Annotated in this window: 59 protein-coding genes (2 of these 59 running past the window's edge); 21 read left to right on the forward strand and 38 right to left on the reverse strand. The window is 57.0% G+C overall.

Annotation, left to right across the window (positions count from 1 at the left end; all coding sequences use genetic code 11):
- The 3 genes in view from EQM14_RS15610 to EQM14_RS15620 are tightly spaced (at most 16 nt apart) and all read right to left on the reverse strand, a layout consistent with a single transcriptional unit that may run on beyond the window.
- On the reverse strand, window positions 1-343 hold the beginning of the coding sequence (locus EQM14_RS15610) for a competence/damage-inducible protein A (protein ID WP_128744085.1). Its footprint begins 941 nt before the window's first position; the window shows 343 of its 1,284 coding nt (coding positions 1-343); its start codon is at window positions 341-343; its stop codon lies off the left edge, out of view.
- 16 nt (window positions 344-359) lie between these two features.
- The gene (gene thiI, locus EQM14_RS15615; RefSeq protein WP_128744086.1) at window positions 360-1,538 is read right to left on the reverse strand and encodes a tRNA uracil 4-sulfurtransferase ThiI; all 1,179 of its coding nucleotides are present in this window, start codon (window positions 1,536-1,538) and stop codon (window positions 360-362) included.
- Between the two features lie 13 nt (window positions 1,539-1,551).
- Window positions 1,552-2,691, reverse strand: a complete 1,140-nt coding sequence (locus EQM14_RS15620; protein ID WP_128744087.1) for a cysteine desulfurase family protein — start codon at window positions 2,689-2,691, stop codon at window positions 1,552-1,554.
- Between the two features lie 237 nt (window positions 2,692-2,928).
- Here EQM14_RS15620 and EQM14_RS15625 point away from each other — a divergent pair, with 237 nt between their 5' ends.
- The 7 genes from EQM14_RS15625 (at window position 2,929) to EQM14_RS15655 (ending at window position 8,976) form a co-directional block, all read left to right on the forward strand.
- The gene (locus EQM14_RS15625) at window positions 2,929-3,276 is read left to right on the forward strand and encodes a hypothetical protein (protein WP_128744088.1); all 348 of its coding nucleotides are present in this window, start codon (window positions 2,929-2,931) and stop codon (window positions 3,274-3,276) included.
- A 28-nt stretch (window positions 3,277-3,304) separates the two neighbouring features.
- Window positions 3,305-4,849, forward strand: coding sequence for an ABC transporter substrate-binding protein (locus EQM14_RS15630; RefSeq protein WP_128744089.1), 1,545 nt, complete (start codon window positions 3,305-3,307; stop codon window positions 4,847-4,849).
- A gap of 29 nt (window positions 4,850-4,878) precedes the next feature.
- Window positions 4,879-5,823, forward strand: coding sequence for an ABC transporter permease (locus EQM14_RS15635; RefSeq protein ID WP_128744090.1), 945 nt, complete (start codon window positions 4,879-4,881; stop codon window positions 5,821-5,823).
- 14 nt (window positions 5,824-5,837) lie between these two features.
- Window positions 5,838-6,614, forward strand: coding sequence for an ABC transporter permease (locus tag EQM14_RS15640; RefSeq protein ID WP_243112558.1), 777 nt, complete (start codon window positions 5,838-5,840; stop codon window positions 6,612-6,614).
- A 137-nt stretch (window positions 6,615-6,751) separates the two neighbouring features.
- The gene (locus EQM14_RS15645; protein WP_164919115.1) at window positions 6,752-7,420 is read left to right on the forward strand and encodes a GNAT family N-acetyltransferase; all 669 of its coding nucleotides are present in this window, start codon (window positions 6,752-6,754) and stop codon (window positions 7,418-7,420) included.
- A gap of 16 nt (window positions 7,421-7,436) precedes the next feature.
- Window positions 7,437-7,937 carry an RNA polymerase sigma factor gene (locus EQM14_RS15650; protein ID WP_128744093.1) on the forward strand — a complete coding sequence of 167 codons (501 nt, stop codon included), beginning with the start codon at window positions 7,437-7,439 and terminating at the stop codon, window positions 7,935-7,937.
- Complete coding sequence (locus tag EQM14_RS15655; protein ID WP_243112559.1) at window positions 7,912-8,976, forward strand: DUF4179 domain-containing protein; 1,065 nt, start codon at window positions 7,912-7,914, stop codon at window positions 8,974-8,976. Before EQM14_RS15650 ends, EQM14_RS15655 begins: the two co-directional genes overlap by 26 nt.
- A 34-nt stretch (window positions 8,977-9,010) precedes the next feature.
- On the opposite strand, the gene pstA is transcribed toward EQM14_RS15655, so the two are convergent.
- From pstA to lepA, 14 genes are all read right to left on the reverse strand, one after another.
- The gene (gene pstA / locus EQM14_RS15660; protein ID WP_128744094.1) at window positions 9,011-9,898 is read right to left on the reverse strand and encodes a phosphate ABC transporter permease PstA; all 888 of its coding nucleotides are present in this window, start codon (window positions 9,896-9,898) and stop codon (window positions 9,011-9,013) included.
- Window positions 9,895-10,779: a phosphate ABC transporter permease subunit PstC gene (gene pstC / locus EQM14_RS15665; protein WP_128744095.1), complete on the reverse strand. Its 885-nt coding sequence runs from the start codon at window positions 10,777-10,779 to the stop codon at window positions 9,895-9,897. Before pstC ends, pstA begins: the two co-directional genes overlap by 4 nt.
- Before the next feature lie 84 nt (window positions 10,780-10,863).
- Window positions 10,864-11,790 (reverse strand): phosphate ABC transporter substrate-binding protein, encoded by a 927-nt coding sequence (locus tag EQM14_RS15670; protein ID WP_128744096.1) that lies wholly within the window; start codon window positions 11,788-11,790, stop codon window positions 10,864-10,866.
- Between the two features lie 331 nt (window positions 11,791-12,121).
- Window positions 12,122-13,084 (reverse strand): P1 family peptidase, encoded by a 963-nt coding sequence (locus EQM14_RS15675; RefSeq protein ID WP_128744097.1) that lies wholly within the window; start codon window positions 13,082-13,084, stop codon window positions 12,122-12,124.
- Window positions 13,081-13,635 carry a flavoprotein gene (locus EQM14_RS15680; protein WP_128744098.1) on the reverse strand — a complete coding sequence of 185 codons (555 nt, stop codon included), beginning with the start codon at window positions 13,633-13,635 and terminating at the stop codon, window positions 13,081-13,083. Before EQM14_RS15680 ends, EQM14_RS15675 begins: the two co-directional genes overlap by 4 nt.
- On the reverse strand, window positions 13,632-14,426 hold the full coding sequence (locus EQM14_RS15685; protein WP_128744099.1) for a phosphopantothenoylcysteine decarboxylase domain-containing protein: 795 nt from the start codon (window positions 14,424-14,426) through the stop codon (window positions 13,632-13,634). Before EQM14_RS15685 ends, EQM14_RS15680 begins: the two co-directional genes overlap by 4 nt.
- Before the next feature lie 92 nt (window positions 14,427-14,518).
- The gene (locus EQM14_RS15690) at window positions 14,519-15,445 is read right to left on the reverse strand and encodes a C39 family peptidase (RefSeq protein ID WP_243112560.1); all 927 of its coding nucleotides are present in this window, start codon (window positions 15,443-15,445) and stop codon (window positions 14,519-14,521) included.
- A 234-nt stretch (window positions 15,446-15,679) separates the two neighbouring features.
- Window positions 15,680-16,213, reverse strand: coding sequence for a hypothetical protein (locus EQM14_RS15695; protein ID WP_128744100.1), 534 nt, complete (start codon window positions 16,211-16,213; stop codon window positions 15,680-15,682).
- A 264-nt stretch (window positions 16,214-16,477) separates the two neighbouring features.
- Window positions 16,478-17,638: a molecular chaperone DnaJ gene (dnaJ, locus tag EQM14_RS15700; protein WP_128744101.1), complete on the reverse strand. Its 1,161-nt coding sequence runs from the start codon at window positions 17,636-17,638 to the stop codon at window positions 16,478-16,480.
- Between the two features lie 133 nt (window positions 17,639-17,771).
- On the reverse strand, window positions 17,772-19,628 hold the full coding sequence (gene dnaK, locus EQM14_RS15705) for a molecular chaperone DnaK (protein ID WP_128744102.1): 1,857 nt from the start codon (window positions 19,626-19,628) through the stop codon (window positions 17,772-17,774).
- A gap of 55 nt (window positions 19,629-19,683) precedes the next feature.
- The gene (locus EQM14_RS15710; RefSeq protein WP_164919116.1) at window positions 19,684-20,289 is read right to left on the reverse strand and encodes a nucleotide exchange factor GrpE; all 606 of its coding nucleotides are present in this window, start codon (window positions 20,287-20,289) and stop codon (window positions 19,684-19,686) included.
- A 17-nt stretch (window positions 20,290-20,306) separates the two neighbouring features.
- Window positions 20,307-21,338, reverse strand: a complete 1,032-nt coding sequence (gene hrcA, locus EQM14_RS15715; protein WP_128744104.1) for a heat-inducible transcriptional repressor HrcA — start codon at window positions 21,336-21,338, stop codon at window positions 20,307-20,309.
- Between the two features lie 729 nt (window positions 21,339-22,067).
- Entirely contained in the window at window positions 22,068-23,201 is a 1,134-nt protein-coding gene (gene hemW, locus EQM14_RS15720; protein WP_128744105.1) for a radical SAM family heme chaperone HemW, read from the reverse strand.
- Window positions 23,194-25,002, reverse strand: coding sequence for a translation elongation factor 4 (gene lepA / locus EQM14_RS15725; protein WP_128744106.1), 1,809 nt, complete (start codon window positions 25,000-25,002; stop codon window positions 23,194-23,196). The genes hemW and lepA overlap by 8 nt, the downstream gene beginning before the upstream one ends.
- A gap of 171 nt (window positions 25,003-25,173) precedes the next feature.
- Between lepA and EQM14_RS15730 the strand changes: the two genes are divergently transcribed.
- Window positions 25,174-25,617 (forward strand): MarR family winged helix-turn-helix transcriptional regulator, encoded by a 444-nt coding sequence (locus tag EQM14_RS15730; protein WP_128744107.1) that lies wholly within the window; start codon window positions 25,174-25,176, stop codon window positions 25,615-25,617.
- 59 nt (window positions 25,618-25,676) lie between these two features.
- Window positions 25,677-26,894 (forward strand): MFS transporter, encoded by a 1,218-nt coding sequence (locus EQM14_RS15735; protein WP_128744108.1) that lies wholly within the window; start codon window positions 25,677-25,679, stop codon window positions 26,892-26,894.
- Window positions 26,895-28,606: 1,712 nt separating this feature from the next.
- Here the strand turns inward: EQM14_RS15735 and EQM14_RS15740 are convergent.
- The 4 genes from EQM14_RS15740 to gpr form a co-directional block, all read right to left on the reverse strand.
- Window positions 28,607-29,215 carry a hypothetical protein gene (locus tag EQM14_RS15740; protein ID WP_128744109.1) on the reverse strand — a complete coding sequence of 203 codons (609 nt, stop codon included), beginning with the start codon at window positions 29,213-29,215 and terminating at the stop codon, window positions 28,607-28,609.
- Between the two features lie 19 nt (window positions 29,216-29,234).
- Entirely contained in the window at window positions 29,235-29,462 is a 228-nt protein-coding gene (locus EQM14_RS15745) for a hypothetical protein (RefSeq protein ID WP_128744110.1), read from the reverse strand.
- 97 nt (window positions 29,463-29,559) lie between these two features.
- Entirely contained in the window at window positions 29,560-30,615 is a 1,056-nt protein-coding gene (spoIIP, locus tag EQM14_RS15750) for a stage II sporulation protein P (RefSeq protein ID WP_128744111.1), read from the reverse strand.
- 316 nt (window positions 30,616-30,931) lie between these two features.
- Window positions 30,932-31,744 carry a GPR endopeptidase gene (gene gpr / locus EQM14_RS15755; RefSeq protein ID WP_128744112.1) on the reverse strand — a complete coding sequence of 271 codons (813 nt, stop codon included), beginning with the start codon at window positions 31,742-31,744 and terminating at the stop codon, window positions 30,932-30,934.
- A gap of 93 nt (window positions 31,745-31,837) precedes the next feature.
- Here gpr and rpsT point away from each other — a divergent pair, with 93 nt between their 5' ends.
- On the forward strand, window positions 31,838-32,104 hold the full coding sequence (rpsT, locus tag EQM14_RS15760; RefSeq protein ID WP_128744381.1) for a 30S ribosomal protein S20: 267 nt from the start codon (window positions 31,838-31,840) through the stop codon (window positions 32,102-32,104).
- 155 nt (window positions 32,105-32,259) lie between these two features.
- On the forward strand, window positions 32,260-32,412 hold the full coding sequence (locus EQM14_RS16475) for a hypothetical protein (protein WP_164918890.1): 153 nt from the start codon (window positions 32,260-32,262) through the stop codon (window positions 32,410-32,412).
- A gap of 60 nt (window positions 32,413-32,472) precedes the next feature.
- On the opposite strand, the gene EQM14_RS16835 is transcribed toward EQM14_RS16475, so the two are convergent.
- Complete coding sequence (locus tag EQM14_RS16835; RefSeq protein WP_256372433.1) at window positions 32,473-32,604, reverse strand: hypothetical protein; 132 nt, start codon at window positions 32,602-32,604, stop codon at window positions 32,473-32,475.
- Between the two features lie 64 nt (window positions 32,605-32,668).
- Window positions 32,669-33,025 carry a stage V sporulation protein AE gene (spoVAE, locus tag EQM14_RS15765; protein WP_128744113.1) on the reverse strand — a complete coding sequence of 119 codons (357 nt, stop codon included), beginning with the start codon at window positions 33,023-33,025 and terminating at the stop codon, window positions 32,669-32,671.
- Between the two features lie 62 nt (window positions 33,026-33,087).
- On the opposite strand from spoVAE, the gene EQM14_RS15770 reads away from it, so the two are divergent.
- Window positions 33,088-33,879 (forward strand): HAD hydrolase family protein, encoded by a 792-nt coding sequence (locus EQM14_RS15770; protein ID WP_128744114.1) that lies wholly within the window; start codon window positions 33,088-33,090, stop codon window positions 33,877-33,879.
- A gap of 2,168 nt (window positions 33,880-36,047) precedes the next feature.
- On the opposite strand, the gene secA is transcribed toward EQM14_RS15770, so the two are convergent.
- The 6 genes from secA to EQM14_RS15800 form a co-directional block, all read right to left on the reverse strand.
- The gene (gene secA, locus EQM14_RS15775) at window positions 36,048-38,798 is read right to left on the reverse strand and encodes a preprotein translocase subunit SecA (RefSeq protein ID WP_128744115.1); all 2,751 of its coding nucleotides are present in this window, start codon (window positions 38,796-38,798) and stop codon (window positions 36,048-36,050) included.
- A gap of 177 nt (window positions 38,799-38,975) precedes the next feature.
- Window positions 38,976-40,121: a GerAB/ArcD/ProY family transporter gene (locus tag EQM14_RS15780; RefSeq protein ID WP_128744116.1), complete on the reverse strand. Its 1,146-nt coding sequence runs from the start codon at window positions 40,119-40,121 to the stop codon at window positions 38,976-38,978.
- A gap of 48 nt (window positions 40,122-40,169) precedes the next feature.
- Window positions 40,170-41,294 carry a GerAB/ArcD/ProY family transporter gene (locus tag EQM14_RS15785; RefSeq protein WP_128744117.1) on the reverse strand — a complete coding sequence of 375 codons (1,125 nt, stop codon included), beginning with the start codon at window positions 41,292-41,294 and terminating at the stop codon, window positions 40,170-40,172.
- Between the two features lie 10 nt (window positions 41,295-41,304).
- Window positions 41,305-41,517 carry a hypothetical protein gene (locus EQM14_RS15790; RefSeq protein ID WP_128744118.1) on the reverse strand — a complete coding sequence of 71 codons (213 nt, stop codon included), beginning with the start codon at window positions 41,515-41,517 and terminating at the stop codon, window positions 41,305-41,307.
- Window position 41,518: 1 nt separating this feature from the next.
- On the reverse strand, window positions 41,519-42,673 hold the full coding sequence (locus EQM14_RS15795; protein WP_128744119.1) for a Ger(x)C family spore germination protein: 1,155 nt from the start codon (window positions 42,671-42,673) through the stop codon (window positions 41,519-41,521).
- Window positions 42,670-44,178 carry a spore germination protein gene (locus EQM14_RS15800; protein ID WP_128744120.1) on the reverse strand — a complete coding sequence of 503 codons (1,509 nt, stop codon included), beginning with the start codon at window positions 44,176-44,178 and terminating at the stop codon, window positions 42,670-42,672. Before EQM14_RS15800 ends, EQM14_RS15795 begins: the two co-directional genes overlap by 4 nt.
- Window positions 44,179-44,513: 335 nt before the next feature.
- Between EQM14_RS15800 and galE the strand changes: the two genes are divergently transcribed.
- The 3 genes from galE (at window position 44,514) to EQM14_RS15815 (ending at window position 46,513) form a co-directional block, all read left to right on the forward strand.
- A complete protein-coding gene (gene galE, locus EQM14_RS15805) occupies window positions 44,514-45,512 on the forward strand; it encodes a UDP-glucose 4-epimerase GalE (protein ID WP_128744121.1) in 999 nt (332 codons plus the stop codon).
- Window positions 45,513-45,640: 128 nt separating this feature from the next.
- On the forward strand, window positions 45,641-46,123 hold the full coding sequence (locus EQM14_RS15810) for a hypothetical protein (protein WP_128744122.1): 483 nt from the start codon (window positions 45,641-45,643) through the stop codon (window positions 46,121-46,123).
- A gap of 87 nt (window positions 46,124-46,210) precedes the next feature.
- The gene (locus EQM14_RS15815) at window positions 46,211-46,513 is read left to right on the forward strand and encodes a DUF2087 domain-containing protein (protein ID WP_128744123.1); all 303 of its coding nucleotides are present in this window, start codon (window positions 46,211-46,213) and stop codon (window positions 46,511-46,513) included.
- A 65-nt stretch (window positions 46,514-46,578) separates the two neighbouring features.
- Here EQM14_RS15815 and EQM14_RS16905 read toward each other — a convergent pair whose 3' ends face one another.
- From EQM14_RS16905 to EQM14_RS15825, 3 genes are all read right to left on the reverse strand, one after another.
- Window positions 46,579-46,674, reverse strand: coding sequence for an aminomethyltransferase beta-barrel domain-containing protein (locus EQM14_RS16905; protein ID WP_330545982.1), 96 nt, complete (start codon window positions 46,672-46,674; stop codon window positions 46,579-46,581).
- A 108-nt stretch (window positions 46,675-46,782) separates the two neighbouring features.
- Entirely contained in the window at window positions 46,783-46,863 is an 81-nt protein-coding gene (locus tag EQM14_RS17055) for a hypothetical protein (protein WP_442861497.1), read from the reverse strand.
- Window positions 46,864-47,295 carry a hypothetical protein gene (locus EQM14_RS15825; RefSeq protein WP_128744124.1) on the reverse strand — a complete coding sequence of 144 codons (432 nt, stop codon included), beginning with the start codon at window positions 47,293-47,295 and terminating at the stop codon, window positions 46,864-46,866. It lies immediately after the preceding gene.
- Between the two features lie 153 nt (window positions 47,296-47,448).
- Between EQM14_RS15825 and EQM14_RS15830 the strand changes: the two genes are divergently transcribed.
- Entirely contained in the window at window positions 47,449-48,105 is a 657-nt protein-coding gene (locus EQM14_RS15830; protein ID WP_128744125.1) for a CpXC domain-containing protein, read from the forward strand.
- A 24-nt stretch (window positions 48,106-48,129) separates the two neighbouring features.
- Entirely contained in the window at window positions 48,130-49,995 is a 1,866-nt protein-coding gene (asnB, locus tag EQM14_RS15835; protein WP_128744126.1) for an asparagine synthase (glutamine-hydrolyzing), read from the forward strand.
- 45 nt (window positions 49,996-50,040) lie between these two features.
- On the opposite strand, the gene EQM14_RS16480 is transcribed toward asnB, so the two are convergent.
- On the reverse strand, window positions 50,041-50,202 hold the full coding sequence (locus tag EQM14_RS16480) for a hypothetical protein (protein ID WP_164919117.1): 162 nt from the start codon (window positions 50,200-50,202) through the stop codon (window positions 50,041-50,043).
- 215 nt (window positions 50,203-50,417) lie between these two features.
- On the opposite strand from EQM14_RS16480, the gene EQM14_RS16910 reads away from it, so the two are divergent.
- Window positions 50,418-50,618 (forward strand): helix-turn-helix domain-containing protein, encoded by a 201-nt coding sequence (locus tag EQM14_RS16910; protein WP_326974910.1) that lies wholly within the window; start codon window positions 50,418-50,420, stop codon window positions 50,616-50,618.
- Between the two features lie 81 nt (window positions 50,619-50,699).
- On the opposite strand, the gene tnpA is transcribed toward EQM14_RS16910, so the two are convergent.
- The 4 genes from tnpA to EQM14_RS15860 form a co-directional block, all read right to left on the reverse strand.
- A complete protein-coding gene (tnpA, locus tag EQM14_RS15845) occupies window positions 50,700-51,170 on the reverse strand; it encodes an IS200/IS605 family transposase (RefSeq protein ID WP_128742696.1) in 471 nt (156 codons plus the stop codon).
- A 214-nt stretch (window positions 51,171-51,384) separates the two neighbouring features.
- Window positions 51,385-51,912: a hypothetical protein gene (locus tag EQM14_RS15850; protein WP_128744127.1), complete on the reverse strand. Its 528-nt coding sequence runs from the start codon at window positions 51,910-51,912 to the stop codon at window positions 51,385-51,387.
- 323 nt (window positions 51,913-52,235) lie between these two features.
- Window positions 52,236-53,918, reverse strand: a complete 1,683-nt coding sequence (locus EQM14_RS15855; protein WP_128744128.1) for a phospho-sugar mutase — start codon at window positions 53,916-53,918, stop codon at window positions 52,236-52,238.
- 50 nt (window positions 53,919-53,968) lie between these two features.
- Window positions 53,969-54,433, reverse strand: coding sequence for a YfcE family phosphodiesterase (locus EQM14_RS15860; RefSeq protein WP_128744129.1), 465 nt, complete (start codon window positions 54,431-54,433; stop codon window positions 53,969-53,971).
- An 80-nt stretch (window positions 54,434-54,513) separates the two neighbouring features.
- Between EQM14_RS15860 and EQM14_RS16485 the strand changes: the two genes are divergently transcribed.
- The 3 genes from EQM14_RS16485 to EQM14_RS15870 are packed head-to-tail and all read left to right on the forward strand — an operon-like array spanning window position 54,514 to window position 55,445.
- Entirely contained in the window at window positions 54,514-54,684 is a 171-nt protein-coding gene (locus tag EQM14_RS16485) for a hypothetical protein (RefSeq protein WP_164919118.1), read from the forward strand.
- Window positions 54,685-55,062: a hypothetical protein gene (locus EQM14_RS15865; protein WP_128744130.1), complete on the forward strand. Its 378-nt coding sequence runs from the start codon at window positions 54,685-54,687 to the stop codon at window positions 55,060-55,062.
- An 8-nt stretch (window positions 55,063-55,070) separates the two neighbouring features.
- Window positions 55,071-55,445, forward strand: a complete 375-nt coding sequence (locus EQM14_RS15870; RefSeq protein WP_128744131.1) for a hypothetical protein — start codon at window positions 55,071-55,073, stop codon at window positions 55,443-55,445.
- A gap of 101 nt (window positions 55,446-55,546) precedes the next feature.
- On the opposite strand, the gene EQM14_RS15875 is transcribed toward EQM14_RS15870, so the two are convergent.
- A protein-coding gene (locus EQM14_RS15875) for a hypothetical protein (RefSeq protein WP_128744132.1) crosses the window boundary here: on the reverse strand, window positions 55,547-56,619 show its 3' portion. Its footprint extends 19 nt past the window's final position; the window shows 1,073 of its 1,092 coding nt (coding positions 20-1,092); its start codon lies off the right edge, out of view; the stop codon is at window positions 55,547-55,549.

Raw genomic sequence — 56,619 nt, forward strand, 5'->3', positions numbered from 1 at the left:
GCTTTTTCTGCGTCTCCCCCAGCACGCGCCCCCTGAAATACTGCTCGATACGCCGGAGGCTCTCTTCGTGCATCACGAGTTTCTTTCCCGCGGCCGCAGCGACGGTTTCCTTCGTCAGATCGTCCCCCGTCGGGCCGAGCCCTCCGGTGGTAATCAGGACATCGCTGCGCGACAGCGCAAGCTCCACGGCGGCTTTCAGGCGTTCCGGATTGTCCCCGACCGTGCAGGAGTACAGCAGGTTGATCCCCGCCGCGGACAGTTCCCGCGCGACGTAGGAGGTATCGGTGTTGACCGTGTGGCCGAGCAGAAGCTCGGTTCCCACGGAAATGATTTCAGCATTCATGGATTTGTTTCTCCTTTTATTCCACTGGCAGAATCAGCGCCTTCCTGGCATGAGCGACGCACTCTTCGATCAGCGCGCCGCAGTCCAGCGCCTCCTCCGCCCGCTCGACAAATTTCAGCGCGGGCTTTGTTCTGGGATGCTTCGGCGTAAATACCGTGCAGCAATCCTCATACGGCAGAATCGACAGCTCGTAGGTGTCGATTCTGTTTGCAGTCTCGACGATTTCCCGCTTGTCCATGCCGATCAGAGGACGGAACACCGGCATGTGCGCCGCGGCGTCGGTGCAGACGATCGCCTCAAGCGTCTGGCTGGCGACCTGCCCCAGGCTCTCCCCGGTGATCAGCGCGCCGCAGCCCTCGTCCCGCGCGATCCTTTCGGCGCAGCGCATCATCAGGCGGCGCATCAGGACGGTGAACAGCTCCTCCGGGCAGTTCGCCATGATCTGCTCCTGCACCTTCGCGAACGGCACGGTAAACATCGTGATCCGCCCCGCCCAGGCCCCGACCTTAGCGAGCAGGTCCTTCACCTTCTGCTCCGCGCGCTCGCTGGTGTAGGGCGGGCTGGCAAAATGCACGGCGGTCAGTTCCACGCCGCGCCGCGCCATCATCCAGGCGGCGACGGGACTGTCGATCCCCCCGCTGATCAGGACCGCGGCCCTGCCGCCCGTCCCGACGGGGATCCCCCCCGCGCCCCGCTCCGCGTTCCCGTGAACATAGGCGGCGGTATCCCGGACCTCGATCCGGACCGTGTAATCCGGGCGGTTCACGTCCACTTTCAGATGCGGGAACTGAGACAGGAGGTATTCTCCGGCCACATTGCAGATCTGAGGCGAATTGAGCGGAAACTTCTTGTCGGAGCGCTTGCTTTCCACCTTGAAGGTGCGCGCGCCGAAGAGCGGCCCCCGCAGATAGTCCGCGGCGGCGCGCAGGATCGCGTCCATGTCCTTCTCCACCTCGCACGCGCGGGACAGCGCGGCGACGCCGAACACCTTTGAGAGCCGCTCCTGCGCGGCGAACAGATCGGCGCCGTCATGGAGCGGCGAGACATAAATCGTGGACTGGCGCTCCCGCACGTCGAACGCGCCGAGGCCGTCGAGCCGGCGGCGGATGTTGCGGAGCAGCGTTTCCTCAAAACTGTGGCGGTTCAGTCCCTTCAGGACCACTTCCCCAAGCTTTAACAGGATGATTTCTTTCATACGCGTTCACGCGTCAGAGCGGGCGGCGGGTCAGGACCGAAAGGCCCTCCCTCAGCACACCGGCAAAGACGTCGATTTCCTCCTTTGTGTTATAGCGGGAAAAGCTAAGCCGCAGCGCGGAAGCGATGCGTTCCCTCGGCAGGCCCATGGCGGAAAGCACATGGCTCGCCCGCCCCTTGGCGCAGGCGGAGCCGGAAGACACGAAAATTCCATGGTCGGACAGAAAATGCAGCATGGTTTCCGCACGCACGCCCAAAGCCGACAGATTCAGGATATAGGGCAGCGCGTCGGGCGCGGAATTGAACTCGATTCCCCCGATTTTTTGGAGCTCCCCCCGGCAGTAGGAATTCAGTTCCTTCATTGCGCGCAGCTCGGCCTGAACGTCCGGCAGGGCGCCGGCCGCCGCGCCGAATCCGGCGATCAGCGGCATGGCCTCCGTGCCGGGACGGACGTCTTTCTCCTGTCCGCCTCCGAAAACGCGCGGCTCCAGGTGGACGCCGCGGCGGACATACAGGGCCCCGACTCCCTTCGGGCCGTGAATTTTATGGGCGCTCACGCTGAGGAGGTCGATCCCCGCCCTGCGGGGGTTCAGCGGGAGCTTGCCGAACGCCTGCACCGCGTCGGCGTGAACCAGCGCGGGCGCGCCCGCGCTGCGGACGGCCTGCGCCGCCGCTTCCACGGGCAGAATGCTGCCCACCTCGTTGTTTACGCACATCAGGCTGACGAGAACCGTCTTTTCGTCCACCGCGCCGCGGATCTGCTCCGCCGTGATGCGGCCGAAGGGGTCGGGCTTCAGATAAGTGACCTCGTATCCCTCCTGCTCCAGCCGCCTCATCACGTTCAGAACGGAGGGATGCTCGATCTGTGTCGTGACGATATGGTTCCCTCTTCTGCGGAGCGCATGCGCCGCGCCGAACAGCGCCAGGTTATTGCTCTCCGTCCCTCCGGATGTGAAATATATTTCCTCTTTTTCCGCGCCGAGCCGGGCCGCGACCGCCGTCCGGGCCTCGTCCATCGCGCGCTCGGCCCGAAAGCCTAGCGAGTGCAGGGACGACGGATTGCCGTAGTTTTCCGTCATGGTCTCCATCACCTTTTCGGCAGACGCGCGGCAGACGCGGGTTGTGGAGGAATTGTCGAAATAAAGTTCGCTCAAGTACAGGAACCTCCATCCAGTTATTTCTCAATTATTATACACCCTGTCCTCCTTCCGGGCAATGGTTTCCTGACCCTCTGCTCAGGGCCGGTCTTCGCCTTATAACGTAATCCTCCATAATTTTTCAAGAAAAATTGATTAAAAATTGATTTTTTATTGACAAAATAGCGATTCACGTTTATCATAGTAAAAAAATGACGGAGTAATCCGGCGGTGTTACGAAGAAGGAGAAAAAAGGTGCGCAACAGGATTGCACACAAAATGGCGCTCCTCCGTCCCGCGGGATTTTCCGGATATGGTTACGGCACGTTGGTTTCCCTCTCAGGATATGATCTTTATTTTCTTTATATTTTTGCCATAAATAATACCGCAGTCCGGGTCAATTGTGCAGCTCTAAGCGGATCTCGCCGTGTCCGCCGGGGGCGCTTGCGCCCGGAGTGTGGTTTTTTTATGCCGAAGGGGAAAAAAGTGCCTCGATTTCCGTTTATGTTATGCGCTCCCGGATTTCAGGGATCGGAAAAAGAGCAAATCCGCGGAGATTTTCAAAACGGAGGAATGTTCCGTCATTTTTCGTACAAGATTTGAATACAATCCGTTTGATAAGGAGACAGTTATGAACAAGAATTTTATCCGGAAGATTGTATCCGCCGTAGCGGCGGCAGCCATCCTGCTGCCGCTTGCGGCCTGCGGATCGGGCGGCGGAGAATCCTCTTCGTCCTCCTCCGCGCAGTCCTCTCAGCCTTCCGGCGGCGAATTTGTCTTCGGCATGCAGACTCAGCCCGACCATCTGGATCCGTTCCTTGCCACAACGGCCGACACGCGCAGCATCCTGTTCAATCTTTTCGAGGGACTCGTCAAACCGGACAAGGACGGAAATCTGATTCCGGCCGTGGCGGAAAGCTGCACCATGTCCGACGACGCGCTGAGCTATACCTTCAAGATCCGCAAGGGCATCAAATTCCATAACGGAAAAGACGTTACCGCCGAGGACGTAAAATACTCGCTCGACACCGCCGCGGGGCTTTCCGGCGGCAAAGCGCTGGTCGCGGACCTCACGAACATGAAGTCGGTTGAAATAAACGACGCGTCGACCGTAACCCTTCACCTGAAACAGGCGGACTACGAATTCCTGCCCTACCTGACCTGCGCGATCATCCCGAAGGACTACAAGGAGCAGGACACCCATCCCATCGGCACCGGGCCGTTTGAATTCGAGTCCTATACGCCCCAGCAGTCGCTGGTGCTGAAAAAAAATCCCGATTACTGGCAGAAAGACCTGCCGAAGCTGGACAAAGTTACTTTTAAACTGGAAACCGACTCCAACGCCCTCCTGATGGATCTGCAGGGCGGCAGCGTCGACGGCGCCAGCATTGCCAACAACGTCGCTTCCCAAGTCGGCAAAGGGTTTCAGTTGATCCAGTCGAACTCCAATTCGGTCCAGCTTCTCGGCCTGAACAACGCCAAAAAGCCGTTCGACAACGTTAAAGTGCGGCAGGCCGTCAGCTACGCCATCAGCCCGGATGAGATCATCAGCACCGTGAACGACGGCAAGGCGGTCCGCGCGGGCACGCCGGTCATCCCCGGCCTGAAGAAGTATTTCGACTCCGGCCTGACGCACGCCTACGATCAGAACACGGAGAAGGCGAAACAGCTCCTCTCCGAGGCGGGCTACGCGAACGGCTTTGCCATGACCATCACGGTTCCGTCGAACTATACCGTCCACGTGGACACCGCGCAGGTGATCGTCAGCGAACTGAAAAAAGCCGGCATCACGGCCCAGATCAAGCAGGTGGATTTCGCCACCTGGCTCAGCGAGACTTACACCCAGCGCAATTACGAGGCGACCATCATCTCGGTGGACGGCACGACGCTCTCGCCCCGCAGTTACCTCGGCCGTTATGTTTCCGGCGCCTCCAACAATTTCGTGAACTATAAGAGCGGCGAATTCGATTCCGTTTACAAGCAGGCGGAGAACGAGCCGAGCGAGGACAAGCGCGTGCAGCTGTACAAGCAGGCGCAGGAGATTCTTTCAAAGGACGCGGCGAGCGTCTATATTCAGGACATTGCGAACCTGAACGTGCTGAAGGACGGTCTTTCCGGCTTTACGCCCTACCCGCTGTACGTGTTCGACGCCTCCGTGATCCAACGCACGAAGTAAGAGCTTTTTACAGGAAGACAGGTACCGCAATGAAGTTTTACCTGAAAAAACTGCTGACGCTGCTTTTGACGATGGTTCTGGTTTCCCTGATGGCTTTCGCCGCGTTCAACCTGATCCCGGGCGACCCGGCGCAGCTGATTCTCGGTACCCAGGCGACCCCCGCGGCTCTGGCCGAACTGCACCAGAAGCTGGGGCTTGACAAAAGCATGCCTGAGCGCTACGCCGGGTGGCTCTGGAGCCTTCTGCACGGCGATATGGGCACCTCGCTCCAGTACTCCCGGCCGGTTGCGGAGCTGATCGGGAGCCGGCTTCCGGTCACGGCGGCTCTCGCGCTGCTGGCGCTTCTGATGATCTTCACGGTTTCCGTTCCGGTCGGCGTGCTTACGGCGCAGAAGCGAGGCACGCCGCTGGGGCGCCTCCTGGATTCCGTCACCATGCTGAACATCTCCATGCCGGGCTTTTTCCTCGGCATCCTGTTCATTTGGGTTTTCGGGCTTGTCCTCCGTTTCTTTTCTCCGGGGGGCTACGTTTCCTGGGAAGACGATCCCGCCGGATTCCTGCGCTACATGATTTTCCCCTCGCTGGCCGTCGCCCTGCCGAACATCGCGGTCTCTTCCAAGTTCCTGCGCTCCGCGCTGGTCGAGGAATCGCACGCCGACTATGTCCGCACCGCGGTCAGCAAGGGGCTTTCCAGACATATCATTTTATACCGGCACATGCTGAAAAATGCGCTGATCCCGTTTTTGACCCTTTCCGGCATGATGGTCGCCGAGATTTTTTCCGGAAGCATTCTGATTGAGCAGGTCTTCGGCATCCCCGGCGTGGGGCGGCTGCTGATTTCATCCATTCTGTCGCGCGATTTTCCGCTTCTGGAGTCGCTCGTCGTTTACATCGCGTTTCTTGTCGTGCTGGCGAATTTCGCGGCGGATCTGCTGCTGCAGGCCGCCGATCCGCGCATCCGGGTGAAGCCATGAGCCGCGGCCGCAGGTTGTCATTCCGAGTCGGGACAGTTCTGATCGGCCTTGTCTGCGCCGCTGCCCTGATCAGCTTTTTCTACACTCCGTACGACCCCTACGCCATCAACACAGCGCCGCACTTTCTTCCCCCTTCCCCTCAGCACTGGTTTGGAACCGACAACTTCGGCAGGGACAATTTTTCCCGCGCCGTCACGGGCGCGCGGTATTCCCTGTTCGTCGCCGCCGTCACGGTGGCTCTCAGCGGCCTTTGCGGCGTTGTTCTCGGGCTGCTCTCCGGCTATGCGGGCGGGCTGACGAACGAGGTGATTCTGCGGCTGACGGACGCGCTCTCTTCCTTTCCGGCCGTGCTGACGGCGCTGGTGGCCGTCACCGTGTTCAGCGGCGGCAAATTCGCCATCATCCCCGCGCTGGCCATCGCGTTCCTTCCCAGCTTTATCCGGCTGACGCGCAGCGGGACAATGCGCCTGAAAAATCTGGATTTCGTCCAGGCCGCCTATGTCTCCGGCGCCTCCCGGGCAAGGATCATGTTCCGGCATCTGCTGCCGAATCTGCTGCCCACGCTGATCCCGGCGGTGGTCATCGGACTTTCCAACGCGATTCTGGCGGAATCGGGCATGAGCTACCTCGGCCTGGGCATCCAGCCGCCGGTCCCAAGCTGGGGGCGGATGCTCTTCGAGGGGCAGACCTATCTGTTCAACGCCCCGTGGGAAACCCTTTCCGCCGGGCTGATGATGATCGTCACGGTGCTCGGGTTCCACTCTCTGGGAGAAAGCCTTGAGAAGAAATGACCTCCGGCCCGGAGTAAGCCTACGGCGGCCATTGTCGCGGTAAAGCCAATGATCGGTACGAAATGCCGGCGTTCCCGGAAGGATCGGGAACGCCGGCGCTTTTATCGGCAGAGCCGAAAGTGAAAGGAGCGAGAGAAATGATCGAAACCAAACGTCTGCTGTTAAAACCCGCAAGCCCGCTTCTCGTTCAGGAAGTTCTGGACTATTATCTCCGGAACCGGGATTTCCTCCGCCCGTTCGAACCGGAGCGCGCGCCGGAATTCTATACGCCTGAGCACCAGACTGACAGTCTGCGGCAACAAGGGGAAGCGGCGCAAAAGGGAGAATCGTTCTGTTATTACCTTTCTCTGCGGGAGCAGCCGGAACAAGTCCTCGGCAGCATCGCGCTGAATAACATCGTCAGGGGCTGCTTCCAGTCGTGTTTTCTCGGATACCGCCTGGATGAGAAAAATCAGCGCAAAGGCTATATGACGGAAGCCGTCGCCGCCGTGACCGATTACGCGTTCCGGGAACTGGGCCTGCACCGGATCGAGGGCAACGTCATGCCGCGCAATCAGGCTTCACTGCGCGTTCTGGAAAAAGCGGGATACCGGGAGGAAGGGCTGGCCTCTCTTATGAAACTGCCGTCATGCGGAGAGCTGATTTTTTACTCTCAGAGCGGGTTCCGTTCGGATTTGTGGTCGGCGGCCGCTAGATACCCGTCGGTAAAACCTGTCTGTGATTTATTTATGACTGGCGTGCTTTCCGGCACGCTAATTATTTTATTCATTTTTGTAGCATTTTCCGCACTTCATGGGTGTTTGTAGTAAAGGGGGGTGGATATTGAAGCCAGAGCCATTACGTCCGGATGATTGCGCAGAAAAAGTCATCAGGTTTTACGCCGATATGGTGTACCGCCTCGCTTATGCCCGGACAGGAACAAAATGCGATGCCGATGAAATATTTCAGGAAGTATTTTTGCGGTATATCAAAAAGCAGCCCGTATTTAATAATGAGGAACATCGCAAAGCATGGATGATCAGGGTCACAATCAACTGCTCCAATAAGTTATGGAATTCCGTATGGAAAAGGAAAGCCGAACCCCTGACGGACACAATGCCCTTCGAGACAAAACAGGATATGGATCTTTCCGACGAATTACAGCAACTGCCCCAAAAATACCGCGAGGTGATTCATTTGTTTTACTACGAGAATATGTCGCTTGAGGAGATCAGCCGCGCATTGAACCGGAAAAATTCCACGGTCAGGACACAGCTCACCCGAGCAAGAGCATTGCTCAGAAATATTCTGAAGGAGGATGATGATGTTCAGCGAGGAATATAGGCATATGATCGATCAGGTCCATCCAAACGACGAATTATTGTGCCATATTTTAGAATCAGCACACAGCGGCAAAGAAAAGAAGAGCAAAACGTCCGCCTCCTTTCGCAAGCCGGTAATCGCCGTCATAGCAGTTTGCATTTGTATGTCTCTTTCCGTTCCTGTACTCGCGGAAAAGGTGGAACCCGTCTATCAGCTGATGTATACCGTTTCCCCGGAGCTGGCCCAATTTTTTATGCCGGTACAAAAATCCGATGAAGACAACGGCATCAAAATGGAAGTTGCCTCAGCCTGTATTCGCGGCAACGCAGCCGATATTTATATCACGATGCAGGATTTAACCGGAGATCGCATCGACGGCACAACCGATTTGAACGACAGCTACTCCATCAACCGCCCGTTCAGCAGTTTGGCTTCCTGTCAGCGTGTCGGTTACGATCAAAAAACAAAAACCGCGACATTTTTGATTTCGATCACGGAATGGGGAAACCAAAAGATCGCGGGTGATAAAATCACTTTCTCCGTGGGAGAATTTATCAGCGGTAAAAAAGACTACGAGGACATTAGGGTCCCGGTCGATCTTTCGTCGGCCGCGACGGCAAAAAATATAAAAAAAGTAGATTCAACGGGAGGCAGCGGGAAGGACTATGAAAAATATATAGTGGAAGGCAAGACAACTGCGCTTACCCCCTCGCGGGCAATGGACGGATTCCCCGTCGAGGGAATCGAATTGACCGGCATCGGGTATATCGGCGGGAAACTCCATATCCAAACGGCGGTTTACGACAATTTGGACAAGGATAACCACGGCTATTTTTATTTAAAGGACGCGGACGGCAGCATCGTCGATCTTGACTACGCTTTCAGTTTCTTAAATCAATTTCAACAGCCGGGAAGAATCGACTATGACGAATGTGTCTTTGATGTTCCACAGAAAAAGATTGGAAATTACATTCTGTATGGAAGTTTTGTTACTTCGAGCATGCACACAGAAGGAAATTGGCGGGTAACATTTCCTTTGAAGCAAGCCGAAGCATCATAGCTTTGGGAAGCGCCTCATTTCAAGAAGGCGCCGCTCAGTCCCTGCCGCCGGTCATTTTCCGGTCCAGCCGGTGGCCGACCGCGCGCGCTCCGATGCTGAACACGAACACCATGAGGATCAGCGCCGCAGCGGATACGTCCGCCACCTGCGCCGCGTTCGGCGCGACCGCCTCCGTGCGGGAGGCCCATATCTGCAGGGCGAGCGTTTCGCCGGGACGGAACGGGTTGAACGGGCAGACGGGCGAAGAGAGCTTCCACCAGCGCGACCAGTTGATATCCGTGCTCATGCCCGCCGTGTACAGAAGCGCGGCGGCTTCGCCGAAGCCGCGCCCCGCGGCCAGAATGACCCCGGTGATGATGCGGGGCACGCAGCCGGGAAGCATGACGCGCAGAATCGTCTGGCGGTGCGTCGCGCCAAGGCCGAAGCTGCCCTCTTTCCAGGTCTTTGGAATCGCGCGGAGCGCATCCTCCGTCGTCGTTGTGATCAGCGGCAGGCTCAGGATCGAAACCGCGAGCGCGCCCGCCATCAGACTCCATTTGCCGTGTACCGCCACGACAAAGACAAGGTAGCCGAACAGGCCGACCACAATCGAGGGCAGGGAGGAAAGGGTCTCGATGCAGGTGCGGAGGAAACTGGTCAGCCTGCTCTTTTTTGCGTATTCCGCCATGTAAATGCCGGCGGCGACGCCGATCGGCACACTGATCAGCAGAGCGAGGAAGACCAGATAGACGGTATTAAAAAACTGGTTGCCGATTCCGTCCGCGTTAAAAGCCAGCAGGGAACTGTCAAATTCCATAATCCCCTTTCCCAGAATATACACGGTAAAGGCCGCGAGCAGCAGAAGGAAAAAGCCCGCCACACCGTACAGGACCACCGTCATGACGCGGTCCGCCAGGATCGCATTGCGATGCCGCTGTCTCATTGCTCACGCGCCTCCCTGGAAGAGATTCTTCGGACAATCAGGATGAATACAAACGAAATCAGCAGAAGCAGAAGCGCCATGGTCCACAGAGCGGTATTGTATTCGCCGCCCTCCGCCGCGCCCCCCATATCCGAGGCGATCGCCGCCGTCAGATTGTTGGTGGGCGAAAGGACGCCGTCCGGAAAAGCCAGCCGTTTGCCGATGACCATCGCGACCGCGAGCGCCTCGCCGAACGCGCGGGAAAGCCCCAGGATGACGCCGGTCAGCACGCCCGGGCGCGCCGCCGGAAGCAGCACGCGGCGGATGACCTGCCAGCGGGTGGAACCAAGGCCGTAAGCGGCCTCCCGGTACTGCTGCGGAACGTTGCGGATGGAATCGGCGGACACGCTCGTGATCGTCGGGAAGATCATGACCGCCAGCACGATTCCGCCCGCGAGAACGGAATATCCGTAGGGAAGGCGGAACAGATTCTGGATAAACGGGACCAGCACGGTCAGGCCGACCCAGCCGTAGACGACGGACGGAATGCCAACAAAAATCTCGACCGCGGGCTGAAGCAGCTTCTCGCTCAGACGGGGCGAAATGACCGCCATAAAAATCGCCGCGGCAAGGCTGAAGGGCGTTGCGATCAGCAGTGCCAGAAAGCAGATCGCCAGCGAACCGACAATGAAGATCGCCGCGCCGACCTGTCCCCCGCCCTTGAAATCGTCCGCAGGGTTCCAATTCGATGAAAACAGGAATTCCCACACGGAGTGTCCGTAGACCGTAAAAGTGCCGATCCCCCTGTAGCAAAGAAAGGCTCCGATGGAAAGCGTCAGCAGGATTAAAAACAGCCCGCACCCCGTGACCACCGCGCGCCACGCCGTCTCTTTTTTCTTCATAAACGAAAATCCCCCTGAAACGGGCGTAAGACCGAACGGATCTTCTCCGCCGGCCCGGCCCGCAATTCAATATTGGTCCTGGATTTATCTTGTCACCTGCATTTTAGAGGTGGTGTTGTAGCCCAGGGATTCCATCACCGCTCCGTATTCATCGGAAGTCATGTAGTCAAGGAACGCTTTCGCCGCTCCGCCGGCTTCGCCCTTCGTGTACATGTGCTCGTAGCCCCAGACCTTGTATTTGCCGGAATAGGTGTTTTCCAAAGTGGGTTCCACCCCGTCGATCGACATGGTTTTCACGCCGTCGATATCCTTGGTCAGGTAGGAGAGCGCCACATAGCCGATCGCGCCCTTATGCTGTGCGACGGTTTGCAGCAGCGTGCCGGAGTCGTCCGTTTCAAGCGATTTATTGGAAGCTTCCTCTGAACCGTTTAAAGCATACTGCTTAAACAGCGCGCGGGTTCCGGAGGTGGAGGGGCGGGTGACCAGCGTAATCGCTTCATCCGGACCGCCGACGTCCTTCCAGTTTGTCGTTTTCGCCGTAAAGATATCGATCAGCTGCTGCGTGGTCAGGCTGCTGACCTTTTCTTTCACATCCGCGCTGACGATCGGTGCCATGGTGATGACGCAGACCTTGTGGTCAACCAGCGTCTTCGCCTGGTCCGCGGTCAATTTGGATTCCGCTTCCACGTCTGAATTGCCGATATCGACCGTGCCGTCCGCGACCTGCTTCAGGCCCGTGCCGGAACCGCCGGCGTTCAGCGTGATGGAAACATCGGGATTTTTCTGTTTGAATTTATCCGCCGCGTCTTTTACCAGCGGATACAGCGCCGAGGACCCGGAAGCCGTGATGCTGCCGCTGACCGCCGCCGGCTCGGACGAGGCCGTTTCAGAGGCAGCCGTTGAGGAATCCGTCTGCGACGCGGGAGTGGAAGAGGCGCCCGTTCCGGAAGAACACGCCGTCGATATCATCAGAAGCGCCGCAACCATCAGAATTGACAGGTACTTTTTCATATACGATCTCCTTATCTGTTTTTCTATTCTCTTTTGTTCTGTTTCCAATCATAAAGCGCGCTCGTTAAAGGAAAGTTAGGCCTATTTTATCTTCCTGTTATTTTTATGTTAAGAACAGGTTAAATGGTCATAGATCCTCAATACCAGCATTCCCTTTCCGCTGCGGATTATCTCGCCTCCGCCGACGGAAAGAACGTCTTCTGCGCCCGTGTCCGGCGGCGGCATTGTTTTTTATATGCGGACGTGATGGCCGGCCCGGAAATCCGGGGGCGTCTAAAAAGCGGTCCAGGGACATCATGATGTCCCTGGACCGCTTTTTTCATTCCAGCAGCTAAAACAAATTTTTATAAGCGGGGAAACCCGCAAGCGGTTCCGCGCTTTTTACCGCCTGCAAAATAGCGTTTTCCACCGAACGCGCCGCCAGAATCCCGACCACATCCGGATCCGCTTTTACTTTTCCGGTCGCCATTGTGAAGATTGTATCCCCGTCGAACGACGTGTGGGCGGGCCGGACCGCTCTGGCGATCCCGTTCTGCGAAACGGAGGCGAGCTTGTTCGCTTCCGCTTTCGTGAGGACCGCGTTGGTTGCGACCACGCCGATGACGGTATTTCCGCTGAAGATGTCGGCGTCGTTCCGGTAATTTTCGATCATGACCGCCTCGGTGCTGCCGACTGTTTTTTTATCGTCGTTCAGCACGCCGGCGATCAGCCTGTTTGACTCCGCGTCGTAGATGTCTCCCACACAGTTGACCGCCATGACGGCGCCGACCATCAGTTCCCCCGTCCGCAGGCAGAACGAGCCGATCCCGCCCTTCATCGCGTGGTCAAGGCCCCGGATCTTTCCGATCGTGGCGCCTGTGCCCGCTCCAACGCTGCCGACGGGAAACGCGCCGCTGCCCGCGTTGAGGCAGGCCTCATATCCCATTTCCTTGTCCGGCCTGATCCTGTAATCGCCGCATTTCAGATCGAACAGGATCGCTCCGCAGACGATGGGGACTCTCGTTACCTTCACGTCCCGGCCGACTCCCCGCTCCTCCAGATACTGCATCACGCCGGCGGCCGCATCCAGGCCGAACGCGCTGCCTCCCGCGAGAAGAACGGCGTGAATCGACTTTCGCAGGTTGACCGGATCCAGAGCGTCCGTCTCCCTTGTGCCGGGGGAGCCCCCGCGCGCATCGACGCCCGCGACGGCGCCCTCTTCGCAGATCACCACCGTGCACCCCGTCGCCGCGTCGAAATTCTGGGCGTGTCCGACTTTCAGCCCTCCGATATCGGTAAAATTGGCTTGTTTCAAGAAGCATCTCCCCCGCGCCGAAGGCGCTCTTCCACCGTTTTCACAATCGTGCCGACCTCAGCCAGCGCCCCCCTGCCGACATCCCCGCAGGCCAGCTTTGCCTCTTTGGGCGGGATGATCTCGAACCCGAACCCGCGAAGCCTCTCGAGGTTTCCCCGCACGATCGGGTTTTCATACATCCGGGTGTTCATCGCGGGAGCGACGTAACGGGGAATGTCACGGACCGCAAGCGCTGCGGAGGTGAGCATGTCGTCCGCGAGCCCGTTCGCCATCTTCCCGATCACATCCGCGGAGGCCGGGGCCACCAGCAGCAGGTCGGCCTGCCTTGCAAGCGAAATATGCTTCACCTCGCTCGGCTCCTCCTCCTGAAACACGTCCGTATAGACCCTGTTCTTGGAAAGAGTCTGAAGCGTCAGCGGCGTGATGAACTTCGCCGCGCCTTTCGTCATGATCACGTCGACACGATAACCGTCCCCGGTGAGGATACTGGCGAGGTCCGCCGCCTTGTACGCGGCGATGCTTCCGGTTACGCCCAAAAGAATATTTTTCACCGTCGTCCCTCCCTATCAATCAAACTCAGCACTTTTCCGGCGATGCCCTTCGCGATTTCCTCCTTGCTTTCAAAACGCTCCCAGGTCCGGCCGGGGGACAGGAGATACCCCGCGTGCCTGCCGCGGCTGATCTCGGTCAGATCGTTGGCCAGCACCAGGTCGCAGGAGTTTTTCTCAAGAACCCCGTACCCGGCGTCCAGCAGTTCCTGCTTCTCGACGCCGTTAAGCAGCTTGAAGCCGACCAGGACGGTCGACGGCTGCAACGCTTTGACAAGCCCGATCAGCTTCGGCGTCCGCCTCATACAGAGCATCAGATTTCCGACGTTGGAGCCGACTTTCCGGCTGCGGTCGAGCACGCGGTCATTTTCCCTCACGCAGGCGGCGAGAAATTCCGCGAGCGAGCCTTTCGACTCAAACTTTTCCGGGCCGAACGGGAACAGCCTGTCCGCAAGAAACGCCGCCAGATTTTCCGCCGTCGTCACGCTTTCCACCGCGTAGTCGCTGACCGCCATAGAGTGGATGACCGCGTCTATTTTCTCCTGAGTCAGCAGCTTTTCAAGCGCGTCCCCCACTTCGTCCACATCGTGCGTCGGAATGACTTCCACGCAGTCCAGCTCCGGGACAATGGACCCCGGTTCACATACATAATAGATTTTTTCGATTTTCGTTCCGCCCTGCCTGACGAATTCTTCGGCCGTCAGGCTGCCGAGCCTGCCCGTTCCGGTGTTGGCGATTCTCCGGACCTGGTCGATTTTCTCCGATGTTCCGCCGGCGGTAATCAGAATCTTCATGCTTTCTCCCCTCTTCCCGCATCTGCTTTTTATTTATTTTATCACATTGAAACAAGATTGCAATCCTCAAAAGCGGGACGGGGGCTGCCCCCTTACGCCGAAAATGCCCACAGGTCGCGGATCTGCGGCTTCAGCCGGTCGTAGCTCCACGTTTCCCGGCTTCTCTCTTTGCTGTTCGGGTCCCGGACGACAAAGGCGCCGTCCTGAAATTGGCAGATGACGAGGAAATGTCCCTGCGTGGTGAAATCCCCGGGCCCCATGCAGCAGATGATCGGATTCCCCTCGGACAATTCCTGCGTCATCCGGCCTTTACTCAGCGGAATTTCCCGGGAATTCAGCCCCAGCTTCCGCGCTCCCTCGGACATCAGCGTCCAGAGCGTGCTGTTGCTCTTTTCATCCAGATATCCGTGCTGTTCGCTGAAATCCGCGATCGCCTTTGGATTTTTCGACATGTCCCCCGTCAGCCCCACGGTCACCATGGAAAGGCAGGTCGGGCCGCAGCCGTCCAGCGCGATGATGCCATTCCCGTAAGGCGCGTATCCCCAGTCCTCGTCCCACTGCATCAGCAGGGGAATCTGATCTTTTTGATACCTGCCCGACAGGTCGATTTTCTTCGAAAAAGTCCCCTTCTTTTCCGGATAGTCCAGCGTGAAGTCAAGCAGCTCAGGATTCTTCCCGAGCGATTCCAGCAGCCGTTCCGGATACCGTCCGGGATTCCGCACGACCGGTTCGAGCCTCGGATCGGTTTTCGCCATCGCCTCCAGAGCCTCCGACGTGCTTTCGGGCAGGGCGTTGTTTCCCGTTCCCTCATCGGGCGCGGCGCTGTCTTCGGTTTCAGCATATGCGGGCGGCGCCGGGTCCGCCCAATTCCATATTCCCCGATAGCACAGCACTGAAAATACCGCGATCAGAAAAAGGAGGAAGAAAGGATGGCGTCTTTTACGCCGTCTGTTCCGCTGTCTTTTTTCTCCGTGTTCATATTCGTAGTCGTATCCGTCGTCATATTCATTCCGGCTCACTGTGAAAACGCTCCTCTTAGAACAGGTTGTCCCTTTATATGATGCAAACCGTTATTATCCTGACTTTGCTGTATTATAAATTATAGTACAGTTAATGCAATTTTGTCAACGTCCCCTTCGGAGGCAGCGGCGGAAGAAAATCGGCACATAAGAAAGGATGCACCCCTGCGAAAAAAGATGCCCTTTTCCAACTGCTTTCTCACAAATTTATCCTGTCAGCCTATGTATCCGCCCTTATTGCGCGGGCGCGGAGGAATTGCTCTCCGCCGAGAAAATGCTTTCCGTCGAGCCGTCCGCATAACGCGCCTCAAAGTTCGAAAACGGCGCCGACGCGGCATTCCCCGTTAAAGTCACCGCCGTTTTCCCCTGATACTGACAGACGACGGTCACCTTTTCAACGCCGCAGTCCAGGGGATTGGAGGTGAGCTCTTGGTTCACGGCCCCGACGATCGCGCCGTAATATGCCAGGTTCAGGCCCTGCTGGAATGTGGGGAGCGAGGCCGCCGAAACAATTTGCTGTTCCTGCGGGCTTTGCGGGGCGTTGTTGAGGTCCACCGTCACCGTCAGCGCCGGCCCCGACCGCGCGCACGACACGACCTGCGCGTTTGCCGTCCCGATGCGGCGCGCCAGCCGGTCGGAAAGGCTGATGCCGACACTTCTCTCAAAACAAATTCCGAGAACCGCTCCCACGACCAGGGTTGCCGGCAGCATCGCCGAAATCCGAAACCGCCGGAATTTTTCCGTAGTTCCAAAATGAAAAATGTTCACAAAACAATCCCCCTGTAATCACACAAACACGATATTTCCCATTTCATCCGTTTCTGTTTGATCAAAAATAAGCGAAGAAGGCGGGGAACCGCTCGCTTTTTGTCCCCAAAAATTGCTTTCCCAATTCAATATTAATTTTATAATACCTATTTGTCAATATAATGAATTCTTTTATTGAAAATATTGACGTGCAAACAAAAAAGACGCACCTTTTTTGCAAAGGATGCGCCTTTTTCTTCCTTTATTCACCTGTCAGAACTCCTGCTACTCTCCGAACATATCCTTGATTTTATTGAAAAACGATTTCCGGTTCTGATAATTTTTGTCGTCCGCGCCGGAATCGAACTCCTGCAGCAGATCTTTCTGCTTCTGGGAAAGGTTCTTCGGGACTTCGATCGTCATGCGCACATACTGGTCGCCGCGGCCGCGGCCGCTGAGCTTGGGGATTCCCTTGCCCTTCAGTTTGAACACATCGCCCGGCTGCGTGCCGGCATGCACCTGATACTCCACCTTGCCGTCGATGGTTGGGACGACGACCTCCGCGCCAAGCGCCGCCTGGGTGAAGGTGATCGGCATTTCGCACCAGATGTCGTTGCCGCGGCGTTCGAAGATCGGGTGGGGCCGGACGCTGACGTAAACGTGCAGATCGCCGCCCGGCCCTCCGTTGACCCCTGCGTTGCCGCGGCCGCTCACATTGAGGACCTGCTCGTTGTCGATCCCCGCGGGAATGCTGATCTCAATCGCCCTTTCGCGCTTGATCCTGCCGGATCCTCCGCAGGTGCGGCACGGTTCTTCGATCACTTTGCCGGTTCCGCCGCAGCGGTCGCAGGTCCGCGCTGTCTGCACCACCCCGAACGGCGTGCGCTGGCTGACCCGCACCTGGCCGTTTCCTCCGCACTGCGGGCAGGTTTTCGGTTCGGTCCCGCTTTTCGCCCCGGTGCCGTGGCAGTCGGGGCAGGAGTCGACCTTTTCATAACTGACGGTTTTTTTGCAGCCCTTTGCCGCCTCCTCAAAGCTGATCGTGACCGTGGTCTCGCTGTCGCTGCCGCGGCGCGGAGTGTTCGGGCTGGCCCTGCGCCCGCCGCCAAAGCCGAAACCGCCGAAATCAAAGCCGTCGAATACGCTGTTGAAAATATCATCTATATTGATCCCGCCGGTGAACGGGCTGCCGCCCGCCGCGCCCGCGCCGAAGCTGGGGTCCACGCCCGCCTGGCCGAACTGGTCGTAACGGGCCCGTTTATCCTTGTCGGACAACACCTCATAGGCCTCGTTGACCTCTTTGAATTTCGCCTCGGCCTCTTTGTCCCCGGGGTTCAGGTCCGGGTGGTACTTCTTCGCCAGTTTGCGGTACGCCTGTTTGATTTCGGCTTCCGTGGCGTTTTTAGGAACGCCCATCACCTCATAATAATCCCTTTTGTCAGCCAATCTGAATCACTCCCGAGAATACGCGTTGAGGGCAGCCGAAAGGGCTGCCCTGACCCGCGTTTTATGTCAACGCCGCATCGCCGCGGAAACGGCTCCCGCCGCTTCCTGTCTGGTCCCGCGGACGGATTTGAATTTATTTCTTATCCTTGTCATCGACATCCCTGTATTCCGCGTTGTAAACGTTTCCGTTTCCGTCCTGCGGCGCTGTGCCGCCGTCCTGCGCGGGCGGAACCGGTCCGCCGGCCGGCTGCTGGGGCGCGGCATTTTTGTAAAGCTTTTCGCTCGCGGCATACATGGCCTTCTGCAGTTCGTCGCTCTTGTCCTTGATCTCATCCGCATTGTTCGCGGAAATTTCGCTGCGCAGCGCCGCAACCTTTGCATTCAGGTCGTCCTTATCGGACTGGGGAATTTTGTCCCCGCTGTCCTTGACCAGCTTTTCCACGGAATAGCACAGGTTTTCCGCCTCGTTCTTCCGATCGATCTCCTCGCGGTGCTTCTTGTCCTCCGCTTCGAATTTCTCCGCTTCCTTCACCGCCTTGTCGATGTCGTCCTTGCTCATGTTCGAGCTGGAAGTGATCGTGATCTTCTGCTGCTTGCCGGTGCCGAGGTCCTTTGCGGAAACATTCACGATGCCGTTGGCGTCGATATCGAACGTGACCTCGATCTGCGGAATGCCGCGCGGAGCCGGGGCGATGCCGTCCAGGCGGAACAGCCCGAGCTGCTTGTTGTCGCGGGCAAACTCGCGCTCGCCCTGCAGGACGTTGACCTCCACCTGAGTCTGACCGTCCGCCGCTGTGGAGAAGATCTGGCTCTTCTTGGTCGGAATGGTCGTGTTGCGGTCGATGATCTTGGTCATCACACCGCCCATGGTCTCGACGCCGAGGGACAGCGGGGTGACGTCGAGGAGCAGCAGGCCCTCGACCTCGCCGCCCAGGACGCCCGCCTGAAGCGAAGCGCCGATGGCGACGCACTCATCCGGGTTGATCCCCTTGAACGGGTCTTTACCGGAGAGTTCCTTGACCTTATCCTGAACGGAAAGCATGCGGGTGGAACCGCCGACCAGCAATACCTTGCCGATGTCGTTCCAGGACAGGCCCGCGTCCGACAGAGCCTGTTTGACCGGGCCGACGGTCTTCTCCACCAGGTCGGCGGTCAGCTCGTCGAATTTCGCGCGGCTCAGGGTCATATCCAGATGCTTCGGGCCGTTTGCGTCCGCCGTGATGAACGGCAGATTGATGTTCGTCGAGGTCACGCCGGAAAGCTCGATCTTCGCCTTCTCCGCCGCGTCCTTCAGGCGCTGCATGGTCGCCTTGTCGCCCGAAAGATCGATGCCGGTCTCCCTTTTGAACTCGGAAACCATCCAGTCCATGACCCGCTTGTCGAAATCGTCGCCGCCCAGGCGGTTGTTGCCCGCCGTGGCGAGGACTTCCTGGACCCCGTCGCCCATTTCGATGATCGAAACGTCGAATGTGCCGCCGCCGAGGTCGTAGACCATGATCTTCTGTTCCTTATCCTTGTCGATGCCGTAGGAAAGCGCGGCCGCCGTCGGCTCGTTGATGATGCGCTTGACGTCCAGCCCGGCGATCTTGCCGGCGTCCTTGGTCGCCTGGCGCTGCGCGTCGGTAAAGTAGGCCGGAACCGTGATGACCGCCGAATGCACCGGCTCGCCGAGGTATCCTTCCGCGTCCGCCTTCAGCTTCTGGAGGATCATGGCGGAAATTTCCTGCGGGGTGTAATTCTTGCCGTCTATATTGACCTTGTAGTCGCTGCCCATTTCTCTTTTTATGGAACTGATGGTGCGGTCCGGATTCGTGATTGCCTGGCGCTTCGCCAGCTGGCCAACGATGCGCTCGCCCGTCTTTTTAAACGCCACGACGGACGGGGTGGTCCTTTCCCCTTCCGCGTTCGGGATGACGACCGGCTTGCCGCCCTCAATCACCGCAACGCAGGAATTGGTGGTGCCCAGATCGATGCCTATTGTTTTTGACATATTGATTAACCTCCAATACGTATCATTCAATAAAAATTATAATATATGAAAAAGGTTAGTTGGCCACCTGCACCATCGCATGCCGGATCACCCGGCCGCCAATCTGATACCCTTTTTGAAACACCTTGACCACCGAATTTTCTCCGCTTTTCGGGTCTTCCACATGGGAAATCGCGTTGTGCAGCTCCGGGTCGAAAGGCTCCCCTTCCTTCCCCATCTCCTTGACGCCCAGCTTGTCAAGGGCCGACTGCATTTGCTTCTGCACCAGCTCGACGCCCCTGCGCATATCCTCCGCGGTGCATTCTTTCTGCTCCAGCGCGCGGTCCAGGCTGTCCGCCACTGTCAGGATCTCCTGCACGGCGGCCGCGGTGGCGTCGTTATAAAGGGAAGCCTTCTCCCGCGCCGTGCGCTTGCGGTAGTTATCGTACTCCGCGGCCGTGCGGAGAAGCAGATCCTTCTGCTTTTCCACCTGCCGGTTCGCTTCCTCCAGCTTGCGCTGCAGTTCCGCTTCGGCATTTGCGGCAGCATCTTCCTTCGTCTCTTCCCGCGGCGCCGCCTGTTCCGAAGACTTCTCTTTCTCCGGGGTCGGTTCCTCCGCAGCCTCCGGTCCCTTTTCCAGGTCTTCGGCCTGTGTTTTCTCTTTCTTCTCTTTTTCCTCCAAAACTGGCGCCCCTTTCTTTATTCCAAGTCCATCAATTCCGTCAGCATTCTGCCGACCGAACCGGAGAGATATTCAATGCTGGACATGATCCTGCCGTAATTCATCCTCATCGGCCCGATGATGGCGATGGCCCCCGCGTCCCTGCCCCCGACGCTGTACCGGGAGACGATGACACTGGAATCGCGCAGCTCCGGGCGCCGGCTCTCTTCTCCGAGGATGACCCGGACGTTGTCCTTCGGCTGCGACAGCAGCCTGCAAAGGTCGTCGGGCCGGGAGAGGAAGTCCATGATGCGGCGCAGCTCCTCCTGCCCGAACTCCGGATAAAACAGAAGGTTGATTTCGCCGTTCAGGCAGATCTCCGACTGCATGGATTCCTGAGCCGCGTCCGCGACCGCCATCAGGGCGGAACTGATCATCATCGCCATATCGCCCATCGAGGCCGCCAGAGACTGGATATACGCCGGCGTGATGCTGGAAACCGGAATGCCGATCAGCTTTTCGTTCAGCATGCGGAAAAAGACCCGCAGGATTTCCGGCGTGATATCAAAATCGCAGTGAAACACACGGCTTTTCATCGTCCCGGCGGAAGTCATCAGGATCACCATTGCCGTGCGCCGGCTGGTCTGCACCAGCTGCACGGCGCGGATGACCGCGGATTCGCCGCTCGGCGTGGTCGAAACCGCCGCGAACTTCGTCATGGAAGCGAGCACCTTCGCGACGCCGTCCAGCAGCTTTTCCGGGTCATAGGCGCTCGGAAGGATCAGGCTGTCGATATACCGCTTTTCGTCGCCCGTCATGCCGGGCCGCTTCATCAGCCGGTCGATATAGACCCGGTACCCCTTTTCGGTCGGGACGCGCCCGGCGGAGGTGTGCGGCTGCTCAAGAAGCCCAAGTTCGCTCAGGTCGCTCATCTCATTCCGGACCGTCGCGGAAGAGACGTTGAAGTCAAGGGTCTCGCACAGGGACTTGGAACCCACGGGCTCTCCGGTCAGAATATACAAATCAATCACTGCGGCGAGTATTTTCTGCTGTCTCGGGGTCAGTTCCAATCCCTTTCCCTCCCGTTTCTCCGCTTTTAGCACTCCTCACTTTAGAGTGCTAACGTTCTGTAAATAGAGTACCATTAGTTTATCCCATTGTCAATATGTTAATTGTAAACTAATTATGAAATTCTGCGCCGCGGCTCAGGAATTTCCGGAACCGTAGCGCCGAAACCCTCTTTGTGCCGGCATTCCCGGAAGCTTTTATCGCCAAACCGGAGCCTTGCGGACGCAAAAGGCGTCCCGGCCGGCCCAAAGGGAGCAGCGTCACGCCGCAAACAGGTTCAGACTGTAAAAAATGGTTGAATTTTGAAGAAATCTGGATTATACTGATAGCAAGGCACAATAAAAAGTGCAAAGCGGGGACCGGGCGCGCCAACGCCCCGCCCCCTGCATATGGAGCGCACTCTCCATACACAACGGAATAACCGCGCAATGCTGGAAATATTATACTCCTTCCGTCTTTGCTTGTACAGGGGAAAAAACGGGGTAGGTTCCTGCTTTTCACGCGCGCCGGTGTATGGAATGGAACATTCCGGGACCGGCGCTTTTTTGTGCCCCGCGCAGAAGGACATCCGAGGCGTTCGGCGGCCGCGGATGAAACTGATCGCCGGCGGCACCCTCTCTCTTTTCCGGTGGGTCTGAGTGCAAAGCGTGAAAAGAAGCGGCAGTTCAACTTAGGAACGACAGCCCGGCATTTATGGAGAAGGGCCGCCAAAGGAACGGGCCGTTCGGGGATCATCCCGGACGGCCCGTTCCTTTTCCCTGTGGGGCATAGAGGATTCCCGCCGTCAGCGCGTTCGAGACCAGGAATCCGCGCGGAGTGAAACGGAAGCCATCTTCCGTGCAGACGGTCAGTCCGGCGGCCTCGTAGCGTTTCGCCGCCGATTTCATCCGCTCAGGAACCGGGTGCCCGAACCTTTTCAGGCAGCGCGCGTCGGTCAGGCCTTCGGCCAGGCGCAGCGCCAACATTGCGAACTCCTCAAATCCGCCTCCATCCCCCTCGGAAGCAGCCGGCTCGCCGCGCAGGAACGCGCCGATACTTCTTCGATTGGAATAGCGGCGTCCGTCCAGAAACGAATGCGCCGCTGGGCCGAAGCCCAGATATTCCTCGTCACGCCAGTATTTCAGATTGTGCCGGCTCTGAAATCCATTTTTCGCGAAATTCGAGATTTCATATTGACGAAATCCATGCCGCTCCAGCTCTTCGCAGGCGGAAAGATACAGGGAAGCCGCCCCGTCTTCGTCCGGCAGGCGCAGGCTTTCCCGGTTTTTGAAATAGGCCGTGCCCGGCTCCACTTTCAATAGATAAGCCGAAACATGGGACGCGCCCGCCCTCGCGCAGAATTCCGCCGAAGCGCGCAGGCTTTTTTCCGTCTGGCCCTGTACCGCCAGCATCAGGTCGAGCGAAAGATTCTCAAAGCCCGCGGACCGCGCCTCCGCAATGCATTTTTCCGCCTGTTCCGCCGTGTGCCGGCGGCCCAGCAGCCGCAGCTCCCCGTCGTCCGCCGACTGAAGCCCCAGCGACAGCCGGTTGACGCCCGCCGCACGGATCTCCCTGAAAAAACCGGACAGATCGTCCCCGGGATTTGCCTCCGCGGTGATTTCTGCCCGTTCCAGCCCGAACCCCCGCCGCGCGGCCTCCAGAATCCGGATGATCCGCCTCGCGCCGAGCAGGCTTGGCGTTCCGCCGCCGAAATAGAGCGTGTCCGCCTTCCGGCCCGTTCGTTCCGATTCGTATTTTATATCTTGTATAATACGATCAGTATATTCATTCATCCACTCTTCGGTGCCCCGGATGGAGTAGAAGTCGCAGTAAGGGCACTTGCCGTCGCAGAACGGAACATGAACATATAATCCGATGTCACTCATCCAATTTCAGCACGCTCATGAACGCCTCCTGCGGCACTTCCACCGTGCCGAGCTGCCGCATGCGCTTCTTACCTTCCTTCTGCTTTTCAAGCAGCTTCTTTTTGCGCGAAATGTCGCCGCCGTAGCACTTGGCCAGAACGTCCTTGCGAAGCGCCTTGACGGTTTCGCGCGCGATGATCCGCCCGCCGATGCACGCCTGGATCGGCACTTCAAAAAGCTGGCGCGGAATCTTGTCCTTCAGTTTTTCGGCCATCTTGCGGGCGCGGGCATATGCCTTTTCCTCATGAATAATAAAGGAAAGCGCGTCGACGGTCTCGCCGTTGAGCATGATGTCCAGCTTGACCAGCTTGCTCTTCTGGTAGCCTTTCAGCTCGTAGTCGAACGATGCGTAGCCGCGGGTGCGGCTTTTCAGCGCGTCGAAGAAATCGTAGATGATCTCGTTGAGCGGCAGCTCGTAGTGGATATCGACGCGGTCGGCGTCCACATATTTCATGTCGATGAAAGTCCCCCTGCGCTCCTGGCACAGGTCCATGATATTGCCGACATACTCCTTCGGCGTGTAGATATGCGAGTCGGTGATCGGCTCCTGCGCCTCCGCGATCAGCGCGGGGTCCGGGTAATTGGTCGGGTTGTCAATGGAGATCATCTCGCCGTCCGTTTTGAGGATATGATAGACCACGCTCGGCGCGGTTGTGATCAGATCGAGATCGTATTCGCGCTCCAGCCGTTCCTGGATGATCTCCATGTGCAGCAGGCCAAGAAAGCCGCAGCGGAAGCCGAATCCCAGCGCGGCGGAGGTTTCCGGCTCAAAGGAGAGCGCCGCGTCGTTGAGCTGGAGCTTTTCGAGCGCGTCGCGCAGGTCCGGGTACTTGGCGCCGTCCGCAGGGTAGATGCCGCAGAACACCATCGGCTGCACCGGGTGATACCCGGGCAGCGGCTCCTTTGCGGGGCGGTCCGCCAGCGTGACGGTGTCCCCGACGCGCGCCTCCCGCACCGCCTTGATCGAAGCGGAAATCACCCCGACCTCCCCGGCCTTCAGGCATTCGCTGGGTTCAAAGCGGGTCGCGCGCATATACCCGCACTCCACCACGGTGAACTCGCTGCCGACGGACATCATGCGGATGACGTCGCCGGGCCGGACCTGGCCGTCCTTGACGCGCACATGCACGACCACGCCTTTATACGGGTCGTAGTAAGAGTCGAAGATCAGCGCCCTTAACGGAGCGTCCTCGTCCCCCAGCGGCGGCGGCACGTTTTTGACGATCTGCTCCATGACCGCCTGAATGTTCGTCCCCATTTTCGCGGAGACGCAGGGCGCCTCGTCGGCGGGGATGCCGATCACGTCCTCGATCTCCTTCCGGACCTCCTCCGGGCGCGCGGAGGGAAGGTCGATCTTGTTGATGACGGGGACAATTTCCAGACCCGCGTCCACCGCGAGGTAGGTGTTCGCCAGCGTCTGGGCCTCGATACCCTGGGAGGCGTCCACGACAAGCACGGCGCCCTCGCACGCGGCGAGCGAGCGCGAGACCTCGTAATTGAAATCGACGTGGCCGGGCGTGTCGATCAGATTGAAAACATAGTCCTGCCCGTCCTGCGCGTTATAAACCAGCGTGACGGCGTGCGCCTTGATCGTGATGCCCCGCTCACGCTCCAGGTCCATATCGTCCAGAATCTGGTCCTCCATGTCGCGCAGCGCGACGGACTTCGTCTGTTCCAGAATGCGGTCCGCCAGCGTGCTTTTTCCGTGATCGATATGTGCGATAATGCAGAAATTGCGGATTCTGTCGCGTGGTATTGCCAATCCAATCACCGTTCCTGACTAAAAAATCAGTTCCATCCCGATTTTCCGGGAACAGAACCGGCATTTCAAAAAATTATCTGTATTATACCATAAGAATCAGGAAAAGAAAACGGCGCGGCGGCCAAAACATTCTTCGTTGACAAGATCGTATAGATACTATACAATAAGGATATGAAAAAAACGGAACGGGAATTCATTGGAGAACAATTATTAAATGTAATGTCGGAATGGATGGAGCGGGACGCGCAGTCGCGCCGGTTCGGAACGGACACCCTCCTGTACCATTCGGAGATCCATTTGCTTGCATTTTTGAAGGAACATCCCGGCATTCATGCGGCCCAGATCGCGCGGCTGCTCGGTCTGACGCGCGGTGCGGTTTCCCAGACTCTGGCCCGCCTTACCGCGAAAGGCTTCATCGTCAAGCAGCGGGACCCGGAAAACTGCCGCCGCATCCGGATCACGCTGACTGAAAAAGGCCGGACCGCCTGTAAAAACCACGAGGCTTTGCACCGGCGCAACGAGCAGCGGATCTCCGAAATCCTGAAGGACGCGGACGAGTCCCGGCTGGCGTTTCTGCGGAACTTTCTGGAACAGCTCGAGAAAGCCCTGCTCTGAGTTCCCGTCCGGGCGGGAAAGGGAACCGCCGCCCATTTTTAGAAAAAGGGAGTGTCTCTATGGATCGTCAGGCATTGTGTGAAGAGCGGGAGATCCGGGCCACAAAGCCACTTTTGTTCCTACTGGCCGCGGCCTGTGCCGCGACCGTTGCCAATCTGTATTACATCCAGCCGCTTCTGTCGCAGGTAGCGGAATCCTTCGGCATCCCGGACGCAAAGGCGGGAATGGCTGTGACCGCCACTCAAACCGGCTACGCGCTGGGGCTGTTTCTCTTTGTTCCGCTCGGCGACCGAATCGAGGAACGCGGGCTTCTGGTTAAAATGACTCTGATCTCCGGCCTGTTCCTTCTGGCCGTCGGATTTTCTCCCAGCCTGCCGTTTCTGCTGGTTTGCAGCTGCGCTCTCGGCGCGGCGACCATTGTCCCGCAGCTGATCGTTCCCATGACCGCCCATATTTCCGCGCCCGAGGACCGGGGCGGAAACATCGGCACCGTGATGAGCGGCCTGCTCATCGGCATTCTGCTCTCGCGCACGTTCAGCGGGTTCCTCGGGGCGGCATTCGGCTGGAGGACCGTCTTTTATCTGATGGCGGCGGTGATGCTGGCGTTCGCTCTGCTGCTGCGCTTTCTGCTGCCGCCCTGCCCCGCCCGGACGCACGAGCCCTACGGAAGGCTTCTTGCTTCCCTTCCCACGCTGGTCAAAACGCTGCCCGTCCTGCGGCAAGCCTCCATTAACGGCGCGATGATGTTCGGGGCGTTCAGCGCGTTCTGGACCAGCCTGATCTTCCTGCTCCGCACGCCGGCCTTCGGGATGGGCAGCAGGGAGGCCGGACTGTTCGGCCTGGCGGGGGTCGGCGGCGCGCTGATCGCCCCCCTCGTCGGCCGGATCGCGGACCGCAGGAGCGCCCGGTTCACCGTCGGGATCGGCGTTCTTCTCTCCTCCTGTTCTTACCTGATTTTTCTGTTTGCGGGAAACACTCTGGCCGGGCTGATCGCGGGCGTCATCCTGCTGGATCTGGGAAATCAGTCGGGGCAGGTCTCCAATCAGGCGCGGATTCAGGCGCTTTCCGATGAAATGAGAAGCAGGATCAACACGGTCTTCATGGTTTCCTATTTTATCGGCGGCGCGGCCGGTTCTTCCCTCTCCTCTTTGCTCTGGGGCCTGATGGGCTGGAACGGCGTCTGCCTCGCGGGCGGAGGGATGCTGGCAATCGCTCTTTTTTTCCATTTTGTTTTTTACCGGAGACACAAGTGTCTTTCGCCCACGGCGGACACATAGTGTCTTTTCGCGCCTGCGGCGGACGCACAGCGTCTTATTCGCCTACGGCGTTCACGACTTCAGCCTTTTTTGCAGGCCTGAGGCCCGGTGGCTCTTAATACTAAATTTCTCTTATTCCTTTTTCTTTGCGCTCAGGCCGCGCGGGTCTGTTTTTTCCGGCTTGTGGCACGGTGGCTCTTAACCCAAAATTTCTTCTATTCTATCTTTTTGTCCTCAGGCCGGACTGGCCCGTACTTTCGTAATCAGACGAAAGTACGCAAAGCCTGAGTCGGGGGGAACTTCAACTTCCCAACGGGAGGGGCACCTAAACGTTCCCCCCGACGCCCCCCGGCACCTGTCATGTAGCACATTTATGTTATCAAGCTAATGCTTCCCATTGGACGATTCCCAATCTTACGCCGTATGTAAAAAGATAACTTTCTGAAAATTTTCAGCTTTTAGGTAAATACTCTGTGGCTTTAGTTTTTCAGCCCCCGTAGTCAATGAAAAGCAGTTGTTAGAAGAACATAAGAAATCTTCTTGACGGCTCCCGAGGGGTGTTAGGGGGACCATCCGGTCCGGACGTGCCTACGGCATACCCGGCTGAGAAAACATCGTTGCTTCCCTGTTTTTTCGCCGCTCCGGGAAAGGAAAGCGTAGATGCAGCGGTACGCTGCCCCCCACCCGTACTTTGCTTCCTTTCGGACGGAGCCGAAAGGAAGGGCCTGCGCGGCCTGAGCGCAAATGAAAAAGCAAGAAGAAATGATCGGTTAAGAGCCACCGGGCCCTAGGCCCGCAAAAAGATCGGGCCTGTCCGGCCCAAGGACAAAAAAGAAAATAGAAGAAGTATTGATTAAGAGTCATCGGGCATTAGGCTCGCAAAAGTATGGGCCCGCGCGGCCTGAGCGCAATCATAAAAAATAGAAAAAACAACAGGTTAAGAGTCACCGGGCGAAAGAACTTAAAACCGATAAAATATCAAATCGAATATTACCTGTTGAATTTTGGTAAATTAAGGATTATAATAGAATCGCAAGGTAAATAAAAAACGCAATGCAGGGATGAAGTGTTAGCCCACTCCACCCCCTGCATACGGAGCCTAGACCTCCATATACCACGGAATTCACCGCGCATTGCAGGACCTATTATACTTCCTTTTTCTGTTTTTGTACAGAGGGGGAAGGATGATCCCCTGACCTGATTGCGCGCGCGCCGGTGTATGGAATGACAAATTCCGTACCGGCGCTTTTTGTTGCCTTGCGGGCGACGTGATGCCGCTTCCTTCGGCCTGCCGGACAGAACGGCGAAAATTCGCGACTCAGTTTGGCAGGACGGTCTGGGGAATCTCCCAAAGGCAAAGCCCTTGCGCGGACCCGCCGGTCCATTGGACGAACGTGCCAACGGCGGACGCGATTTCCGCTTGCCGGGAGTTTCTTCCCTCTGTCCCACCCATCTCAGCTAATCATCTCGCTGTCTGCTGACCGGTGGGCCGTTGGATGCAACGTCATCGTTGCCCGCCGGCGGAATTCCGAATGTATGTGAAAGAAGTATGAACGCGGAAAGTCCAGCCCATACCCGGCGCAGTGAGAGAGATTCCGCCGGCAAAAAGGGGGCGGAGCGCCTGAACGGCGCTTCGCTCCCGATTTTTTATCAACCGTATGCAACTGCTTTTTCCTCAGTCCGGACAGGCCCGTTCCTCCGTGCCTAAGGCCCGGAAAGAATAGAGCCGCAAGTCAGTACCGGTTGATATTCCTGTAATACTTGTCGTTCAGGAGCTTCTTTTTGCGCGAGCGCTTCGGCCTGCGGTAACGCTTCCGCCCCATGCCGCGCGGCGGGCGGCGGTTGCTGAGCACGACGATCAGAACGACGACCACCCCGAGCGCGATGCATGCCCAGGCAAGCAGACCGATCCAGTTCAGTCTGTGGGATGACTCCGTGTGCGTCACAACCGAATCCAGCGGGTCGTTTTCGGACACGCTGGCCACGCTGGGCAGCGAGATCCCGCTCGAAACCGGTTCACTGGACGTGATTTCTCCGGAAACTCCGGAATCCAGCCCGGAGGAAACGCCGGACGACGGCGCCCAGGAGGACGCCGTCCCCTTTCCGGTATGTTTCACCGCCTTGGAAGACGAGGAAGGCTTGGAGGAGCTCGGCGGCGAGCTGGCGGGAGGCTTGGAAGACGGAACCGCTTTGGACGAGGCCGGAGGCTGCGAGCTGGAGGTAAGGTCCGGAAAATACGGTTCGTTTTGACTGCCCGTCTCTGCGAAAACACTCAGCGAACTCCAAAGAGCCAAAAGGGTCAATATGGTTAAAATGGACAGCACTTTCTCAAGTCGGTTCATCAAAAGTCCTCCACTGAAACTACACTTTTAACAGTTCTATACAGAAGTTATTATAGCATATCTCCGAGGTATTGCAAGTAAGGGAAAGATTTTTGCCTGTAATTTGATAAATCAGCGTTTTATTGTCGCCAAACCCGATTCTTCGGCACTGCGTGTCCACTTCCAGGAACCCGATCAGAAACCCGATCAGGCAGAGCGTGCCGAACATGGAAGCAAGAAAAATTCTCAGGTCATGCTGTTTTTTCATTTCATTTTTCCTTTTGTTTTTTAGGCCCTGTCCGCTTGCAGCGCGAAGCTCTCCCCCAAGACGATCCCCGCGCGCATGAGCAGGATCAATCCGCTGCTCACGTCAGCTGCGACAGCGCCGCCGCAAGCGCCTTGCCGAAAAGCTCCCCGCCGTAGACGGCTTCTTCCAGCGTATTGGCGTCCGTGCCGATCTCCACCAGCAGCGAGCCGTGGGTCACGTTCTCATTGTACCGGCGCGCGCAGAAATTCAGCGGGCGCCCAAGGTCCGGGTAAAGGTCCGCCATGGATTTCTGAAGGCGCAGGGCCAGCCTCAGATTGTACTCCCAGTCGGGGAAGCCCAGGTCGCCGGTGTCGTCGCAGCCGGAAATGATCATCACCTGCGCGGCCTTTTTGCCGTTCACGACCGCCGTCGGCTTCAGGCGCGTTCCGTCGGAGCGGGTCATCGCGTCGCGGTGAAGGTCGATGGTCACCTGGATGGACGGATACTGCTTCAGGTCCTTCTGCATCGTGACGATCGACCGGTTGTAAGAGCCGTTGTAGGCAGGATAATCGTGATAGGTCGTGTCGTGGATCACGCCGATCCCCGCCGCCTGCAGCTGTTTCGTGATCTCGTCGCCGACGGCGCAGACGCTTTTCGTCTTATCCGTCGTGCGCGTAACCCCGTCGAAGGCCTCCGTTGTATGCGTGTGATAGATCAGGACCTGCGGCGAGGCGTTTTTCTGGATCTTCACATCCGGCTGTTTTTTCAGCTCCGCCCCGATGTCGATGGTATGGTGTTGATTGGAATTTTTGACATAGAAGTTCTCATATTTGCTTCCGCCCGTGTTGATGCACATTTCCTCCACACCGCTTGCAACCGAACCCGTGCCGGTGGATGCGGCCGAAGAGGGCGCTTTGGAAGAGGAAGCCTTTTGGGAAGACGAAGGGGACGCCGATTCTTCCGAGGAAGGCGCGGCGGAGGACCCGGTGGTGTCGTCCGTTTCGTCCGCGCTCTTGTATTCTTCCGCCGCGCCGTAGGGAAGGATGAATCCCGCCGCCGCGACCGCCGTATTCCGGCTGATTCCCTCCGGAAGGCGCACCGCCACGCACGCGACCGCCAGAACGGCGAGCAGCGCCGACACCATCCCCATCAATCGTTCCGTACCCTTTTTCATATCCTTCCTCCGCCACGTTCTTTCCTCTATTTTTATGCGGAAATGGACGGATTCAGACCTCCGGCAGCGCACCGCCGGGCGCACGGCGCCTTTCGCGCCTACGGCGGCCACGACTCAGAACGCATCTGGAATTCAGTACGTACTGTCATGGCTTGCCGAAAAAGTGCTATTTTCACTGTGGGCGCGAAAGATTACAAAGTTCTCTCTTTTGGGTGCTTCCGAATTTGCCGGGAGCCTCTCCCACTCACTCCCGCCAAACCCGGCCCTCGGTTCGCTCCGTTCCAAACGGCGGGGCGTGCGTGCAGGCTCAGCCTGCCTAAGTCAGCTCCTCGAATTCCTCCACGCTGAGCGACGGGTTCACGGCGCGGTTGATCCCCATGGCGAGAAGCCGCGCGCCGCGTTTGATGATCAGGTCCACCTCGCGCGGGGTCACCATCATGGACGCGCCGCGCGGCGCGATCTTGTCCTGAGGCCCGTCGCGCCCGAGCAGGTCCGACGCAAGGGTCGCGGCGTCCACCACGGTCGGGATGCCCATGCTCACCACCGGCACGCCCAGCGTTTCCCGGTCGATGCGCGGGCGCGAATTGCCGACGCCGGAGCCGGGGGAAACCCCGGCGGAGCTGAGCTGGACGGTGCAGCCCAGACGGGACGGGCTCCGCGCGGCCAGCGCGTCCACCGTGATGACCGCCGCCGGCTTGATCTCCCCGACGACGGCCCGCAGCACCTCGAACGCCTCCATGCCGGTCGTGCCGAGCACTCCCGGGCTGATGACCGCGACCGGGCGCAGCCCGTCCAGCCCGGTGACTCGGGCGAGCTCCCCCTTGATATAGCGCGTGGCAAGCACCTCTTCCGCCGCCAGCGGGCCGAGCGCGTCCGGGGTCACGCTCCGGTTGCCCAGCCCCGCCGCGAGGATCATCCCCTCCTGCGGCAAAAGGGCCTCCAGCTCGGAGGCGACCAGCTTTAAAAGCGAATCGTCGGAGTCGATGTGGTCCGAAATCGCCTGGACCTCCATCGTCACATAGGTCCTGCCGCTGTCGTCGATCCTGGTCAGGACGCAGCCGTCCTGCTCCGTCTTTACCTGCTTCGCGGGCTCCGTGGATTCCAGCGCCAGGTCTGTTCGGAAGTTCATTTTCCGTCTTCCCTTCTTTTTAAAAATATCTTGCATTTTCTTTGCATCAATGATATGATTAATTGTAAAACTATGCACAAAGGAGGTAGTATGATGCCAAATATCAAATCGGCCAAGAAACGCGTGAGAGTCATCGCCACCAAAACTCTGATTAACAAGTCCGCGACCGCGGAACTGAAAACGGATATAAAGAAGGCCGTTCTCGCTGCGGGAAGCGGCGATGAAAACAGCGCGCAAACAGTGAAAGCCGCTGTGAAGAAGATCGATCAGGCCGTCGCCAAGGGAATCCTGCACAAAAACAACGCGGCAAGGAAGAAATCGGCGCTTGCCCGCAAACTGAACGCGGCGGCGAAAGCGTGACCCATTCTTCGCTTAAAGCAAAAGCAGAGCGGCACGCCCTGCTTTTTTATTATCCGCCCGTTTTCCCCCCGACGGACAATTGACATTTCGCCGCTTTTTGATTATCATGGATACAGACGGATTTTGAACCCATTGTGCATACGGAGGTGCTCGTTTTGAAAAATACCGGAAAGCTGAATCTGCTGCTTACGATTTTGTCCTCGGTCGCCGCAATGGTCGCCGTGGCGGTTGCCGTCGTTCTGTTTTTTGAAAAAAAGAAAAAGGACGAGGAAGAGCTTGAGCATTACCTCGACTGTTCCATCCAGTAAAAATCCGACGCGGCGCTGCGTTTCTGCGGACAGGGCTTCACACGCCTGTCCGTTTTTCTTTTACGGCCGCCGGCCGGCCCTTTGCAGCCCCGCCCGCCTTCTCCTCTTCCGCTCCAGCTCCCTTTTGACCAGCCGGTAAACGTATTTCGCCACCTGCCACAGAACGGTGAACAGGAAGCTGCCGCTGACCACCCGGAAAATCCGCCAGGCAAGGCTGGCATAGCGGTACCCCGCTTTCGCGTACTGAAAGGCCGGGTTAACTCTTATCCCCCGATTTTGAAAACAAAGCGGCCAGGTAGCCGAAGAACACCGCCGCCGCGATACCGGCAGCCCCCGCCGTCACTCCGCCGGAGAACACGCCCAGCAGGCCGTGTTCCCTGACGGCTTCCAGCGTGCCTTTCGCCATCGAATACCCAAACCCCGTCAGCGGGACGGTCGCCCCGCATCCGGCGAAATCGACCAGCGGCTGGTACACGCCCAGCGCGCCGAGCACCACGCCCAGGGTCACAAAGGTCACAAGGATCCTCGCCGGCGTCATCTTGGTAAAATCGATCAGGATCTGCCCGACAACGCAGATGGCGCCGCCGATGAGAAATGCCCAAACAAAATCCATGCAAAACACCTCAGATGTAGTTTCGCCCGCGGGGCCGATTGTATGCATATCAGGAGGAAAAAATGAACCAGAAAACCGTGTTTTTCGATCTTGACGGGACCCTTCTCGGCACCCGGAACGGCCGCCGGTTTCAGATTCCGGAAAGCGCGCTCCGCGCCCTTATCAAACTGCGCGAAAACGGGCACCGGCTCGCGGTCTGTTCGGGACGGCAGGAAGCGTTCATCCATAAATTTTTCCCCGGACTGTTTCAAAGCTACGTCGCGCTGAACGGCGCGCACGTCGTTTTCGAGGGCAAAACGGTTCTGGACCGCCTTCTGCCGGAGGAGCGAATCCGCCGCCTCGCGGCGCATTTTGATTCCTACGGATGCAGCTTCGTCTTCATCGGCAAGCACCACGGCTGGGCGCGGAACGTGCCCCAAAAATTTTTCGGCCGCATGGAGGAAATTTACGGCCTGCCGGATTTCCTCGTTTCGGACTGGGAACCGGAGCAGGTGGAGGCGGGCATGATGGATTTTGTCTTTGAAACGGACGCGGAATACAAAAAATGCGCCGGCGCGTTTACCGGCGGCATGATCCTGAACCGGCACCCCGGCATGCTGACCAACGACCTGAGCTTCTCGGACTGGAACAAGGCGGACGGGATCAGGACGTTTCTTTCGGAATCCGGCATCCCGAAGGAGGACACGGTCGCGTTTGGGGACGGCTACAACGACATTGCGATGATGGGCGCGGTCGGCTGCGCCGTCGCGATGGGCAACGCCGTGGACGAGGTCAAGGACAAAGCGGACTACGTCACCGCCCCGATGTTCGAGGACGGAATCGAACTCGGACTTAAACATCTGGGATTAATTTAGAAGAGGAGCGCCGCGGGCTGAGCTTTTGCGGGCCTGAGGCCCGGTGCCCCTTAACCTTTTATTTCTTCTGATTTTCTTTTCTGCGCTCAGGCCGCGCAGGCCCCTCCTTTCGGTCTTGAACGAAAGGAGGCAAAGTTCGCACGGGGGGATTTTCAACTCCCGTAGGGAGAGTTCCGGAGAAAATCCCCCCTGAACCCCCCGGGAGCCGTCAAGAAGATTTCTTATGTTCTTCCAACAACTGCTTTTCATTGACGACGGGGGCCGAAAAGCTAAAGCCATAGGGTATTTACCTAAAAGCTGAAAATTTTCAGAAAATCACCTTTTAGCTTCCCGTGAAAAACCGGGAACGTTCAATGAGAAGAACTCGCTTGATAATAGAACCATGCTGTATGACAGGTGCCGGGGTGCAGGGGGACGTTTCGGTGCCCCTCCCGATGGGAAGTTGAAGTCCCCCTGCATAGTCTTTGCCTCCTTTCTGCTATATCAGAAAGGAGGGGCCTGTCCGGCCTGAGGACAAAAAGATAAATCAAGAAGAATTTTGGGTTAAGATCTACCGGGCCTCAGGCCCGCAGAAATCCGGCCCGTCCGGCCTGAGGACGAAGTAGAAATAAGAAGAAATAATAGGTTAAGGATCGCCAGCCACCGACCCGCAAAATATAGTTGAATTTTGGTAAATTAAGGATTATAATAAAGTCGCAAGGCAAATAAAAAACGCAATGCAGGGATGAGGTGTGCGACCACCCCACCCCCTGCATACGGAGCCACGACTCCATATACCACGGAATTCACCGCGCATTGCAGGACCTATTATACTTCCTTTTTCTGTTTTTGTACAGAGGGGGGAAGGATGGTTCCCTGACCTGATTGCGCGCGCGCCGGTGTATGGAATGACAACTTCCGTACCGGCGCTTTTTGTTGCCTTGCGGGTGGCGGTTGCCGCGTCCGGCCGAGGCTGAACCCCTCGGCGGTCGCGCGGCGCATGCTTCCCGCCGGCGAAATGAATGTTGTGAAGAGAAACTGTGGAAAAAACAAGACAACCCCTACCATACCCGGCGTGCAGTGAGAATTCCGCCGGCAAAACAGGGAGCGGAGCGCCTTACCTGATGGCGCTCCGCTCCGGTTTTTATTAACAATTAGTTGTATTGTTTCAATAAAATACCCTGCGGCTTCAACTTTAGAGCCCCGTCGTCAATGAAAAGCAGGCATTTAAGAATACGGCTATTCCTGATGACGGGTGCCGGGGCGCAGGGGGGGCCATCCGGCCCTCACTCACCTACGGCGCCCACGGCTGAAGAAACGCTGTTGCCTACCTTCTTTCGGTCGCTTCGAAGACCGATACTTTTGATGCAGCGTCACGCTGCTCCCGATGGGAATTTGGAGTCCCCCCTGCATAGTCTTTGCCGACTTTCTGCTATATCAGAAAGTCCGGGCCCGCGCGGCCTGAGCGCAAAGAAAAAATCAGAAGAAATAACAGGTTAAGGAGCGCTTGCCACAGGCAACATAACAGGCTCCGTGCACGGCCTGAGCGCAGCGCAATAAACTCAACAGCAATGATTGACTTTATATTTCACTAAGAATATAATATTTATTGCGAACGAGCACCACGTTTTGTTTCTCATTCATCTTCACAAGACGGTTGGGCGGTTGCTCTCTGAAGGATATAATTCCAGAGGAGAGCTGTTTTACGGATTTTTGTTCTCCTCGTGATCGTACATAAAATGTACAGGATGGAGGAGGTATGAATGTATGTAACATACACTGATTTATTTCAGTATACTCTGGTACTTATAGGAATTGTTGCATTATTCAAAGTCAAAAAGAAGTAAGCCGCCTATGCCAGTAGACGGCTTACTATAATTTGGTCAGTGATGTAAGTTGTTGAGAGCAACCGCCTATCGGTGCTCGTTCCATTTATATTATATCTGATTCAAAATTAGAAATCAAGTATTCGTTTCATAATATACGAATCATGGCATAAAAAGCAATAGAATAAGCAGGAAAATACGCGCCGTCGGATTGTTGCATCCGGCGGCACTTCATTGATTGAAATATACGTCGGGAGCTTCCAATCTCCGTCCCGCCAGTCTCAGCCAGCCTTTTACTGTTTTGTAAACGGCGGGCCGTCCCGACCGGATGGTCCGGGCCGAAGGATGCAGCGTCACGCTGCCTTAATCTTCAAACCTGCCGCAGCACTTTTTGTATTTCTTGCCGCTGCCGCACGGGCACGGATCGTTGCGCCCCGGCTTTTTGCCTTTGCGGACCGGCATGTGGGACTGGTCGCCCGCATCCCCCCCGGCCGTGCCGGTCGGCTTCGCGACCTGCTCGCGCTTCGGCTCCTCCTGCGTGCGGATCTGCACCGTCAGCATCATGCGGGCGGTATCCTCGCGGATCGTGGCGATCATGGCGTCGAACATGTCGAAGCCCTCGATGCGGTATTCGACCACCGGGTCCTTCTGGCCGTAGGCGCGCAGGCGGATGCCCTTTTGAAGCTCCTCCATCGCGTCGATGTGGTCCATCCACTGGGTGTCCACGTTCTTGAGCAGAACGACGCGCTCCAGCTCGCGCATGATGTTGCCGCCGAACTGCTGCTCGCGCTTTTCATAGATTTCATGCGCTTTTTCGCTCAGGTCGCGCGCCACATCCGCCGACTCAAGCCGCACTTTTTCCTCGTCGGTGTAATTGAGGTCCCCCGGCCCGATCAGCCAGCCCATATAGCGGTCGCGCAGGCCGTTCAGGTTGATGTTCTCCGGCTCCGCGTCCTTCGGCATGAAGGTGTTCACCTGGTCCTCGATCGCCTGGTCGATCATCTTCAGGATCTGCTCCTTCAGGTTTTCTCCGTTCAGGACCTGGTCGCGCTGGCTGTAGATGATCTCGCGCTGGCGGTTCATGACGTCGTCGAACTGAAGGACGTTCTTGCGGATGCCGAAGTTCCTGCCCTCGATCTTGCGCTGGGCGCTCTCGATCGTGTTCGTCAGCATCTTGTTTTCGATCGGCGTGTCCTCGTCGACCTTGAGGCGCTCCATCAGGGAGTTGATGCGGTCCCCGCCGAACAGGCGCATCAAATCGTCCTCCAGGGAGATGTAGAACCGGCTCATGCCGGGGTCCCCCTGGCGGCCGGAACGCCCGCGCAACTGGTTGTCGATGCGGCGGGACTCGTGCCGCTCCGTGCCGATGATGTACAGCCCGCCGGCATTCTTTACTTCCTCGGCCTCTTCCTTCGTCTGCTCCTTATATTTTTCGGAAAGCTGCCGGAACTGCTCGCGCGCGTCCAGGACCTCCTGGTCGTCGGTCTCCGAGTGCGCGTCCGCCTCGCTGATCAGTTCCTCCGTAACGCCCTGCTTGCGCATTTCCGCCTTGGCCATATACTCCGGGTTGCCGCCGAGAACGATATCGGTTCCGCGTCCGGCCATGTTCGTCGCGATGGTCACGACGTCCTTCCGCCCGGCCTGCGCGACGATCTCCGCTTCCTTGTCGTGGAACTTGGCGTTCAGTACCTCGTGCTTGATGCCGGTCTTGTGGAGCAGCTTGCTCAGCTCCTCCGACTTCTCAATCGAGATCGTGCCGACCAGCACCGGCTGCCCGGTCTTGTGGTGCTCGACGATGTCCTCGATCACCGCGTTGAATTTCGCCTTTTCCGTTTTATAGACCACATCCGGCAGGTCCTTGCGGACCATCGGCTTGTTGGTCGGAATCTCGACCACGTCGAGCTTGTAGATTTCGCTGAACTCGTCCTGCTCCGTCATGGCGGTGCCCGTCATGCCGGAGAGCTTATTGTACATGCGGAAGTAGTTCTGGAACGTGATGGTCGCGAGGGTCTTGCTTTCGTGCGCGACCTTCACGCCCTCCTTGGCTTCGATGGCCTGGTGCAGCCCTTCGTTGTAGCGGCGGCCGTACATCAGCCGGCCGGTGAACTCGTCGACGATGATGACTTCCCCGCCCTTGACGACATAGTCGATGTCCTTCTGCATCACGCCGCGCGCCTTGACCGCCTGATTGACGTAATGCTGGATGGAGATGTTGTCCGCGTCGGTCAGGTTGTCGATTTTGAAAAATTCCTCCGCCTTTTTCACGCCGGACTGGGTCAGCGTGGCGGTTTTGGCCTTTTCGTCCACAATGTAGTCCGCGTCCTGGTACAGCTCGTCGTTGTCCTCTTTCTCGTTCAGCTCCGCGACCTTGACGCAGCGGAGGCTCTTGGCGAAATGGTCCGCCACGTTGTACATCTCGGTGGACTTGTCCCCCTGCCCGGAAATGATCAGCGGCGTGCGGGCCTCGTCGATCAGGATGGAGTCCACCTCGTCGACGATGGCGTAGCTGTGCCCGCGCTGCACTTTCTCCTGTTTGTAAATCACCATGTTGTCGCGCAGGTAGTCGAATCCGAACTCGTTGTTCGTTCCATAGGTGATGTCCGCGTTGTAGGCCTTCTTGCGCGTCTCGTTGTCCAGATCGTGCACGATCAGGCCGACGGAAAGGCCGAGGAACCGGTAGATTTTCCCCATCCACTCGGAGTCGCGGCGGGCCAGGTAGTCGTTGACCGTAACGATGTGGACCCCGCTGCCGGAAAGGGCGTTCAGGTAGGCCGCCAGAGTCGCCACCAGGGTTTTCCCTTCGCCGGTCTTCATCTCCGCGATGCGGCCCTGGTGCAGCACGATGCCGCCGAGGATCTGCACGGGAAAATGGCGCATTCCCAGCACGCGGTCCGCGGCTTCCCGGCAGACAGCGAAAGCGTCGGGCAGGATATCTTCCAGCGTTTCCCCCGCGGAAAGGCGCTCCTTGAGCACCGGGGTCTGCGCTTTCAGCTCCTCGTCGGACATCGCCCTGTATTTTTCTTCAAGATCCAGCACCGCGTTGCACTGGGGCTGAATCCTCTTCAGTTCCCGTTTGGAATAGTTGCCGAAAAATACGTTTAAAACATTCTTCATCCAATTCACCTCAAAAATAGGACTGCCGCAAAGCCGGACCCGGCTGATTTTTGTTATTCTTGTTCATTATATCATAGCGCCTGCAAAAAGGGAAGCGGTTTATGCCGGCGCCTCCGGGGCGGGAAGCTCAAAAAAAACCGGGCATTCGCCCGGCGCCTGTTTGGCCCAAACAGCATTTCAGCCATCCTGCGGCCCTGGGGAAACGGAATCCTTTCCTGTTTTTGCCGGTTCTCCCCCGCGTTTTTTCTTCAACTCGATTTTTTTGCGTATTTTTCCGACAATCAGGATGAGAATCGGCAGAAACACCTGAAACGGCAGCACGCAGTATGGATTTAATTTTAAAAAAGCCAGCATTTCTGCGGTATTGTTGTGCGCCAGAATGGACATTGTCAGAAGCAGCAGGGCAAGCGGCGCAACCAGCGGCTCGTAGTCCTGAAAGCCGAACATCCTGGCGACCCCTTCGCAGGAGGAGAACAAAGAGATGCCGACCTTGAAAAAGCCCGCGAGCAAAAGGTTGAATCCGATCAGGACTTCGACGCGCGTGAAGAACTCACCGATCTTTATGATGCTGACGCACTCGTAGGACGGGAACAGAGAGATTGACGCGTAATAGCCCAGGACCAGGCTATTCCGTATCACTGCGGGAAACAGAAAAAGGAAACCCTCGTAGACCCCCTTCATCATCGTCGGAAAAATCGGAGCTTTGCGGTTCATCGCCCCAAACATGGGGAGGCAGAGCACAAGCTCCCCGTACGGCAGCGTAAACGAGAACAGGATCCCTCTCAGAAAATCGGGCGGATCGGTATGAAGGATCGGTTTCAGGTTGCCCACATCCATGTTTTTATAAGAGAGGATCAGCGTTGTAAAGATGGTGAAATACAAAAACGGCAGCAGGAATCTGCTGACCCTGGCCAACACGTAAAGCCGGTTGCTCAGCATATAAACCACCGCGGCCAAAATGCAGACCATGATGCTGATGATCGGCGTCTCTGTCATATTGACAATATGGACAAACTCGGAAAAGGTCCGGAGCACCAGCGCGCCCAGGTAGAGCGCATAAACGGCATAAAGCGCGCAGACGGCAAGGCCGACGGGCCTGCCCATCGCACGGAGGATATTGACAAAAAAATTCTGTCCGGGGTAGAGCTTCAGAATTTCAGCGTAGACCCACGCGAACGGGATAATCAAGACCACCGCAATCAGGATTGTGATCCACGTGTCCTGCTTTGCGCTGTTCGTGCCGCTGGAAATCACCGAGCTCCCGATCAGGAACATTGCTATGGTGCTCTGCATCTGTCTGGCGGAAATATCCGATCTGTTCAAGGCAGGGCCCTCCTTTCGCAATTCTTTTCCGCTCCGGCCGGGAGGATCTTAGGTTTTCCGAGGCGCCGCGGCAGCGGGCTCCACCCCCTGTTTCGCCGGCTTTTTGAACTTTCTGCGGATTTTCCCGACAATCAGGACAAGGATTGGAAGAAGCACCTGAAACGGCATGGAATAAATCGGAAGATCCTCTATCCACCTGTACATCTCGACCGTATCCTTGCTGACCAGCACGGAAGCGGTCAGGATCAGAAGGCTGACCGGCGCCACCAGCGGCCCGTAATCTTTGTATCCGAACACTTTGGCCAGGCCCTCGCAGCTTGTAAACAGCAGGACGCCGGATTTGACAAAACCCGCCAGCAGAAGGTTGATCCCGATCAGGACCTCGATGCGTGTAAAAAAATCGCCCAGCTGTATCACGCTGACTGCCTCGTATGACGGGAAATTGTAGGTGCTCGCGGCATAGCCGAGCACCAGCGTGTTTCGCAGGTATGCGGTAAACAAAATGATAAAGGCGAAAAGGATTCCCTTTAAAAAGACGTGGAAAGTATTGGCCTTCCTGTCCAGCACGCCGAACATGGGAGCGCAGAGAACAATTTCACTGTATGGAATGGTGAAAGAGGTCACGATGCCGCTCAGCAGATCCGCCGGCCTGCTGTGAAGGACCGGCTTCAGATTGTTCAGATCCATGGCGCGATAGGAGAGCAGAAGCGTGATCGCGACGGACACAAATATATACGGAAGCACAAACTTGCTGACCCGCGCCAGCACGTAGAGGCGGCTGTTCAGGATATAGACAAGGACCGTCGTGATGCTGGCCAAAATGAAGATGACTGGCGTTTCCGTCATGTTGATGATGTGAACAAATTCGGAAAAAAGGCGCAGGACGATCGCGCCTATATTCAAAGCGTTCATGATCAGCAGCACGCAGACGGCCAGACCGGCCGGCCGGCCCAACGCGAGGAATATATTCTGAAAGTAGTCCTGTCCGGGGTAAAGCTGCAAGATCCGGGAATGGACCCAGGCCAGCGGGATGATCAGGATGATCGCCGCCAGCATGCAGAACCACGTGTCCTGTTGCGCGCGGGTAGAGCCGCCGGAGACGAGCGAACTGCCAACCAGATAGAGCGCCACGGTCGCCTCCATCTGCTTTGCGGAAATATCGGTCTTATTCATGGAGTAACCCTCATTTAATATAATTGGAGAACAGCCCGGTCAGGACCGAGGAGATGCTGGCCATCTGAACCCCGGACGCAATCAGGATATTCAGCGCCAGCACGGCGGCAAGAACGGGAATCTGGACCCAATAATACTGGAATTCCTTCCGCTTCCATGTTCCGCGCAGGCTTATCCATGCCAGAACGAGATAGAGCGGGAAAAAGATCATAAAATAGGCCATTTCAGATCCCGTCCTTTGTCATATTCAGAGCTGTATTTTCAATCTTGACCTCGGCGGTGACTTTCACTTTCAGCGTTTTGAAAATGTCGTCCCACTTGGAGCTGATCTTCTCCCATTCATTCGGCTGATTCTGATAAATGGTGTTCCCAAAGCCGAAGATGTCGCTGTTAAAGCTCCGCTGCACATCCTTGACTACGCGGGCGGTTTCATATTGAATGGTCTGGTCGGCGTAATTTTCCACCTTGCTGATGCCAAGCTGGGCCAGCAGGTCTTTCTCGCTGTCCTGTTCTCCGAAAGCGGTTCTCATCTTGATATCGATATTGACCGTCACCGACTCTCCCGAAACAACCGGTTTCACCTTTGTCTCGCTCTCGAGGATTTCCAGGGTGAACTGCGTGGAACCCGGCGTCGGTCCGGTCTGGATCAGGCCTCCCTTGAGGTTTCCCCTGACCAGGGCAACGTATTTCACCGGCTCGGCGGCGAGCCAGCCGGTCATCCGGTCCCCCTTGAACACGGCGCCCCCGGCAAGCTGGACCGTCTCTTCGTCCTCCGACTTTTTCTTTTCTATGGCGGGCAGGACCAGCGAGATTCCTTCGGCATTCAGCGTATCCGTCATCTGATAGAGCTGAACACCGGCAGAGCTGCCGTAATAACTCGCGCTTTCGGCCAGGGTGTTGTCGATTTGGTAAGAAAGGAGCTCTCCCGTCTGCGGCTTGACGCGCAGGATCTCTCCCGCCGTTTTTTCCTTGGAAACCAGCACGTCCATGGTAAGCCTGGGCTCCGCGTCCCTTTGGATCCAGTCGGTCACGGACTTGAGCCCTTCTTTGGCGATGTCGCTGCTCAGAATAACGATGTGGCAGTGATTGAAATACAGCTTTTTATCCGATTCGCGCAGGGTGCTGCGGACCGCTTCAAAAATCGTGTTTCCGTCCTCCTCGATTAAAAGCGGTTCTATCTGGGCCCCCTGACCCCCGCCGGTCATCTTCATGCACTCAAAGGTCACATGATACTGATACCCGTTTTGACCTTTGTCGATCGCCATTCCGGCGACAACGGAGTAAGTCTCCAGCTCGTGATAATTCCAGCATCCGGAAAAGAGGATCAGAATCAGGGCGGATTCCAGCAGGATCAAAGACAGCCTGATCGCTTTCTTCATTGGGGTTTCTCGCCTCCGCCGGACTGTCTGACTTTGTTGCCGGACAGGAATTTTGGTCTTTTGATCATCGTCCACCAAGGCGCCCTCACATAAACATCCTTATAGTTCTGCATTCCCTTGGCATAAACGTCCGGCATGATCGGGACGCCGAATGAGGTCATGGCAAAGAGTCCCGTCAGCAATACCAGAAGTCCGAGCAGCAGACCGTAAAGGCCCAGAAAACAGGCGCATGCCAGCAGGAAAAAGCGATGTATGATTACATACCCTTTCAGCCGTGAGATCATCAATCCGCAGATTCCCGTCAGAGCCACGACAATGACGACGGGCGCGCTGACGATCTTCGCGTCGACCGCCGCCTGCCCGATAACCAGGGCACCGACAATGCTGAGCGTCTGGCCCATAATGCCGGGCATGCGCGCGCCGGATTCGCGCAGCATCTCAAAGACCACCAGCATTAAAATCACTTCCAGCGCCGTGGGGAACGGCACGCTCTGCCGCGAGGTGAAAATGCTCATCAGGAGCGGCGTAGGCAGCATTTCCTGGTGAAATGTAACCATCGCGACATAATCCGCCGGCAGGCACACGGAAAGAATAAAAGCCAAAACCCGCAGAATCCGGTCAATGGAGGCAAAGATATAATTTACATAGTAATCCTCATCGGCCTGGAAATGTTCGATAAACAGATACGGCACTGTCAGAACCACCGGCGTGCCGTCCAGAAACAGCGCGACGCGGCCCTCCAGCAGCTTGGAAGCGACAATATCCGGGCGCTCCGTGCTGCCTACGGTTTTCACCGCCGAGTAAGATGCGTCCTTGATGATTTCCGTAATGTAATTGGTGTCCAGCGTCCCGTCGATATCGATTTTTTCCAGGCGCCGTTCCAGTTCCGTCAGGACGCTGCGGTTCACGACGCTGTCCAGGTAGCAGATGCAAGCCTTTGTTTTCGTTCTCCTTCCAAACGTCATGAATTTGAACTTCAGGTCCTGCGTCCTGATCTTCCGCCTCAGCATGGAAAGGTTGGTCAGGATCGACTCGTTGAATCCCTCCCGCGGGCCGCGGATGACGCGCTCGCTTTCCGGCTCCGCGATGGACCGTATCACGAAGCCCTTCGTGTTGAGGATCAGCGCCTGGGGGCAGCCCTCTGCAAGCAGGACCGTGTCGCCGTACACGATCGCCTGAATCAGTTCCTCCACCGCGTCCGTCTTTTTCACGTCGTTCGAGAACAAGGCCTGCAGCCGGACGGTGTCGATGAGGGAGGCTCCCTCGTCCGGTTGAAAAACAAATTCGAGCAGCGGGTGAATGACGTCCTGATTGATCAGCCGGCCGTTCACCATGCCGTCCGCGTAAACGAGGCAGAACCGTATCGTCTGTTCGCCTCTGTCATTTTCCAATTCTCTGAAAACCAGCGTGTCATCGCCGGTAAACAGGTCGCGGAGATAGCGGATATTCTGCTCAAGCTGGTCCGCCGGGAGCTTGGCCCCCGCAAAGCTGTCAGAGGTGCTCATTTTCATTTTCCTTTCCGCCGGGCCGGTATGCCCGGTAAAATTTGCCGACTCGCATATCGTTCCCGCTGAAAATTAGAATATTCGCCCCACCCGCAAATCGGCTTTTCAGTCAGTAAAAATCTTGACCGCACGGGACCATCAGGGGGGAAGGGCCCTTGCGGCGGGCGCACGGCTTTCGGCGGAGCGCATGGAAAAGCCGCACTTGAAACGGGCTCCGCAATGGAGTATGATGGACAAAACGGGCGCGGCCTGTTGCCCGCCGGGCCCGGAAGAAGCCGCGCGGAAACCGTGACAGGCCTACGGCGGTATCTGACCGAAAAAGGAGAAACTTAAAGATGAATATTCTGATTACCGGCGGCGCCGGATACATCGGCTCGCACACCTGCGTCGAACTGCTCCAAAGCGGCTTCGACATCGTCGTGATGGACAATTACAGCAACGCCTCCCCGGACGTGATCGGAAAAATCGAGGCGCTGACCGGAAAAAAATTCCCCGCCTACGAGTGCGACATGCTCGACGAGGAAGGCTTCGAGAAGATCTTTCAGGAAAACGACATCGACGCGGTCATCCACTTCGCGGGCCTCAAGGCCGTCGGGGAATCGGTGGCGAAGCCTCTGGAGTACTACCGCAACAACCTGACCGGCACCCTGAACCTGTTCCGGCTGATGCGGCGGCACGGCGTCAAAAAATTCGTGTTTAGCTCCTCCGCCACGGTCTACGGCATGAACAATCAGGCTCCGTTTACGGAGGAGATGCCCCTCTCCGCGACAAACCCTTACGGCTGGACAAAATACATGATCGAGCAGATCACGCGCGACGCCTGTCGCGCCGACCCGGACATGAAATCCGCCCTGCTGCGCTATTTCAACCCGATCGGCGCGCATCCGAGCGGGCTGATCGGAGAAAACCCGAACGGAATTCCGAACAACCTGATGCCCTACATCATGAAGGTCGCCGTCGGCAAGCTGCCGAAGCTCCATGTCTACGGCAGCGACTACCCCACTCCGGACGGCACCGGCGTGCGCGACTACATCCATGTCTGCGACCTGGCAGCGGGCCATGCAAAAGCCCTGCAAGCGCTCAATTCGATCTCCGGCGCGCGCGCGTTCAACCTCGGCACCGGAAAGGGCAGCTCCGTCCTCGATGTGGTGCACGCCTTCGAGGAAGCGAGCGGCGTGAAGATTCCGTACCAGATCGACCCGCGCCGTGCGGGCGATATCGCGACCTGCTACGCCGACCCCTCCCGCGCGAAAGAGGAGCTGCACTGGGAAGCAAAATTCACGCTTTCCGACATGTGCCGCGACAGCTGGAACTTCATCCGGAAAAATTCGTAACGCCGAAAAGACGCAGGAAAGCATTTCCCTGCGTCTTTTATTTTCCTTCCGGGCAAACTCCGGGGATTTGACAAAAGCTGGAAACCGCCGTATGATATTTCCAGCTTGCTTTGCAGAGGAGTGGCCGAATGAATCCGCTGAAAAATCGATCGGCTTTTATCGGGCGGAAAAAACTGTTCCTGGCCGTCTCCCTGTTTGCCGTCCTCTTTTTCGCCGTTGGCGCGGGCCTTGGAACCTGGCTGGGACAACCCGGCTCCGGCCTTTCCTCTCGACTGGAGCGCCGCTTCGGCTCCGGGAACGTCACCGGCGTATCCTGTGAACAAACCGGTCCCGAGCTTCACATCACGGCCGATCTGACTTTTATTCCTGAAGAAACCGGGAATTTTCTGGAGCGCTCCCAGTTCTACCAATCAGCCTGTCTTGCGGCAAGAGGCGAACTGCTGTCCGACACCGCCTTTGATCATGTCCGCACCATGAGGCTGACCTTCCGCTATGGCGGCAAAACGACGGCTACCATCCTCAGCGACCGGTATCACGCGGGAGACGTTGAACCGTTTTGCATGTTCCGCTCCGAAAAACCCGGAGCAAACTTTTCCATGGTGCTGGACTAGCTTTCCATTTTTTAACCGCCGTCCTGTCCCCTATTCGGAAAACATCCTGCGGACAGGGCACCATTCATTAAAAAAGGAAGCATTTAAATGGACGAATCAACTCTCACCCCCGAACAGAAGCAGGAAGAAAAAATCATCCGAAGCTTTTTTTCTTCCACGGCCCCGCTCAAGCTGAAAACGCTGCCGTCCAAGCAGCAAAAGCTGCAGGTCGTCCTGAAAAGGGTCGCGGAGGCGTTCGAGTCGGGAAAAACCTATTCCGAGCAGGAGGTCAAAGAACTGCTCGCCGGCATCTACGCGGATCACGCGACGCTGAGACGGTCCCTGATCGATTTCGGTTACTTAAAACGCACCAGCAACGGGGCCTCCTACTGGCGGGAAGCCGCCGAATGACAAAGAGGCCGGAACCCTTCTTCAGGGTTCCGGCCTCTTCCGTTTGGACACAGCGTCCGCGCGCTTTACGGCTCTTTCGTCAGGATTGTTCCGCCGCCCAGCACCGTGTTCCCGTCGTAAAAGGCGGCGGCCTGTCCCGGCCACGACACAGTCGAATCCAAGGCGCTCCGCGCGGTCCAGCCCCGCGCCGAACCTGATGGCCGGGGTTGCACAGCACGCAGGGATTCGGGGTCCGGCCGGCCGCACACGAAGCGTGACGCCCACGACCTCTACCCCGCTTTTGGCAAAAGCAGGGCGGCGGTTGAACTGTCCACGCCGCCGCTCATTCCCAGCATGACTTTTCCCCTCATTCAGATCACCGGATCGTCGTCGGCCACTTCGCCCGTGCCGTCCGGTTCCTCCTCCGCGGCGCTGAACGAGCGGAAAAAATCTTCACCCTCATCGGAAGCGCTTTCGGCGCAGCCGCTCTCTTCACAGCCGTCTTCCTCTTCCTGATCCGCGCCGGCCGGAACCATCATTTCGTCCAGCTTGGCAAACGCGCGCTTCAGCCTGCGGTCCGCGTTGTCCACGGCGGCACAGAGAGGCTCGGTGCGCTCGTCGGAAGCGTCGCGCATGTTTTCATAATAATATCTGCCCAGCTCGATATAGGAGCGGGCCTCGATTTCTTTCTCGTTGCGAATCACAATTTTCAGCCGGTTGATCATGGCGGCCCTGCGGTTTTTATCCACGACGTAATTGACCGCCTTTGTCACGGAACCAGCGACATTTTTAAAAAGTTCCATTTCGGATCCCTCCTGCCGCGAACGCGGTTTTCATGAATTTGTTCCTATTATACCTCAAAAAGCGTTCCTGCAACAGTATTATTTCATCTATTCCTTTTTTTATGTCAGTGTGATATAATAGGGAAACACGCAGAGAATAAGGAGATAGCGGGAATGTCGACGCAAATGACTGAGGAAATCAGCTGCCCACAGTGCGGCGCGGCCGTGAAAACAGAGCTGTGGCCGGGGGTCGATGCCGCCCGGAATCCGGAGCTGAAGGCGCGTGTGCTGAATGAAACCATGTTTGACTGGCGCTGCCCAGAATGCGGTTACGCAGCCCGGTTTTTATATCCATTTCTGTATCATGACCCGGACCGGAACTTCATGGTGTACCTTTCGCCGAACGGCGGCGGCTGCGGCGAAATCGATCTTAAAACGGAGTTTCCCCAGCTGACCGGCGTCGCCAAACGCCTGGTCACCACGCCGGAAACCCTGAAGGAAAAGGTCCTGATCTTTGAAGCCGGGCTGGACGACAGGGCGGTGGAACTGGTCAAATTCGCCCTCTCCGGCGTTCTGAACCAAAAGCACGGAAAGAAGACGGCGGCGGGCTATTTCTGCTATGCCGACGAACGCGGAAATGAGATCGGTTTTTCTTTTCTGCTGGAGGGCGAGGCCGAGCCCGTGCGCAGGCACACGCGGATGGAAGCGTACCGCAAGTCGCTGGAAATCGTGGAAAGCGCCGGTCCCGACCGGATGGACGGCTTCTTCCCGGTGGACAGCATGACGGCGCAGAAGATACTGGACGGCTACCGCGAAAGTGAAAGCTGCTGACAGAATGGGGCAAAAGAGGAAACTATGTGCGGACTGTGCGGATTTACAGGTGAAGTAATCGACCGCGACGCGGTCATTAAGAATATGACGGATGTCATCACACACCGGGGGCCGGACTCCCGCGGAGTTTATACCGACTCCGATATCGCGATGGGGTTCCGGCGGCTGAGCATCATCGATTTGAAACAGGGCGACCAGCCGATTTACAACGAGGACGGCACGCTGGTTGTGATGTTTAACGGCGAGATCTACAATTATCAGCAGCTGCGGGAAATTCTCGCGGCAAAGGGACACCGTTTCGCGACCAACACCGACACCGAGGTGCTGGTCCACGGATTCGAAGAATGGCAGGAGGACCTGCTGGGCAAGCTGCGCGGCATGTTCGCGTTCGCCGTCTGGAACAAAACGGACAAAAGCCTGTTCCTGGCGCGCGATTTTTTCGGAATCAAACCGATGCACTATACGCAGGTGGGCGGCAGCTTCGTCTACGGCTCCGAAATCAAAAGCATTCTGGAGTTCCCCGGCTTTGAAAAGAAGCTGAATCTGAATGCGCTGAACAACTATATTTCCTTCGAGTACCCGGTCCCTCCGGAAACCTTCTTTGAGGGCGTTTCCTGCCTGATGCCGGCCCACTACCTGTGGTACCGGAACGGCGAGGTGGAGATCAAGCGCTACTGGGAGCCGAAGTTTGAACCGGACGAAACGATGACGGAGGAAGAAGCCGTCGACGAGATCGACCAGGTCTTCGAGGACTCCGTCGCGGCGCACCGCATCAGCGACGTGGAAGTCGGCTGCTTTTTATCCAGCGGCGTAGATTCCAGCTATGTCGCCACTTATTTCACCGGGCAGAAGACCTTTACGGTCGGGTTCGGCGAGGACGAAAAGTACAACGAGATCAGCTACGCAAAAGAGCTTTCCGAAAAGATCGGCGTCGAGCATCACTACAAGACGATCTCACCGGACGAATACTGGGGAAACATCCGCAAGGTGATGTACCACATGGACCAGCCGCTTGCGGACGCCTCCTGCATCGCCCTTTATTTTGTCTCGAAAATCGCGAGTGAATACGTCAAGGTCGTGCTTTCCGGAGAAGGCTCGGACGAGCTGTTCGGCGGCTACAATATCTACCATGAACCGGACGACATGGCGGCCTACCGCCGTCTGCCGCTGGGACTTCGCAGGGCTCTCGCCTCCCTTGCAAGGAAACTTCCGTTTTCGTTCAAGGGCAAGAACTTTCTCATCCGCGGCTCCAAAACCATCGAGGAAACCTTTATCGGCAACAACAGCCTCTTCACCATGGCGGAAAAGCGGGCTCTTCTGAAAGAGGGCGTTCCGGCGACCCGGCCGCAGAAGCTGACGCGCCCCTGGTACGACCGCGTGCGGGATCAGGACGACGTGACGAAAATGCAGTATCTGGACATCAACGTCTGGATGGTCGGGGACATCCTCCTGAAAGCCGACCGAATGAGCATGGCGAATTCCCTCGAGCTGCGCGTCCCGTTCCTGGACCGCAAGGTTTTCGCCGTCGCCTCGCGCATTCCGCGCAGGTTGAAAGTAAATCCGCAGAACACCAAATACGCGCTGCGCAAGGCGGCGATGCGGCATCTGCCGGAGGCGACGGCCCAAAAGAAAAAGCTGGGCTTCCCCGTTCCGATCCGCGTCTGGCTGCGCGAGGAAAAATACAGCGCGATCGTCCGCCAGGCGTTCACCTCCGAAACCGCGGAACAGTTTTTCAACACCGATTTTCTCACCTCCCTGTTGGAGAACCACGTGCAGGGCAAATGCGACAACAGCCGCAAGATCTGGACGGTATTCATGTTTCTTGTCTGGTACGACATCTATTTCAACGGCGCTTCCCACGAGCCGGGCGACCTGCCGATCATAAAATAGCATGAAGCGGAACGATACGTCGAAAATGATGGCTGTCAAGAGCCATCATTTTTCTTTCGAATCGCCTGCGGTTTTTTCAATCCGGACAATGGAATTTTGTTCCTCCCTGTACTGGGCTTCCCCTTCCTGCTGAGCTTGGATAAGGAACTCAACCGCGTCCGCGACTTTTGCCGCAAGCTGAAAGTACATTGTCTTATAATCCGCCACAATGATTCACTCCTATTAAAATCCGTTTATTTCCTCCACGATGCCACAATCAGTGATATATCACTAACAAATATTTAAAAAATTTCTTATTCTATTGATGAGGATTCGTGATATAACACTGGAGGAATGGATCATCAACATCAGACAGGCCGTCGCGGAACGGATCATTGAGCTGTGCCGGCAGCAGGGCATCACGCCGAACGCTTTGAGCTACCGTGCCGCAGTCCACCGTCAAGAGCATCTTGAACGGGGAAAGCCAGAATCCGGACATTGTGACGATCAAGAAACTGTGCGACGGACTGGAAATTTCTTTGGCGGATTTCTTCGACGCAGCTGTCTTTCAGGCTTTGGAACAGGAAATCGAATCAAAACCACGCGTTGAACGCGTGGTATGCACAAGCCCTGAAAGGGCATAGTACTGGCGCGCGTCTCAAGACGCACTGAAATAGGTTACCAACCGCATTACTTTTACAGGCCGCCGCTAAAGCGGCCTTCTTTTATGCCTTTGATTCCTTGCTACCCGTAAACGGGTCAATATACTCTTTGAAACTTATTTGATCTGAGGCAATATCTTCCTGCAATTGATTTTTGATATATTCTTCAATTGCTTTCTTGTTACGACCCACTGTGTCTACAAAATAGCCACGGCACCAAAAATGTCGCGTTCCATACTTATACTTCAAATTTGCATGCCTATCGAATATCATCAGGCTGTTCTTTCCTTTGAGATAGCCCATGAATTGTGCCACACTGAGATTCGGCGGAATGCTTACCGGCATGTGAATGTGGTCTGGACACGCCTCAGCTTCGAGGATTTCCACTCCCTTCTGCTCACACAGCTTCCTTAAAATCTTGCCTATATCTGCTTTTATCTGCCCATATATTTCTCTTCTGCGATATTTTGGAGCAAATACAATATGATACTGGCATCTCCACTTTGAATGTGATAAACTTTGTATGTCTTTCATGACAAAATCTCCTTTTGTTGGTAATGCGGTTGGCAAACCTGCATCTATTCTAACAAAAGGAGATTTTCTTGTATCTAAAGATTCTTATCCCACCAGCAAAGCTGGTGGTTCTTTGCGCTGAAGCTGCAATAGCAAAAAGGAAGGGCCGCGGTTCTGCGGCCCTTCCTTTTATACGGTCCCGTATTTTAAAATTTATTGAAACAATCCGCATCTTTTAACTCTTAAAGCCCTTGAACCATTTCGTAACTTTATCCGTATTGGCCTTGTTTTCATCCTTCGCGACGGTATCCTGATAGATCATCAGGTATTTTCCGCTGTCCGATAAAACCGCGCCCACCTGCTGCCCCATCAAAGAGAACTTTCCGTTCGACTTAACGCCGTCCAGCACCTGTTTCGCGGTGTCGTTGAGGCTGTCCGGATCGTACTCATAAAATTCCGCCGTGACATTGTTTTTTCCATTAAAGGAAAACTGGTACCTCACCCCGCTTTTCGCGCCGATGACATCCGCGCGCATTTTAGTCGGCTCACCGGAAACCGCGCCGTTGCCTGTCAGATATTTTTGAAGGCCCTGCAAATTATCCTCCACGCTGTCCTGTGAAACGGCGGGCGCCGAACTGGAGGGAACCGCCTCGGAAGAGGTTGCCGACGACTGGGAGGACACGCCGCCCACATCGCCTGCCCCGCAGGCTGTCGCCGTCATCAGCAAAGCGGCCGCGGCCGCGAGAATCCAAATCTTTTTCATTTTCCTATCCGCCTTTTCCTAACAAGGTAGCCCGTCCGGGTTAAAAGCTCCGGCGGGCCTGACTTTATTATTATCACTTTTTTTCTCTCTTTTGTCAACCGGTCGAAAAAAACCGTTGGATTTCCAAAAACAGGCGGCGCCCGCAAAATAAGAGGCTGTGCAAAATGATCATTTTGCAACAGCCTTTTTGGATATACAGACCTGCCGTATTGGAGAACCTGCAAATGCACCGCGCCGTTTTCGAACGTTTACGATTGCTCTGTATATACAGGCTTAGTTTACTCTATAAATCCGTTTCTGTCAATTATTTCCTTGCTGTTTTTTCATTTCATCAAGGAGGGAACCGCGCCTTTCAGCTTTTCGATCAGCGCGAGAGACTCCTCCTTCGAGCTTCCGCTGGCGGAAAGATAGGCTTTGATCTTCGGCTCCGTCCCGCTCGGGCGGATGATCACCTTGCCGCCGTTTTCCAGCCGGTATTCCAGCACATTGGATTTCGGCAGATCGATCTTTTGGCCGCCGCTGGTCACGGAGGCTTCGTAATCGCTCCATCCGGATACTTTGAACCCGGCGATCCCGGCGGGCGCGTTTTTGCGCAGGGAATCCATGATGGCGCCCATGCGGAGCATTCCGTCCTCGCCTTCAAACCCGAAATTCATCAGCGCGTTTTCATAATATCCGTATTTTTGGTACAGGGCCTCCATCGCGTCGTACAGCGTCGTTCCCTTTTCCCGGTAGTACTGCGCCATCTGGCAGATCAGCATGCTCGCGTCCACCGCGTCCTTGTCGCGGACATACCCGCCGGAAAGGTAACCGTAGCTCTCCTCAAATCCGAAGAGATAGCGGCCGGTTTCTCCGGCCTGTTCCAGCAGGGCGATCTGGTCGCCGATATATTTGAACCCGGTCAGAACGCGCCGCAGTTCAATTCCGTAATGCTCCGCGACGGGCGTCGCCATATCGGTGCTGACGATGGTCGTGACCGCGACCGGCCGTTCCGGCAAAGTTCCTTTTTCCTTTTTGCTGCGCGCGATGAAATCAAGCAGCAGGACGCCGACCTCGTTTCCGGACATCAGGACGAATTCGCCGTTCCGGTTCACCGCGATGCCGCAGCGGTCGCAGTCCGGGTCGGTCGCCAGCAGCAGGTCCGGCTGAACCTTTTCGCACAGCTCCAGCCCCTTTTGCAGCGCCTCCCGGATCTCCGGGTTCGGGAACGGGCAGGTGGTGAAATTTCCGTCCGGGAACTCCTGTTCCGGCACGACCGCCACTTCCCCAACGCCGATCATTTGAAGGATGCGCGTGACACAGACGCGCCCGGTGCCGTTGAGCGGCGTGTAGACGACCTTCAGCCCCGTGCACGGCTCGGAGAAGACGCGCTGCTTCATCACCTCGTCGAGAAAACGGTCGGTCACGTCGTCCGGAATCAGGGAGACCAGTCCCTCGGCCTGTGCCTTGCCGTAATCCATGCGTCTGATATCATGAAACACGTCGAGCTTTTCGATTTCTGCCAGGACGTCGTCCGCCATCTTCAGCGTGATCTGGCAGCCGTCATCGCCGTACACCTTGTATCCGTTGTACTTTGCCGGATTGTGACTCGCCGTCACGCAGATGCCCGCGTCGCAGCGAAGGGTTCTCACCGCCCACGAAAGGGTCGGCGTCGGGGAAAGTTGCGGATAGATGTGGGCCTTCACGCCGTTCGCCGCGAGCACGGCCGCCGCCTCCCGGGCAAACAGGTCCGATTTGATCCGGCTGTCATAAGCAATGGCCGCGGAAGGGTGCTCTGCATGCTTTTTCAGGTAATTCGCCAGCCCCTGCGTCGCTTTCCGCACCGTATAGACATTCATCCGGTTGGTTCCGGCGCCGATTACGCCGCGCAGCCCTCCGGTCCCAAATTCAAGATCCCGGTAGAAACGGTCGTTGATCTCCTCCGGACTGTTTTTGATCTCTTCCAGTTCCTTCTTCAGGTCCGGGTCATCCAGCGCGTTTTCCAGCCATCTTTCATATTCGCTCATATCCTTGTTCCTTTCCGTACAAATTCGGCATATTCTGTTACAGGGCAGCCTCAGACCCTGAGAATATTGGTTACGATCCCCGCGGGGGTGATGTCCAGTATCCCGTAGGTCCCCGTGCTGCCGCAAAGCGAGCCCGGATTCATGAGATACAGCCCGTCCCGATACTCGGTCAGCGCCTCGTGCGTGTGGCCGAACAGCAGAATATCCGCCTTGCGGCTGCGAGCCGCGGAGATAATCTCATACATGCCGTACTTCACATTGTAAGTATAACCATGGGTATAGAAAATATTTTTTCCGGCCAGCGTGGTGAACCCTTCCGCCGGCAGCATGCTGCCCCAGTCGCAGTTCCCGCTCACCATCAGAAACATCTTATCGCGGAAGCTGTCCCGCGCGTCCGCGGCCTCTTCCTCGCCGTCGCCCAGGTGGATGACAACCTCCGCCCGGGGCTGCTTCAGGATCGCCGCACGAAGAGAATAGGAATCCCTGTGGGTATCCGATACTACCAGAATTCGCATGGAAAGACCTCCGGAACCGCCCTTTTCGGGACGGGTATATATTATTTAGGCATCGCATAAAGATATAGCGGGGTGATGTTATGCAAAACAGCGCGGAAAACCGTCAGTTGCTGGAATCCCTGATGAGCCAGCTCGGTCCGAAGGATCGGGAACGGGTCAAATCACTTCTGGCCGATAAAGGCGCCTGCGAAAAGATTTTGAATTCGCCGGAAGCGCAGGACCTGATCCGCAAGTTCAAGGGAGGAAAATAAATGGAAGATCTTTCCTCCATGCTGAACGACCTCCTGAAAAATCCCGAAAGCATGGAGAAAATCAAAGGCCTGGCGAGCATGCTGGGCGGAAGCGGCGGGTCCGGGTCCGGACCCGCGCCCCCGCCCGATGAGACTCCTGCGGTGCCCGCCGTGCGGGACAGCCGCGCCCCGGAGGGCGTGGATCAGGATTCGCTGCGGATGATCATGAAACTCGCCCCCATGATTTCAAAGTTCCGGCAGGAAGACGACAGCACACGGCTGTTGCGGGCGCTGCGCCCCTTTTTGAACGAAGAAAAGGGAAAAAAGCTGGATCAGGCAATCCGGCTGATGCAGATTGTGCGGATGATCCCATTGATCCGGCGCAGCGGGCTTTTGTGAGGTGAACCATGCCAGGAAATCGAAACGGGGATTCCTATAATTTTCAGAGTCTTCAGGAAGAAGCCGTCAAACGTGCGCGGGAGATGCAGGCGAGGGCGCATTTTCCGGCCCCGGACACTTCCATGCCGGCCGGAGCGCGTCCTGCGCAGGAAGTTTATCCCCATTCAGAACAGCTTCCCATCCATGAAAAGGCCCCCGCGCCTCCGCCTGCCCCGCCGCCTGTGCCGGAACCTGAGGAACCGGCGGAAGACGCCGGCCTAGGTCTGCTTGATACTTTGCTCAAAGACAACGAGCGCACCCTGATCTGGGTCCTCCTTCTGATCCTGCTGGAGGAAAAAGCGGACACGGCGTTAATCTTCGCCCTGATGTATCTCGTAACATAACCGCCGGACATCACCCCCGGACGGGCCAAACCGCCGACAAAATCACGCGGCCTCAAAATTGGCGCGATTTGCGGCGGTTTGCAATTCCCGCCCGGTTTTTTTTATTCGGACAGCGCTTTCACCGCGTAAATATACTGCTTCTGCGTGGAGGGGTCCGTTTTCAGGTCGTATTCCATGTATTTGACAGGCTTCGGCGTCACATTGGAGGATGCCGAACCGGACTGCGCGCGGGTATCGTCGCTCGGCGGCACGTAACCCACCTTCAGGACAACAATATCGTCCTTTTTCTTTGCGTTCTCGGTGTAGGGGGTGTAGGTGCTGTCAAGCGAATAAAGGGCCACATGGAACTGCGCGTTCTGCGAGTCGTACTCAAAAAAGGTTTCCTCCTCAGGGTTCTTCGGCTGAAGCTGGCAGTCGGGGCCGAAGAGCTGGCGGCAGGCATCCACGACATCGCCGAGCGGGACAATCGTTCTTCCGGCGTCGTCGTAATCGGTATAGTTCGCCGCGCTGTCGCTCGTCATGCACTGCCACAGGGAAGCGTTCAGCACAAAATCCGAATCCGCCTTGTCGGGGGAGGAAAACGGCTGCGGATCCTGCGCGACGGCCACCGTCAGGAACTGGTCGTACTGGCGCAGCCCGGTGTCATCCGTCAGAGCGGAATGAATCTTTGTGCCGATTGTCGTCGCGAGAAAGCCCACGCCCACGAGTGCCAGGATCAGGACCACCGAACCGACAAAGATCCCGTAGCGATGACGGCCGCGGCGTCTTGGCTGTGGGCGCGCTGGCGCCGACGCGCCCAGGCCGTCGTCCCATTTCGTCAGCAGGCGCTCGTCGTCGATTCCATCGCTTTCCGGCAGGAAATCATCAATTTCCGTTTCGTTTTCCAGCCTTGCGCGGCGCGCGGCAGTGGATGCGGAGGGCCGCTTCTTTCCGTTTGCCGAGGGCGACGGTACGGATTGTTTCACCCGCTGCGCAGAAGCCTGAGGTTTCTGCTCCTCTTTCGGCATGGATGCCGAAGGTCTTTGTTCCGGCTCCGGCTTCGGCTTTGAAGCGGGAGTCTGTCCCTCCCCCGGTTCCGGAACTGTCTTTCGGGTTTTTTCCTCCGGCGGGGCCTTTTTGTTTCCGGGCGAGTAGGAGGAACGGTAGTCCGCGGAGTACGACTGCGGGTTTTGGT

Origin of the sequence: Caproiciproducens sp. NJN-50 (genome assembly GCF_004103755.1) — a bacterium.
Taxonomy (GTDB): Bacteria; Bacillota; Clostridia; order Oscillospirales; family Acutalibacteraceae; genus Caproicibacter.

What these genes read in the sequence shown, in the direction of transcription:
- EQM14_RS15795 (WP_128744119.1), bottom strand. Translation starts at nt 42,673, where the DNA reads ATGAAGAAAGCGATCAGGCTGTCTTTGATCCTGCTGGAATCCGCCCTG.
- EQM14_RS15815 (WP_128744123.1), top strand. Translation starts at nt 46,211, where the DNA reads ATGGACGAATCAACTCTCACCCCCGAACAGAAGCAGGAAGAAAAAATC.
- EQM14_RS15730 (WP_128744107.1), top strand. Translation starts at nt 25,174, where the DNA reads ATGAAAAAAACGGAACGGGAATTCATTGGAGAACAATTATTAAATGTA.
- EQM14_RS15865 (WP_128744130.1), top strand. Translation starts at nt 54,685, where the DNA reads ATGGAAGATCTTTCCTCCATGCTGAACGACCTCCTGAAAAATCCCGAA.
- pstC (WP_128744095.1), bottom strand. Translation starts at nt 10,779, where the DNA reads ATGAAGAAAAAAGAGACGGCGTGGCGCGCGGTGGTCACGGGGTGCGGG.
- EQM14_RS15740 (WP_128744109.1), bottom strand. Translation starts at nt 29,215, where the DNA reads ATGAACCGACTTGAGAAAGTGCTGTCCATTTTAACCATATTGACCCTT.
- EQM14_RS15735 (WP_128744108.1), top strand. Translation starts at nt 25,677, where the DNA reads ATGGATCGTCAGGCATTGTGTGAAGAGCGGGAGATCCGGGCCACAAAG.
- pstA (WP_128744094.1), bottom strand. Translation starts at nt 9,898, where the DNA reads ATGAGACAGCGGCATCGCAATGCGATCCTGGCGGACCGCGTCATGACG.
- EQM14_RS15860 (WP_128744129.1), bottom strand. Translation starts at nt 54,433, where the DNA reads ATGCGAATTCTGGTAGTATCGGATACCCACAGGGATTCCTATTCTCTT.
- galE (WP_128744121.1), top strand. Translation starts at nt 44,514, where the DNA reads ATGAATATTCTGATTACCGGCGGCGCCGGATACATCGGCTCGCACACC.
- EQM14_RS15855 (WP_128744128.1), bottom strand. Translation starts at nt 53,918, where the DNA reads ATGAGCGAATATGAAAGATGGCTGGAAAACGCGCTGGATGACCCGGAC.
- EQM14_RS15870 (WP_128744131.1), top strand. Translation starts at nt 55,071, where the DNA reads ATGCCAGGAAATCGAAACGGGGATTCCTATAATTTTCAGAGTCTTCAG.
- EQM14_RS15810 (WP_128744122.1), top strand. Translation starts at nt 45,641, where the DNA reads ATGAATCCGCTGAAAAATCGATCGGCTTTTATCGGGCGGAAAAAACTG.
- asnB (WP_128744126.1), top strand. Translation starts at nt 48,130, where the DNA reads ATGTGCGGACTGTGCGGATTTACAGGTGAAGTAATCGACCGCGACGCG.
- EQM14_RS15655 (WP_243112559.1), top strand. Translation starts at nt 7,912, where the DNA reads ATGATGATGTTCAGCGAGGAATATAGGCATATGATCGATCAGGTCCAT.
- EQM14_RS15800 (WP_128744120.1), bottom strand. Translation starts at nt 44,178, where the DNA reads ATGAGCACCTCTGACAGCTTTGCGGGGGCCAAGCTCCCGGCGGACCAG.
- tnpA (WP_128742696.1), bottom strand. Translation starts at nt 51,170, where the DNA reads ATGAAAGACATACAAAGTTTATCACATTCAAAGTGGAGATGCCAGTAT.
- secA (WP_128744115.1), bottom strand. Translation starts at nt 38,798, where the DNA reads ATGAAGAATGTTTTAAACGTATTTTTCGGCAACTATTCCAAACGGGAA.
- EQM14_RS15850 (WP_128744127.1), bottom strand. Translation starts at nt 51,912, where the DNA reads ATGAAAAAGATTTGGATTCTCGCGGCCGCGGCCGCTTTGCTGATGACG.
- EQM14_RS15830 (WP_128744125.1), top strand. Translation starts at nt 47,449, where the DNA reads ATGTCGACGCAAATGACTGAGGAAATCAGCTGCCCACAGTGCGGCGCG.
- EQM14_RS16485 (WP_164919118.1), top strand. Translation starts at nt 54,514, where the DNA reads ATGCAAAACAGCGCGGAAAACCGTCAGTTGCTGGAATCCCTGATGAGC.
- rpsT (WP_128744381.1), top strand. Translation starts at nt 31,838, where the DNA reads ATGCCAAATATCAAATCGGCCAAGAAACGCGTGAGAGTCATCGCCACC.
- EQM14_RS15670 (WP_128744096.1), bottom strand. Translation starts at nt 11,790, where the DNA reads ATGAAAAAGTACCTGTCAATTCTGATGGTTGCGGCGCTTCTGATGATA.
- EQM14_RS15785 (WP_128744117.1), bottom strand. Translation starts at nt 41,294, where the DNA reads ATGAATAAGACCGATATTTCCGCAAAGCAGATGGAGGCGACCGTGGCG.
- EQM14_RS15825 (WP_128744124.1), bottom strand. Translation starts at nt 47,295, where the DNA reads ATGGAACTTTTTAAAAATGTCGCTGGTTCCGTGACAAAGGCGGTCAAT.
- spoVAE (WP_128744113.1), bottom strand. Translation starts at nt 33,025, where the DNA reads ATGGATTTTGTTTGGGCATTTCTCATCGGCGGCGCCATCTGCGTTGTC.
- spoIIP (WP_128744111.1), bottom strand. Translation starts at nt 30,615, where the DNA reads ATGAAAAAGGGTACGGAACGATTGATGGGGATGGTGTCGGCGCTGCTC.
- EQM14_RS15645 (WP_164919115.1), top strand. Translation starts at nt 6,752, where the DNA reads ATGATCGAAACCAAACGTCTGCTGTTAAAACCCGCAAGCCCGCTTCTC.
- EQM14_RS15745 (WP_128744110.1), bottom strand. Translation starts at nt 29,462, where the DNA reads ATGAAAAAACAGCATGACCTGAGAATTTTTCTTGCTTCCATGTTCGGC.
- gpr (WP_128744112.1), bottom strand. Translation starts at nt 31,744, where the DNA reads ATGAACTTCCGAACAGACCTGGCGCTGGAATCCACGGAGCCCGCGAAG.
- thiI (WP_128744086.1), bottom strand. Translation starts at nt 1,538, where the DNA reads ATGAAAGAAATCATCCTGTTAAAGCTTGGGGAAGTGGTCCTGAAGGGA.
- hemW (WP_128744105.1), bottom strand. Translation starts at nt 23,201, where the DNA reads ATGAGTGACATCGGATTATATGTTCATGTTCCGTTCTGCGACGGCAAG.
- dnaK (WP_128744102.1), bottom strand. Translation starts at nt 19,628, where the DNA reads ATGTCAAAAACAATAGGCATCGATCTGGGCACCACCAATTCCTGCGTT.
- EQM14_RS15790 (WP_128744118.1), bottom strand. Translation starts at nt 41,517, where the DNA reads ATGGCCTATTTTATGATCTTTTTCCCGCTCTATCTCGTTCTGGCATGG.
- EQM14_RS15630 (WP_128744089.1), top strand. Translation starts at nt 3,305, where the DNA reads ATGAACAAGAATTTTATCCGGAAGATTGTATCCGCCGTAGCGGCGGCA.
- EQM14_RS15635 (WP_128744090.1), top strand. Translation starts at nt 4,879, where the DNA reads ATGAAGTTTTACCTGAAAAAACTGCTGACGCTGCTTTTGACGATGGTT.
- EQM14_RS17055 (WP_442861497.1), bottom strand. Translation starts at nt 46,863, where the DNA reads ATGAGGGGAAAAGTCATGCTGGGAATGAGCGGCGGCGTGGACAGTTCA.
- EQM14_RS15685 (WP_128744099.1), bottom strand. Translation starts at nt 14,426, where the DNA reads ATGAAGATTCTGATTACCGCCGGCGGAACATCGGAGAAAATCGACCAG.
- EQM14_RS15770 (WP_128744114.1), top strand. Translation starts at nt 33,088, where the DNA reads ATGAACCAGAAAACCGTGTTTTTCGATCTTGACGGGACCCTTCTCGGC.